General features: G+C 64.4%; 54 protein-coding genes and 1 tRNA gene (1 of these 55 cut by a window edge). 16 read left to right on the top strand and 39 right to left on the bottom strand.

Annotated features, from left to right (window positions below; translation table 11 throughout):
* Positions 1-72 precede the first annotated feature (72 nt).
* Positions 73-636: a hypothetical protein gene (locus tag ACZ0BA_RS01520; RefSeq protein ID WP_463449605.1), complete on the top strand. Its 564-nt coding sequence runs from the start codon at positions 73-75 to the stop codon at positions 634-636.
* Positions 637-1,137: 501 nt separating this feature from the next.
* Positions 1,138-1,515 (top strand): hypothetical protein, encoded by a 378-nt coding sequence (locus ACZ0BA_RS01515; protein ID WP_463449604.1) that lies wholly within the window; start codon positions 1,138-1,140, stop codon positions 1,513-1,515.
* A gap of 134 nt (positions 1,516-1,649) precedes the next feature.
* Here ACZ0BA_RS01515 and ACZ0BA_RS01510 read toward each other — a convergent pair whose 3' ends face one another.
* Positions 1,650-1,958, bottom strand: coding sequence for a recombinase family protein (locus ACZ0BA_RS01510; RefSeq protein WP_463449603.1), 309 nt, complete (start codon positions 1,956-1,958; stop codon positions 1,650-1,652).
* Between the two features lie 33 nt (positions 1,959-1,991).
* On the opposite strand from ACZ0BA_RS01510, the gene ACZ0BA_RS01505 reads away from it, so the two are divergent.
* From ACZ0BA_RS01505 to ACZ0BA_RS01495, 3 genes are read left to right on the top strand one after another with little or no spacing between them, the layout of a single operon-like run.
* Entirely contained in the window at positions 1,992-2,192 is a 201-nt protein-coding gene (locus tag ACZ0BA_RS01505) for a hypothetical protein (RefSeq protein WP_463449602.1), read from the top strand.
* Complete coding sequence (locus ACZ0BA_RS01500) at positions 2,189-2,542, top strand: hypothetical protein (protein ID WP_463449601.1); 354 nt, start codon at positions 2,189-2,191, stop codon at positions 2,540-2,542. The genes ACZ0BA_RS01505 and ACZ0BA_RS01500 overlap by 4 nt, the downstream gene beginning before the upstream one ends.
* A gap of 2 nt (positions 2,543-2,544) precedes the next feature.
* Positions 2,545-2,775, top strand: coding sequence for a helix-turn-helix transcriptional regulator (locus ACZ0BA_RS01495; RefSeq protein WP_463449600.1), 231 nt, complete (start codon positions 2,545-2,547; stop codon positions 2,773-2,775).
* Between the two features lie 100 nt (positions 2,776-2,875).
* Here ACZ0BA_RS01495 and ACZ0BA_RS01490 read toward each other — a convergent pair.
* Positions 2,876-2,952: transfer RNA gene (locus tag ACZ0BA_RS01490), tRNA-Pro, on the bottom strand.
* 100 nt (positions 2,953-3,052) lie between these two features.
* On the opposite strand from ACZ0BA_RS01490, the gene ACZ0BA_RS01485 reads away from it, so the two are divergent.
* Complete coding sequence (locus tag ACZ0BA_RS01485) at positions 3,053-3,889, top strand: SIR2 family NAD-dependent protein deacylase (RefSeq protein WP_463449599.1); 837 nt, start codon at positions 3,053-3,055, stop codon at positions 3,887-3,889.
* A gap of 5 nt (positions 3,890-3,894) precedes the next feature.
* Here ACZ0BA_RS01485 and ACZ0BA_RS01480 read toward each other — a convergent pair whose 3' ends face one another.
* From ACZ0BA_RS01480 to ACZ0BA_RS01460, 5 genes are all read right to left on the bottom strand, one after another.
* Positions 3,895-4,602, bottom strand: a complete 708-nt coding sequence (locus ACZ0BA_RS01480; protein WP_463449598.1) for a fumarylacetoacetate hydrolase family protein — start codon at positions 4,600-4,602, stop codon at positions 3,895-3,897.
* A 110-nt stretch (positions 4,603-4,712) separates the two neighbouring features.
* On the bottom strand, positions 4,713-5,324 hold the full coding sequence (locus ACZ0BA_RS01475; RefSeq protein ID WP_463449597.1) for a TetR/AcrR family transcriptional regulator: 612 nt from the start codon (positions 5,322-5,324) through the stop codon (positions 4,713-4,715).
* A gap of 160 nt (positions 5,325-5,484) precedes the next feature.
* On the bottom strand, positions 5,485-6,933 hold the full coding sequence (gene adeC / locus ACZ0BA_RS01470) for an AdeC/AdeK/OprM family multidrug efflux complex outer membrane factor (RefSeq protein WP_463454691.1): 1,449 nt from the start codon (positions 6,931-6,933) through the stop codon (positions 5,485-5,487).
* A gap of 11 nt (positions 6,934-6,944) precedes the next feature.
* On the bottom strand, positions 6,945-10,088 hold the full coding sequence (locus tag ACZ0BA_RS01465) for an efflux RND transporter permease subunit (RefSeq protein ID WP_463449596.1): 3,144 nt from the start codon (positions 10,086-10,088) through the stop codon (positions 6,945-6,947).
* A gap of 15 nt (positions 10,089-10,103) precedes the next feature.
* On the bottom strand, positions 10,104-11,315 hold the full coding sequence (locus ACZ0BA_RS01460; RefSeq protein ID WP_463449595.1) for an efflux RND transporter periplasmic adaptor subunit: 1,212 nt from the start codon (positions 11,313-11,315) through the stop codon (positions 10,104-10,106).
* A gap of 253 nt (positions 11,316-11,568) precedes the next feature.
* Here ACZ0BA_RS01460 and ACZ0BA_RS01455 point away from each other — a divergent pair, with 253 nt between their 5' ends.
* The 3 genes from ACZ0BA_RS01455 to ACZ0BA_RS01445 all read left to right on the top strand — a co-directional run bounded on the left by ACZ0BA_RS01455 (position 11,569) and on the right by ACZ0BA_RS01445 (position 16,928).
* Positions 11,569-13,749, top strand: a complete 2,181-nt coding sequence (locus ACZ0BA_RS01455; protein ID WP_463449594.1) for a diguanylate cyclase domain-containing protein — start codon at positions 11,569-11,571, stop codon at positions 13,747-13,749.
* Between the two features lie 133 nt (positions 13,750-13,882).
* Positions 13,883-15,391 carry an ATPase domain-containing protein gene (locus tag ACZ0BA_RS01450; protein WP_463449593.1) on the top strand — a complete coding sequence of 503 codons (1,509 nt, stop codon included), beginning with the start codon at positions 13,883-13,885 and terminating at the stop codon, positions 15,389-15,391.
* The gene (locus ACZ0BA_RS01445) at positions 15,384-16,928 is read left to right on the top strand and encodes a hybrid sensor histidine kinase/response regulator (protein WP_463449592.1); all 1,545 of its coding nucleotides are present in this window, start codon (positions 15,384-15,386) and stop codon (positions 16,926-16,928) included. The genes ACZ0BA_RS01450 and ACZ0BA_RS01445 overlap by 8 nt, the downstream gene beginning before the upstream one ends.
* A gap of 21 nt (positions 16,929-16,949) precedes the next feature.
* On the opposite strand, the gene ACZ0BA_RS01440 is transcribed toward ACZ0BA_RS01445, so the two are convergent.
* The gene (locus ACZ0BA_RS01440) at positions 16,950-17,705 is read right to left on the bottom strand and encodes a hypothetical protein (RefSeq protein ID WP_463449591.1); all 756 of its coding nucleotides are present in this window, start codon (positions 17,703-17,705) and stop codon (positions 16,950-16,952) included.
* Positions 17,706-17,915: 210 nt separating this feature from the next.
* Between ACZ0BA_RS01440 and ACZ0BA_RS01435 the strand changes: the two genes are divergently transcribed.
* Entirely contained in the window at positions 17,916-18,689 is a 774-nt protein-coding gene (locus ACZ0BA_RS01435) for a MerR family transcriptional regulator (protein ID WP_463449590.1), read from the top strand.
* A 44-nt stretch (positions 18,690-18,733) separates the two neighbouring features.
* Positions 18,734-19,699 carry an alpha/beta hydrolase family protein gene (locus tag ACZ0BA_RS01430; protein ID WP_463449589.1) on the top strand — a complete coding sequence of 322 codons (966 nt, stop codon included), beginning with the start codon at positions 18,734-18,736 and terminating at the stop codon, positions 19,697-19,699.
* Between the two features lie 6 nt (positions 19,700-19,705).
* Here the strand turns inward: ACZ0BA_RS01430 and ACZ0BA_RS01425 are convergent, their stop codons facing one another.
* The 6 genes from ACZ0BA_RS01425 to ACZ0BA_RS01400 all read right to left on the bottom strand — a co-directional run bounded on the left by ACZ0BA_RS01425 (position 19,706) and on the right by ACZ0BA_RS01400 (position 26,926).
* A complete protein-coding gene (locus ACZ0BA_RS01425; protein ID WP_463449588.1) occupies positions 19,706-21,613 on the bottom strand; it encodes an MFS transporter in 1,908 nt (635 codons plus the stop codon).
* A 160-nt stretch (positions 21,614-21,773) separates the two neighbouring features.
* Positions 21,774-23,345, bottom strand: a complete 1,572-nt coding sequence (locus tag ACZ0BA_RS01420) for a PepSY-associated TM helix domain-containing protein (protein ID WP_463449587.1) — start codon at positions 23,343-23,345, stop codon at positions 21,774-21,776.
* Positions 23,342-23,611, bottom strand: a complete 270-nt coding sequence (locus tag ACZ0BA_RS01415; protein ID WP_463449586.1) for a hypothetical protein — start codon at positions 23,609-23,611, stop codon at positions 23,342-23,344. Before ACZ0BA_RS01415 ends, ACZ0BA_RS01420 begins: the two co-directional genes overlap by 4 nt.
* Entirely contained in the window at positions 23,601-23,900 is a 300-nt protein-coding gene (locus tag ACZ0BA_RS01410) for a hypothetical protein (protein WP_463449585.1), read from the bottom strand. Before ACZ0BA_RS01410 ends, ACZ0BA_RS01415 begins: the two co-directional genes overlap by 11 nt.
* 13 nt (positions 23,901-23,913) lie before the next feature.
* Positions 23,914-26,082 carry a TonB-dependent receptor gene (locus ACZ0BA_RS01405; protein ID WP_463449584.1) on the bottom strand — a complete coding sequence of 723 codons (2,169 nt, stop codon included), beginning with the start codon at positions 26,080-26,082 and terminating at the stop codon, positions 23,914-23,916.
* A gap of 121 nt (positions 26,083-26,203) precedes the next feature.
* A complete protein-coding gene (locus ACZ0BA_RS01400; RefSeq protein ID WP_463449583.1) occupies positions 26,204-26,926 on the bottom strand; it encodes a class I SAM-dependent methyltransferase in 723 nt (240 codons plus the stop codon).
* Positions 26,927-27,073: 147 nt separating this feature from the next.
* On the opposite strand from ACZ0BA_RS01400, the gene ACZ0BA_RS01395 reads away from it, so the two are divergent.
* On the top strand, positions 27,074-27,901 hold the full coding sequence (locus tag ACZ0BA_RS01395; RefSeq protein WP_463449582.1) for a polysaccharide deacetylase family protein: 828 nt from the start codon (positions 27,074-27,076) through the stop codon (positions 27,899-27,901).
* Here the strand turns inward: ACZ0BA_RS01395 and ACZ0BA_RS01390 are convergent, their stop codons facing one another.
* From ACZ0BA_RS01390 to ACZ0BA_RS01270, 25 genes are all read right to left on the bottom strand, one after another.
* On the bottom strand, positions 27,902-28,510 hold the full coding sequence (locus ACZ0BA_RS01390) for a 4'-phosphopantetheinyl transferase family protein (protein ID WP_463449581.1): 609 nt from the start codon (positions 28,508-28,510) through the stop codon (positions 27,902-27,904).
* Positions 28,511-28,522: 12 nt separating this feature from the next.
* A complete protein-coding gene (locus ACZ0BA_RS01385) occupies positions 28,523-28,969 on the bottom strand; it encodes an excinuclease ATPase subunit (protein WP_463449580.1) in 447 nt (148 codons plus the stop codon).
* A gap of 10 nt (positions 28,970-28,979) precedes the next feature.
* Positions 28,980-30,212 carry a beta-ketoacyl-ACP synthase gene (locus tag ACZ0BA_RS01380; protein ID WP_463449579.1) on the bottom strand — a complete coding sequence of 411 codons (1,233 nt, stop codon included), beginning with the start codon at positions 30,210-30,212 and terminating at the stop codon, positions 28,980-28,982.
* On the bottom strand, positions 30,209-30,946 hold the full coding sequence (locus ACZ0BA_RS01375; RefSeq protein WP_463449578.1) for a 3-ketoacyl-ACP reductase FabG2: 738 nt from the start codon (positions 30,944-30,946) through the stop codon (positions 30,209-30,211). Before ACZ0BA_RS01375 ends, ACZ0BA_RS01380 begins: the two co-directional genes overlap by 4 nt.
* Entirely contained in the window at positions 30,943-31,437 is a 495-nt protein-coding gene (locus ACZ0BA_RS01370) for an ApeP family dehydratase (protein ID WP_463454690.1), read from the bottom strand. The genes ACZ0BA_RS01375 and ACZ0BA_RS01370 overlap by 4 nt, the downstream gene beginning before the upstream one ends.
* A complete protein-coding gene (locus tag ACZ0BA_RS01365; protein WP_463449577.1) occupies positions 31,437-32,636 on the bottom strand; it encodes a beta-ketoacyl-ACP synthase in 1,200 nt (399 codons plus the stop codon). Before ACZ0BA_RS01365 ends, ACZ0BA_RS01370 begins: the two co-directional genes overlap by 1 nt.
* A gap of 37 nt (positions 32,637-32,673) precedes the next feature.
* Positions 32,674-33,252: a DUF3261 domain-containing protein gene (locus tag ACZ0BA_RS01360; RefSeq protein ID WP_463449576.1), complete on the bottom strand. Its 579-nt coding sequence runs from the start codon at positions 33,250-33,252 to the stop codon at positions 32,674-32,676.
* On the bottom strand, positions 33,237-34,484 hold the full coding sequence (locus ACZ0BA_RS01355) for an NAD(P)/FAD-dependent oxidoreductase (protein ID WP_463449575.1): 1,248 nt from the start codon (positions 34,482-34,484) through the stop codon (positions 33,237-33,239). Before ACZ0BA_RS01355 ends, ACZ0BA_RS01360 begins: the two co-directional genes overlap by 16 nt.
* Positions 34,477-36,828: an MMPL family transporter gene (locus tag ACZ0BA_RS01350; protein ID WP_463449574.1), complete on the bottom strand. Its 2,352-nt coding sequence runs from the start codon at positions 36,826-36,828 to the stop codon at positions 34,477-34,479. The genes ACZ0BA_RS01355 and ACZ0BA_RS01350 overlap by 8 nt, the downstream gene beginning before the upstream one ends.
* Complete coding sequence (locus ACZ0BA_RS01345; RefSeq protein WP_463449573.1) at positions 36,825-37,433, bottom strand: outer membrane lipoprotein carrier protein LolA; 609 nt, start codon at positions 37,431-37,433, stop codon at positions 36,825-36,827. Before ACZ0BA_RS01345 ends, ACZ0BA_RS01350 begins: the two co-directional genes overlap by 4 nt.
* Positions 37,430-37,861 (bottom strand): acyl-CoA thioesterase, encoded by a 432-nt coding sequence (locus ACZ0BA_RS01340; RefSeq protein WP_463449572.1) that lies wholly within the window; start codon positions 37,859-37,861, stop codon positions 37,430-37,432. The genes ACZ0BA_RS01345 and ACZ0BA_RS01340 overlap by 4 nt, the downstream gene beginning before the upstream one ends.
* Positions 37,854-39,419: an HAL/PAL/TAL family ammonia-lyase gene (locus ACZ0BA_RS01335; protein WP_463449571.1), complete on the bottom strand. Its 1,566-nt coding sequence runs from the start codon at positions 39,417-39,419 to the stop codon at positions 37,854-37,856. Before ACZ0BA_RS01335 ends, ACZ0BA_RS01340 begins: the two co-directional genes overlap by 8 nt.
* Complete coding sequence (locus ACZ0BA_RS01330; RefSeq protein ID WP_463449570.1) at positions 39,406-40,347, bottom strand: LpxL/LpxP family acyltransferase; 942 nt, start codon at positions 40,345-40,347, stop codon at positions 39,406-39,408. The genes ACZ0BA_RS01335 and ACZ0BA_RS01330 overlap by 14 nt, the downstream gene beginning before the upstream one ends.
* Complete coding sequence (locus ACZ0BA_RS01325) at positions 40,344-41,114, bottom strand: glycosyltransferase family 2 protein (RefSeq protein WP_463449569.1); 771 nt, start codon at positions 41,112-41,114, stop codon at positions 40,344-40,346. Before ACZ0BA_RS01325 ends, ACZ0BA_RS01330 begins: the two co-directional genes overlap by 4 nt.
* Entirely contained in the window at positions 41,095-42,876 is a 1,782-nt protein-coding gene (locus ACZ0BA_RS01320; protein WP_463449568.1) for an AMP-binding protein, read from the bottom strand. Before ACZ0BA_RS01320 ends, ACZ0BA_RS01325 begins: the two co-directional genes overlap by 20 nt.
* Positions 42,869-43,414, bottom strand: a complete 546-nt coding sequence (locus ACZ0BA_RS01315; RefSeq protein ID WP_463449567.1) for a COG4648 family protein — start codon at positions 43,412-43,414, stop codon at positions 42,869-42,871. The genes ACZ0BA_RS01320 and ACZ0BA_RS01315 overlap by 8 nt, the downstream gene beginning before the upstream one ends.
* Positions 43,415-43,419: 5 nt before the next feature.
* Positions 43,420-43,689, bottom strand: a complete 270-nt coding sequence (locus ACZ0BA_RS01310; RefSeq protein WP_463449566.1) for an acyl carrier protein — start codon at positions 43,687-43,689, stop codon at positions 43,420-43,422.
* A gap of 11 nt (positions 43,690-43,700) precedes the next feature.
* Positions 43,701-43,955 carry a phosphopantetheine-binding protein gene (locus ACZ0BA_RS01305; protein WP_463449565.1) on the bottom strand — a complete coding sequence of 85 codons (255 nt, stop codon included), beginning with the start codon at positions 43,953-43,955 and terminating at the stop codon, positions 43,701-43,703.
* Positions 43,948-44,733, bottom strand: a complete 786-nt coding sequence (locus ACZ0BA_RS01300; protein ID WP_463449564.1) for a lysophospholipid acyltransferase family protein — start codon at positions 44,731-44,733, stop codon at positions 43,948-43,950. Before ACZ0BA_RS01300 ends, ACZ0BA_RS01305 begins: the two co-directional genes overlap by 8 nt.
* The gene (locus tag ACZ0BA_RS01295) at positions 44,726-45,496 is read right to left on the bottom strand and encodes a beta-ketoacyl synthase chain length factor (protein WP_463449563.1); all 771 of its coding nucleotides are present in this window, start codon (positions 45,494-45,496) and stop codon (positions 44,726-44,728) included. The genes ACZ0BA_RS01300 and ACZ0BA_RS01295 overlap by 8 nt, the downstream gene beginning before the upstream one ends.
* A gap of 292 nt (positions 45,497-45,788) precedes the next feature.
* Complete coding sequence (locus ACZ0BA_RS01290) at positions 45,789-46,862, bottom strand: ABC transporter ATP-binding protein (RefSeq protein WP_463449562.1); 1,074 nt, start codon at positions 46,860-46,862, stop codon at positions 45,789-45,791.
* Between the two features lie 40 nt (positions 46,863-46,902).
* Positions 46,903-48,678, bottom strand: a complete 1,776-nt coding sequence (locus tag ACZ0BA_RS01285) for an ABC transporter permease (protein ID WP_463449561.1) — start codon at positions 48,676-48,678, stop codon at positions 46,903-46,905.
* Between the two features lie 104 nt (positions 48,679-48,782).
* On the bottom strand, positions 48,783-49,889 hold the full coding sequence (locus ACZ0BA_RS01280) for an ABC transporter substrate-binding protein (RefSeq protein ID WP_463449560.1): 1,107 nt from the start codon (positions 49,887-49,889) through the stop codon (positions 48,783-48,785).
* Positions 49,890-49,926: 37 nt separating this feature from the next.
* Positions 49,927-50,904, bottom strand: coding sequence for a Bug family tripartite tricarboxylate transporter substrate binding protein (locus tag ACZ0BA_RS01275; RefSeq protein ID WP_463449559.1), 978 nt, complete (start codon positions 50,902-50,904; stop codon positions 49,927-49,929).
* A gap of 100 nt (positions 50,905-51,004) precedes the next feature.
* A complete protein-coding gene (locus tag ACZ0BA_RS01270; RefSeq protein WP_463449558.1) occupies positions 51,005-52,072 on the bottom strand; it encodes a porin in 1,068 nt (355 codons plus the stop codon).
* Positions 52,073-52,297: 225 nt separating this feature from the next.
* Between ACZ0BA_RS01270 and ACZ0BA_RS01265 the strand changes: the two genes are divergently transcribed.
* The 4 genes from ACZ0BA_RS01265 to ACZ0BA_RS01250 form a co-directional block, all read left to right on the top strand.
* Complete coding sequence (locus tag ACZ0BA_RS01265) at positions 52,298-52,999, top strand: response regulator (protein ID WP_463449557.1); 702 nt, start codon at positions 52,298-52,300, stop codon at positions 52,997-52,999.
* A gap of 18 nt (positions 53,000-53,017) precedes the next feature.
* A complete protein-coding gene (locus tag ACZ0BA_RS01260) occupies positions 53,018-54,502 on the top strand; it encodes a sensor histidine kinase (protein WP_463449556.1) in 1,485 nt (494 codons plus the stop codon).
* A 59-nt stretch (positions 54,503-54,561) separates the two neighbouring features.
* Positions 54,562-54,903: a ribonuclease E inhibitor RraB gene (locus tag ACZ0BA_RS01255; protein WP_463449555.1), complete on the top strand. Its 342-nt coding sequence runs from the start codon at positions 54,562-54,564 to the stop codon at positions 54,901-54,903.
* A 159-nt stretch (positions 54,904-55,062) separates the two neighbouring features.
* Positions 55,063-55,752, top strand: partial view of a sensor histidine kinase gene (locus ACZ0BA_RS01250; RefSeq protein ID WP_463449554.1) — the 5' portion only. Its footprint extends 729 nt past the window's final position; only the first 690 of its 1,419 coding nucleotides appear in the window; it begins with the start codon at positions 55,063-55,065; the stop codon falls past the right edge of the window.

Below are 55,752 nucleotides of genomic sequence, written 5' to 3'. Positions count from 1 at the left end.
TGCATCGCATTATTGCATTGGCAACCTTTTTCAAATGCGATCTGTAGCCCGCTCAAATCCCTGGAGACACCGATGACACTGACCGAGTTATTCGAATTCATCAGAGCACATCCCTTGATTCCAATCATTGGTGGGTTGGCGGCGGCAGCAACAGCAGGCTGGCAAGTAAATGTGGCAGTGAACGCCCCAGCAATGACGGAATACGTGGATATCAAGAAAGCGTACAGCGATTGTAGATTGGCGCCGCAGTGCGCAAGCAGAGATAGCACAAAAATATCTCCAGCAACTTTATCACCGGGGAACGAAATAGTATTTATTACCAAGATTTTAGCCAGTGAAGTTATGATGCAGAGACCTAAGCAGGCCATAGATCCGGCATGGGACTTACACTGTACGCACTCGGCAGAGCGTGAACTGAAAGGGCTAGGATTTGTCCTTCACGACCTTGAAAATGAGAACGCAGTGCGAGGTGAATTCAACCATGTTCACTTGGGCGTCCTATGTAAATCGGTCTTCAACGTTGCTGTAATTTATGGGTCTGCGGCAAAAAAAGAGCAAGAACAGCTAAGAGTCTATTCTCACGCACTCCAATCTAGACTAGGAAATCGAATCGGCGGCCTTTTATCGGAAAAATAGCCTTCGCTGTTGGAGACAAAATCGCCAGTGTTGATCCGCGACCTAGCGCCCGAGCCCCAGCCGTGTCTTGTAGGCGATGAAGCAATTGAGCGCTCGTCCGGACCACAGTTAACGATATGTAAGCGTACGTATTTCGCGGGGCGGCGAAGGCGGGGCGACCGCTCCAGCGACGCTGATCTCGCTGATGAAATCGTGAGGACCTGATCTGGTGTGACGGATCATTGCGCTCCTCGCTCGCTTAGAAAAATCCCGGAAGCGTATATGGTGACCGCGCAGTTGATCTGCACATGGACGCGAAACGAGGCCACGAAAAACAACCTTTAACCCAAATAGGTGATGTTTTTTTTATATTTCCACCATAGCATCGATGTTGGAAGGTCGTCCGGCGACACCTTTTGGGCAAGACTGATTTCGCTGAATGTGAAATGGTCAGGCCAGTATAAATTTTCGTTTAATTTTCGAAATCCAATAGCTCAATACGAAATAATCTCAGGGTCTATCATGAAAAAAATTGTTCCGCTTTTCTCCGTATTAATTTGTTTCAGTATTCTCGCAACCGCGCAGGAGAGCCCATTTACAGGAAAAATATCAGACATCAAACGCGATACAAATCTCTCGGTCTGGCAATCTAAACCAGTAGCGACCGACAACAGAGGGAATGAACAACGACTTTTATTAGGCACAACAAACGACACTTTTTTTTGCGCGCTATCGTCCAATAATTTTTATCGTCATGGCGACCCCAATAGGGGTGGGCTCATGTGTACCGTAATCGCCGAGGGAGCAAACTGGTACCTTATAGCTGGCGGCCCGACACATGATAAGGGAACCAAGCAGGGCGCGGCGAGCGCAACTTGCAGCGCGATTTGTCTAAAGTAAATCTTACGGAATGAGTCCGGTCCGATACATTAGTCCCCCTCTAACGCTTCGCACAGCGTCGATGCGAGCAGGGCCCGGGCGGTAACGGTGTGTGCGTCGCCACTTCAAGCCCATTGAAGATGTCCGACAACTTCTCACGACCTTATCCGCCCGGCACCGAGGCTGTAGGGCAGATGGGCGTGCTCACATACAGCACCGCCCCCACCCAAAACTTCTAAGGAAGGGATGGGCATTTGTGCTTCAATGTCGTCCGGCATCTTTAAAACGCCACCCGTTTTTGGCACCCAGACACCCTTCGGGTTATCGAGCACCAGGCTCTGCAGCTTATGAGACTTGCGGTTGTAGACCACGTTCCCGATATATTGTTCGCTCGTCAGGATGTGGGCGATGACCGGCGCCGTCCAGGGGCGTCTTGATTCGGAACGCACACCCGCCGCGTTCAATTCCCGGGCAATGGCTGTATCGCCAATGCCATCATGGACATACCTGGCGAAGATCGCGCCGGCGGCTTCGTCGACGCCGACATCATCCTGCAGCTGGCGGCGCGCCGGCGCTTCACCGGCCTGCTCGAGCAGATGGGCGCCGAGGTGGTCGAGCGCATCGGCGGCCCTGACAAATTTTTCGCGTTGCCGGGCCTGTCCACGACGCCTGACGACTGGAATGGATTTACACAATGAACGAACAATTTAGGATGCCGCGCGCGCTGGCGCACGACCTGCTCGGCGCCCTATTCAACGGGCCCAACCTGAACCCCGAGGGCTACGAGGCGCTGAAGCAGGACTTCGCGGCGCGGCTGCGCGCGCCGTTAGCGGCCGAGGCGCAAGCGGACCGCCCCGATCCCGAAGCCCTCGTCAAATCCATGCACGCGATCGCGTGCCAACTGATGAACGAGCAGGTCAACACAACGGACGATGATGGCCTGGACGAATTTCGTGCCGGCAAGATGGCCGGGATCATCCAACTGATCGGCGAGCTGATCAAGCACATTCGGCTGTCCACGACCACCCCACCAACCACTGGAGAATAAAAATGAATATGAGCGAAATGAAGGTCTTCATCCGGATGCCGGCGGTGATCGCCGCCACCGGGCTGTCGCGCAGCACGATCCTGCGCGCAGTGAAGGCGGGGACGTTTCCCCAGCCGATTCACATCGGGCCGCAAGCGGTGGCGTGGGACTCCGGCGCGGTCGCTCAATGGCAGTTGGACCGCATCGCCGCGAGCTCAAAAAGTTGCGCAGTGGTCCAACCAGATGCCAAGTAGTACCACTGGAGGCCGCGAAACTGTAGGGGTAATTGTAGGGGTAATTCTCGCGGACAAGAAAAAGGCCAATCCGAAGATTGGCCTATCTCTTTGATTCTATTGGTCGGGGCGAGAGGATTCGAACCTCCGACCCCGTGCACCCCATGCACGTACGCTACCAGGCTGCGCTACGCCCCGACGAATTCGCAATTATAGCAGCCGCTTTAAGTATTTGTCATGTTTGCTTTATGCCACAATCGCGTGGAATTCGTGCCCACATACGGCTAAGATATCCGCCATGCCAGAACCCGCGCCACCCCACCTGCTCGAACAAGCCGCCGCCCTCCTCGCCGACGCTGATATACTGATCATCGCCGCCGGCGCCGGCATGGGTGTGGACTCTGGTTTGCCGGATTTTCGCGGCAACCAGGGCTTCTGGCAGGCCTACCCCGCCCTCGCCCGCGCGCAAATGGCGTTCACCCGCGTCGCCTCGCCGGATACCTTCCGCGCCGATCCATCGCTGGCCTGGGGCTTTTACGGCCACCGCCTCAATCTGTACCGCGACACCGCGCCGCATGCCGGCTTCGCGATGCTCAAAGACTGGGGCGACCGCATGGACCATGGCTACGCTGTCTTCACCAGCAACGTCGACGGCCATTTTCAATGCGCCGGCTTCGACAAACGCCGCATCCATGAATGCCACGGTTCCATCCACCACCTGCAATGCCTGACGCCCTGCAACGGCGATATATGGCCCGCCGATGATTTCCAACCGGAGGTCGACAACGACGCCTGTCGCCTGCTGAACGCAGCTCCCACCTGCCCGCGCTGCGGCGCATTGGCGCGGCCGAACATTCTGATGTTCGGCGACTGGGGCTGGAACGAACGCCGCTCGGCGATGCAGGCGGCGCGTCTGCACGCGCTGATCGAAAAAGCGCAGCGGCCGCTGGTCGTGGAACTGGGCGCGGGCGTGGCGATACCGTCCGTGCGCCATTTCGGCCAGCGCGTGATCCAGCAGCACGGCGGCCGCATGATACGCATCAATCCGCGCGAGCCGCAGGTTGCCAGCGCGCGCGATGTCGGCCTGCCGATGGGCGCCCTGGCGGGCCTGGCCGCCATCGACGCCCTGCGCTAAACGATTTACACCAATTTGACGGCGATGCCGGACAGGCCGTCGACCTTGCCGGTCAGGGTCTGTCCACGCACCACGGCGCCAACGCCCTCCGGCGTGCCGCTGAATATCAGGTCGCCCGGCGCCAGCGCGAACAAGGTAGACAGATTGGCGATGGTTTCACTGATCGACCAGATCAAATGGTCGATGGTGGCCGACTGCCTGGTCACACCGTCGACGTCCAGCTGGATGGCGGCGTGGCCGATGTCGCCCGCCTCGGCCGCGCGGTGGATCACACCGATCGGCGCCGAGTAGTCGAAGGCTTTGCCGATTTCCCACGGCCGGCCGGCGTCGCGCATCTTGAACTGCAGATCGCGCCGCGTCATGTCCAGCCCCACCGCGTAACCGAAGATGTGCTGGGCCGCGTCTTCCACGGCGATGTCGCTGCCGCCCTTGCCGATGGCGACCACCAGTTCGCACTCGTAATGCAGGTTGCTGGTGACTTGAGGATACGGCAGCTCGACCACCTGCCCCGGCGGAACCGGCACCAGCGCCTGGGCGTCGTTGGGTTTGCAGAAGAAGAATGGTGGTTCGCGATCGGGGTCGTACCCCATCTCGCGCGCGTGCGCGGCGTAGTTGCGGCCGACGCAGTAGACGCGGCGAACCGGGAACAAGTCGGCAGTGCCGGCGACCGGCAGGCCGACGATGTCATGGGCGGGAATAACGTAGGAAGTCATGATGCTCCGATGGCTGGAATGGGAGATCAGACATGGTACAACAACAAAAACCGGCCTGCTTGGCCGGAAACACTACGAGACAAAATCGCTCAGCCGTATCAAGTCATCGATCAAGTCATCAACAGCGCGGTCATGGCGACGCGGAACGCTTCCGCCAGGCCGTCGCGATTCATGTCGGACCGGTTCAACGCGCGAATCGGCAAGCCCTGGAAGTACGAGATGATGGTGTCGATGCGCCCGTCGAGGAGCATGTCGTCCACCGGCAGATTGCGGCGCTCGCGTCCAGCCTTGACCAGCGCGCGCAACTGGGAGCGCGAGCTATCCTCGTGCACGCGCAGTTTGGCGGCGATCGCCGGATTGCGCGACGCCTCGGCGTACATCTCCAGCGGCACATGCCACGGCTGGGGATCGAGCGACTCGTCGATATGGCGGCGGGCGTCGTCGATCATCGCCTGCAGCGGATCGTCGCGCGTCTGCAGGTCGACCAGCAAGCCGGTGACATACTCGCTCTCGCGCTCGACGATGGCCATGATGATGGCATCCTTGCTGTCGAAGTAATTGTAGATATGGCCGGCACTCATGCCGGCCTGCTTGGAAATCTCGGACATGCTGGCGCCGTGAAAGCCGCTGCGCGCGAAGCATACGGCCGCCGCCTCCAGCACCTGGTTGCGGCGGTTCTGCGCACGTTCCGGGTCGGTGCGTCGTTTTGCGGGGGTAGTCATGGGTGTCCTTGGGTATCTCTCTATGCCTTGGGGCGGAACTGTGGCGACGCCGACCGGGTTTGTCAATCCACCCTTTGGTCGAACGCGGCGGACTCGCCGCAGCGGTGCATCACAAATGTGCGGCACCGCTGCCGCGACCCTGCCGCGCATCTGCGCAAGTTTAGCCGCGCGGCGGATTGCCTTGTTGTGCAACCTCAGGTTGCCAGCCGCCGCCGAGCACCTTGTACAGGTTGACGGCGTTGCTGGTCTGGTTCAGGCGCGTGCTGATCAAGCCTTGCTGGGCCGAATACAGCGCGCGCTGCGACACCAGCGCGTTCAGATAAGTGTCGGCGCCCTTGCGGTAGCGGGCGTCGTTGATCTTGAAGCTCTTCTCGGCCGCGTCGACCAGCGCCTGCTGCGACGCCAGGCGCTCGTCGATGGTGCCGCGCGTGGCCAGCGCATCGGCCACCTCGCGGAAGGCGACCTGGATCGCCTTCTCGTATTGCGCCACATAGATATCGCGGTCGGTCTTGGCGATGCTCAGATTGGCGCGATTGACGCCGCCATCGAAGATCGGCAGGTTGATCTGCGGTGCGAAGCTCCATGTGCCCGAACCGGATTTGAACAATCCGGACAGCTTGTTGCTCGCGCTGCCGCCCGACGCCGTCAGCGAAATGCTGGGGAAGAAGGCGGCGCGCGCCACGCCGATGTTGGCGTTGGCCGCGCGCAGCGTGCGCTCGGCCTGCTGCACGTCCGGACGGTTGCGCAGCAGGTCCGACGGCAGCCCGGACGGAATCGCGGCCAGTTGCGTGACCGGATTGAGTTCGTCGGCCGGCAGCAGGTCGGCCGGCACGGCGCCACCCACCAGCAGGTTCAACGCGTTCTGGTCCAGCGCCACCTGCGCGGTGTAGGTCGCAACGTCGTTGCGGGCCGACTGCACGCTGGTCTCGGCGTCGTACATGTCGACGCCGGAGGTCACACCGTTCTCGAAGCGCTTGCGGCTCAAATCGTAGGTGATCTGCTGGCTGCTCAAGGTTTCGGCAGCCAGCTTCAAACGCTGCTGGTCCGCCGTCAGGGTCAGATAGGCGTTGGCCACTTCGGCCACCAGGCTGATTTGCTGCGTGCGGCGCGCTTCCTCGGTACCGAGGTAGGTCTGCAGGCCCGCCTCGGAGGCGTTGCGCACCTTGCCGAAGAAGTCCAGCTCATACGACGGCATCGACAACCCGCCGCTGTACTGGCGCACGATCGCCGCCTCGCCGGTGCCGGTCATATTGGCCGGCGTGCGGGTGGCGTTCTGGCCAACACCCGCGTTCACCTTGGGCAGCAGCGCCGCCGTCTGGATGTTGTACTCGGCGCGGGCGCGCTCGATGTTGAGCGCCGAGACGCGCAGGTCGCGGTTGTTGGCCAGCGCCAGCTCGATCACTTTGCGCAGGCGCTCGTCGGAGAAGTACTCGCGCCACTGGATTTCGGACACCGGCTTGGCGTCGGCTGCCGCCGGCGGCAGGCCTTTATACGCTTCCCCGGTGGGCCAGGCCTGCCCCACCGGGGCGGCCGGACGCTCGTACACGGGCGCCAGGCTGCAACCGGCCAGCAGCGCCAGCGCGGCCATGGTGATGAAAGACTTATGCATGATTTTCATGATTAATGCGCCTCCACGTGCGAAGTGGGCGCCGGTGGCGTGGCCTTCTTCTTGCTGAAGAAGCCGCGCACCAGCACAAAGAACAGCGGTACAAAGAAGATACCCAGGAACGTCGACGTCAGCATCCCACCCAGCACGCCGATACCGATGGCGTTTTGGCTGCCCGAACCGGCGCCGCTGCTGATGGCCAGCGGCAGCACGCCCAGACCGAATGCGATTGACGTCATCAGAATCGGACGCAGACGCTGGCGCACCGCCTGCAAGGTCGCGTCACGCAGTTCCACGCCCTGCTCCTGCAGGTCCTTGGCGAATTCCACGATCAGGATCGCGTTTTTCGCCGCCAGGCCGACCACGGTCAGCAAGCCAACCTGGAAGTAGACGTCGTTCGACAATTTGAACAGGAACGTCGCCAGCACCGCGCCGACCACGCCCAGCGGCACGATCAGCAACACCGAGAACGGAATCGACCAGCTTTCATACAGCGCGGCCAGGCACAGGAACACGATCAGGATCGAGATGCCGTACAGCGCCACGGTTTGCGAGCCGGAGTCGCGCTCTTCCAGCGACAGGCCTGTCCACTCGTAGCCGATACCCGGCGGCAGCTTGGCAGCCAGGGCTTCCATTTCGGCCATCGCGGTGCCGGAGCTCTGGCCCGGCGCCGGGGCGCCCAGGATCTCGCTCGACGCCAGACCGTTGTAACGCTCCAGGCGCGGCGAGGCGTAAATCCACTCGCCGGTCGAGAAGGCCGAGAAAGGCACCATTTCGCCGTCGGCGTTACGGACGAACCATTTCTTCAGGTCTTCCGGCACGCTGCGCGCTTCGGCCTGGCCCTGCAGATACACCTTCTTGACACGGCCACGATCGACAAAGTCGTTGACGTAAGCACTACCCCAGGCGTTACTGAGCACCTGGTTGACGTTGGCCACGGTCAGGCCCAGCGCGATGGCTTTTTGCTGGTCGACGGTGATCTTGTACTGCGGCGTGTCTTCCTGGCCGTTCGGACGTACGCCGACCAGCACCTTGCTCTGCGAGGCCATGCCCAGCATCTGGTTACGCGCGGCCATCAGGGCCTCGTGACCGACACCGCCGGTGTCCTGCAGCTGCAAATCGAAGCCGGACGCGTTACCCAGCTCCAGCACCGCAGGCGGGGCGAAGGCAAACACCATCGCGTCCTTGATCTGCGAGAACGCACCCATGGCGCGGCCGACGATCGCGTTGACGGCATGGTCCTTGCCTTTACGCTCGGACCAGTCCTTCATGCGGACGAAGGCGATACCGGTGTTCTGGCCGTTACCGGCGAAACTGAAGCCGGCCACCGCGAACACCGAAGCCACGGAGTCCTTCTCGTTGTTGATGAAGTGCTGTTCGACCTTTTCGATCACCTTGAGCGTGCGCTCCTGGGTGGCGCCGGTCGGCAGCTGGATCTGCGTGAACAGCACGCCCTGGTCTTCTTCCGGCAGGAAGGAGGTTGGCAAGCGCATGAACACGAAGGCCAGCACGCCGAGGATCAGCGCGTACACCACCAGCGAACGGCCGCCACGGTTCAGGATCTTGCCGACGAAGCCTTCATACTTATGGCTGCTCTTTTCAAACGTGCGGTTGAACCAGCCGAAGAAACCGGTGTTGATCGCGGTGTGGCCCTTCTCCACCGGCTTGAGCAAGGTGGCGCACAGCGCCGGTGTAAACACCATCGCGACGATCACCGACAGCACCATCGCCGAGACGATCGTGATCGAGAACTGGCGGTAAATCACGCCGGTGGAGCCGCCGAAGAAGGCCATCGGCACGAACACCGCCGACAACACCATCGCGATACCGACCAGCGCACCGCTGATCTGCGTCATCGATTTGCGCGTCGCCTCGAGCGGCGACAAGCCCTCCTCGGTCATCACCCGCTCGACGTTTTCCACCACGACGATGGCGTCATCGACCAGCAAGCCGATCGCCAGCACCACCGCGAACATCGTCAGTGTATTGATCGAATACCCGAGCACAGACAGGATGGCGAAAGTCCCCAGCAGCACGACCGGCACGGCCATGGTCGGGATCAGCGTGGCGCGGAAGTTTTGCAGGAACAGATACATCACAAGGAACACCAGCACGATCGCCTCGACCAGGGTCTTGACGACTTCCTCGATCGAGATCTTGACGAACGGCGTGGTGTCGAAGGCGACGACCGCCTTCATCCCGGTCGGGAACAGCTTTTCCAGTTCCGCGACCTTGGCCTTGACGGCGGTGGCGGTATCGAGCGCGTTGGCGCCGGTGGCCAGCTTGATGGCCATACCGGTGGCGGCGTTGCCGTTGTAGCGCGACAGCACGGCGTAGTTCTCGCTGCCCAACTCCATGCGGGCGACGTCGCGCAGGTGCACGGTGGCGCCGGTGGCGGAGGTTTTCAGCAGAATCTCGCCGAACTGCTCGGCCGTTTGCAACCGGCTTTGCGCGGTCACGGTGGCATTGAGCTGCTGGCCCTTGGCGGCCGGCAGGCCACCCAGTTCACCGGCGGAGACCTCGGTGTTTTGCGCGGTGACGGCGGCGGTGACATCGGCCGGCGTCAGTTGATAGCTTTGCAGCTTGGCCGGGTCGAGCCAGATGCGCATGGCGTACTGCGAACCGAAGGCGGTGACATCGCCCACGCCTTCGACGCGGCTGATCGGATCGATGACGTTGGCGGCCACATAGTCGCCCAGGTCGGCCTGCTTCATGCTGCCGTCCTCGGAGATAAAGCCGAGCACCATCATGAAGTTCTTGGTGGCCTTGCTGACCACCAGGCCCTGTTGGGTGACGGCGGCCGGCAGCAGCGGCGTTGCCAGTTGCAGCTTGTTCTGCACCTGCACCTGCGCGATGTCGGGATTGGTGCCGCTGCGGAAGGTCAGCGTGATGCTGATGCCGCCGGTCGAATCGCTCGACGAGTTCATGTAGCGCAGGCCGTCGATACCCTTCATCTTTTGTTCGATGACCTGGGTGACGGCGTTTTCCACGGTTTTAGCCGAGGCGCCAGGGTAGGAACCGGAGATCGAGATCGATGGCGGCGCGATGCTCGGGTACTGCGCGATCGGCAGTCCCATGATCGCGAGTACCCCGCCAAGCATGATCACAATCGCGATCACCCAGGCAAAAATGGGGCGGTCAATAAAGAAGCGTGACATTAGCTGACTCCTGTCTTAGTGCGCGCTGTTGGCGGCAGGCGTGGCGGCTGCGGCGGCTGCCGGAGCGCCCGGCGCGGCGGCGGGAGCGGCAGCGGCCACTTTGGCCGGCGCGCCCGGTTTGACTTTTTGCAGGCCTTCGACGATCAGCAGGTCGCCGGCGGCCAGGCCGGATTTGACCAGCCATTTGTCGCCCTGGGTGCCGCTGGTGACAAGGATGCGCTGCTCGACCTTGCCCTGCGGGTTGAGCACCAGCGCGGTGGCCTGGCCCTTCTGGTTGCGGCTCACGCCCTGCTGCGGCACGGCGATAGCCTGCTCGTTGACGCCGGCTTCCACCACCGCGCGCACGAACATGCCCGGCAACAGGTCATTTTTAGGATTCGGGAACAAGGCGCGCAGCACGACGTTGCCGGTGCTGGTGTCCACCGAGACGCCGGCAAATTGCAGCTTGCCTTCCTGCGCGTACTTGCTGCCGTCGGCCAGCATCAAGGTGACCTTGGCCTGGCCGGATTGTTTGAGGTTACCGCTTTCCATATCGCGTTTGAGGCGCAGCAGGTCCTCGCTCGATTGCGTGATGTCGACGTAGATCGGGTCGAGCTGCTGCACGGTGGTCAGCGGGTCGGTCTGGTTGGCGGTCACCAGCGCGCCCGGCGTCACCGTCGAACGGCTGATACGGCCGCTGATCGGCGCGTACACGTGGGTGTAGCGCAGATTAATCTGCGCCTCTTCCAGCGCGGCGGCGGCCGATTCCACATCGGCCTTGGCCTGGGCGTCGGCGGCGACGGCGTCCTCGTAATCCTGGCGGCTGACGCCTTCGATGGCGACCAGCTCTTTATAGCGTGACACTTTCGGACCGCTGGTCAGCACGCTGGCCTTGGCCTTGGCCAGGGCCGCCTTGGCCGAGTTGACGCTGGCCTGGTACAACGACGGGTCGATCTGATAGAGGGGCGTGCCGGCCTTGACGTCGGCGCCCTCGACGAACAGGCGTTTTTGTATCAGTCCGTTGACCTGCGGGCGCACTTCAGCCACCTGGAAGGCGGCGGTGCGGCCCGGCAGTTCGGTCGTGATTTGCAGCGCCTGGGGCGCCACCTTATAAACGCCCACTTCCGCCACCTGCGCTTGAGGTGCTGCGGGCGTGGATTTGGAGCAACCGGCTACCAGCGCGGTTGCGGTGATCAGGGCTGCGACCCCGGCCGTCCGCAGGGACGGTTTGCAGAAAAGAGCTTCCATAGCGTGGGACTTTCTGTAGAAATTTATGAGCACAAGCCATAGAATGAACGATCATTCTAATTATGTCAAGCGGGCATTTAATTATGCAGGGCAACTTTAAGAGACATTTAAGAAAGCCCGGGTCGACGAATGTTGTTATGAAAAGGAAATTTGTCTATAACAACGGCAGCGACGCGACTATCGGGTGCTACAATAAAATTACTTTCTTTCAGTTATCTTTTTAGGCCCGAAGCGCGGCCGCAAACATGCCGTCATGACCACGCAGCCCACCCACCGCACGGCTCGCCCCCGGCTCACCACGCTGGTGACGGCGGGGGTCAGCGCCACGGTGCTGCTGACCGTGCTCTCGCTGCTGGTCCTGGTCGACCATTTCGCCTTCAACTACGCCGAGCGCGAAGCCGGTCAGCGCCTGCAACAGCTGTCGTGGCAAACGCGCGACGCCCTCAACCGCGTGGTGCAAAAAGCCGTCGGCGACGTCCAGCTGCTGACCGATCTGCCGCAGGTGCGCGACGCCCACTCGCCGGCCGAGGTGCGGGCGGTGCTCGAGAGCGTGCAAAAGGCATTCCCCGACTACGCCTGGATCGGCCTGGCCGAACCGGACGGGCGCGTCTACGCCGCCACCCAGGGCATGCTCGAAGGCGTCGATGTCAGCGCACGCGACTGGTTCGCGGGCGGACGGGACAAATTGTTTGCCGGCGACTTCCACCCTGCCACCCTGCTCGGTACGAAATTGCCGGCCAGTGCAGACCCTTGGCGCTTTGTCGACGCCGCCGGCCCCGTGACCGGCGTCAATGGCCAAGTGCGCGGCGTGCTGTGCGTGCACATGAGCTGGGGCTGGGCGCGGCGCATGGCGCACACCATCGTGGCGCCGGCCGACCAGGCTTACGCGGCCGACATCTTCGTGGTGCGCGCCGACGGCGCCATCATCCTCGGCCCCAAAGGCATGGAGGAGCGCAAGCTGGTCAGCGAGAGCTTGACGCGCGCGCGCAGCGGCGCCACCGGCGCGGTCAGGGAAACCTGGGCCGACGGCCGCAGCTACCTGAGCGGCTACTCGCAGACCGGCAAGGCGGGCGATTCGGCCACGCTGACGTGGGCGGTGATCGTGCGCCAGCCCGAGGAAGTGGCGCTGGCCTCGGCGCGGGCGCTGGAGCGCCGCATCCTGCTGCTGGGCGCCATCCTCGGGATCGCGATGGCGGGCGCGGCTGCCATCATCGGCCGCCGCTACACCCGCCCGCTCAACGCGCTCAGCCGCAATATCGAATTACGCTCGGCGGCGCCGCCCGGCGCCGCCGGCCTGCCGCAAATCGTCCAGGTCGACAGCTTCCACGAAGTCCAGGTGCTGTCGAGCGCCCTGGCGCGCATGGTCGACAACGAACAGGCCAACCTGGCCGCGCTGCGCGCGCTCAACGAAAAGCTCGAATCGACGGTTGCCGAGCGCACCCGCGAGATCGCCCACAAGGCGCTGCAGCTCGAACGCGCGCTGGCGCAGGAGCATAGCGCGCAATTGCTGCTGCAGGAACGGGCGGCCGAGCTGCGCGCCATCCTCGACAACGCCCACGACGCCTTTATCGCACTCGATCCGGGCGGCGTGGTGCTGGACTGGAACCGCCAGGCCGAAAAGCTGCTGGGCTGGACACGCGCCGAGGTGATCGGCCAGCCGCTGGCGGCGATGGTGCTGCCGCCGCTGCTGCGCCGCGCCTACGAGCGCGACATGCGCCAGCTGGCCGAGGCCCACGCCCGGTCGCAGGCCGACGGCGGCGCGGCCCGCGACACCGCCGTGCTCAGCCGCCGCGTCGAACTCACACTGCACAACCGCGACTGCCAGGAACTGCCGGTCGAGATCTCGCTGGCGTACGTGCCGCGTCGTGGCGGCCACCTGTTCATCGCCTTCCTGCACGACATCAGCGAGCGCAAAAAACTGTTCGCGTCGATGGAGCAGATGGCGTTGCGCGACACCCTCACCGGCCTGCCCAACCGCCGCGCGCTGCTGCAAACGCTGGCCGAGGCGCTGCAGCGCGCGCACCGCCAGCGCCAGTGTTGCGCCGTCTACTTCCTCGACCTCGACCGCTTCAAGCAGATCAACGACCGCTACGGCCACGAGGAAGGCGACGAACTGCTGCGCCAGTTCGCCGAACGGGTGCGCCAGACGGTGCGCAAGACCGACACCGTCGGCCGCCTGGCCGGGGACGAGTTCATCGTCATCGTCGAAATGCTGCATTGCGAAGCGGACGCCCGCGAGGCCGCGGACAAACTGCTGGCGGCGCTGCGTCGGCCGTACCCCCTCAAGACCGTCACCGTGCAGCTTGGCGCCAGCATCGGCATCGCCGTCCACCATCCGGACGACCCGCAGGATATCGAAATGCTACTCGGCCGGGCCGACCGCGCCATGTATGTCGACAAGCAGCAAGGCAAGCAGCGGATGGCGCGCCGCTAGTCCTGCGCCGATATGTTCGCTAGCGAACGTAAATTACATATTGAAAATCCTTGTTACCCCATTTCCGGTAATATTTACGCTATCGAGCCAGCGTCTTTCGCCCGCCGGCGCCCACTAAGATTCCGGAACGCCCATGCAAGCACAAAATAGCGACACGACCCATTTTCTCAGCTCCGGCGTGCCCGGCCTGGACGCCGTCCTGGCCGGCGGCCTGACGCGCGACCGCCTGTATTTGGTTGAAGGCGAGCCGGGCACCGGCAAGACCACCTTGGCGCTGCAATTCCTTAACGAAGGCGCGCGCCAGGGCGAGGCCGTGCTCTACATCACGCTGGCCGAAACGGCCGTCGAGCTGCGCAGCGTGGCGCAGTCGCACGGCTGGGACATGAGCGGGATCGTGGTCGAGGAGATCATCCCCAACGAAAACGCGCTCGATCCTGACCAGCAGTACACCATCTTCCATCCGTCGGAGATCGAGCTGGGCTCGACCACGCAGCGCATCGTCGGGGCGATCGAAAAGTACAAGCCGCGCCGCGTGGTGCTCGATTCGCTGTCGGAGTTGCAGCTGCTGGCCGAGAGCCCGCTGCGCTACCGGCGCCAGGTGCTGGCACTCAAGCAGTACCTGACCAGCCGCTCGTGCACCACCATTTTCCTCGACGACCGCACCGCCCTGTCGACCGACCTGCAGGTGCGCAGCGTGGCGCACGCCGTGCTGACCCTGGAGCTGGCCGACCAGGCCTATGGCGCCGAGCGCCGCCGCGTGCGCGTGGTCAAGTACCGCGGCATCGCTTTCCACGGCGGCGCCCACGACTATAAAATCGTCAAGGGCGGCCTGCACGTCTACCCGCGCCTGGTGGCGGCCGGCACGCGTGTCGAAAGCCAGCGGCGCCAGCTCTCGAGCGGGCTGCCGGAGCTGGACCAGCTGATCGGCGGCGGCCTCGAAGAAGGCATGAGCACCTTGATTTCGGGCCCGCCGGGCACCGGCAAATCGTCGCTGGCGGCGCAGTTCATTTACGCGGCCGCCCAGCGCGGCGAGGCCAGCGCGATGTTCCTGTTCGAGGAGGCGCGCAACAACCTGCTCAACCGCAGCAGCAACCTCGGCATGGACCTCTCCGGCGCCATCGACAAGGGCCTGCTGACGGTGCAGCAGATCGACCCGGCCGAACTGGCCCCGGGCCAGTTCTCGCACGCAATCGTCGAGGCGGTCGAGCGCGGCGTGCGCGTCGTCGTCATCGACAGCCTCAACGGCTATCTGAACGCTGTGCCCGACGAGCGCTTCCTGACCATCTACCTGCACGAGCTGCTGACCTATCTGGGCCAGCGCGGCGTGGTCAGCATCATCGTTGGCGTCCAGCAGGGCATGATCGGCACCGGCATGACCACCTCGGTCGACGCCAGCTACATCGCCGACAACGTCATCATGCTGCGCTACTTCGAGGCGGCCGGCGAGGTGCAGCAGGCGATCTCCGTGTTCAAGAAGCGCGGCAGCGCGCACGAGCGCACCATCCGTCGCTTCCAGGTAAATGCGGGCGGCATCAAGGTTGGCGCGGTGCTGAAGAATTTCCACGGCATCCTGACCGGCGTGCCGACCTACACCGGCGACGTCGACGGCCATCACAATCCCGTCGACGGCCTCCATGGCTGACACCATGGAAACGCGCATCCTCATTCACGCGCCGATCGGTCAGGACGGGCCGCTCGCGGCCAAGGTGCTGGCGATGGCGCAGATCGACAGTCACGTCTGCCCCACCCTGGCCGATCTGGCCGCGCAGCTGGAGCTGGGCGCGGGCGCGGTGCTGACGGTCGAGGAGGCGCTGGCGCCGGGCGGCTTCAAGCTGCTGCGCGACTGGGTCGCGCGCCAGCCCGACTGGTCCGATTTGCCGATCGTGCTGCTGACCCATCGCGGCGCCGATTCGCAAACGGTGCGCCAGGCGGTGGCCGGACTGGGCAACCTGAATCTCATCGAACGGCCGGTGCGCACGCTGACGTTGATCACCGCGCTGCACTCGACGTTGCGGGCCCGCAACAAGCAATACCAGGTGAGGGAGGCGGCGCGGCGCAAGGACGAGTTCCTCGCCAGTCTGGGTCACGAATTGCGCAATCCGCTGGCGCCGATCCGCACCTCGGTGTCGCTGTTGACGCACCTGTATCCGGACGCCGCGCCGGTGGCGCGCATCCGCGACATGGTCGAGCGCCAGGTGCGCCTGCTCACGCGGCTGGTCGACGACCTGCTCGACGTCGCCCGCATCACCAGCGGCAAGATCAAGCTGCAGCGCCAGCTGGTTACCCTGTCGTCGGTGATGAACCACGTTAGCGAATTGTGCGCGCAGGCGGCCAGCGCCAAGCGCATCCACGTGGCCTGGCAGCTGCCGAGCAGCGAGATCATGCTCAACGCCGACTACGCGCGCGTGGTGCAAATCTTCGCCAACATCCTGTCGAACGCGATCAAGTTCACGCCGCAGGGCGGCAGCGTGGTGGTGCGCGCTGTGGTCGAGGGCCAAAACCTGACCGTCTCGCTGCGCGACAACGGCATCGGCCTGGAGCCCGAAGCGATCCAGCGCATCTTCCGCATGTTCGAACAAAGCGACACCGTGGTGGGCCAGTTCTCCAGCGGCTTGGGCATCGGATTGAGCCTGTCGCGCCAGTTCGCCGAGATGCACGGCGGGACGGTGGAAGCGTATAGCGCGGGGACCGGCCAGGGTAGCGAATTTATCATCCATCTACCGGTGGTCAACGACAGCGGCGCGCGCGAGCCGGTGCCGCTGGCCTCCCCGGCCGCAGCGGCCGATGGCCGCAAGATGAAGGTACTGGTGGTCGACGACAACACCGACGCCGCCGATTCGCTGGCGGCGCTGCTGGAGATCGACGGTTTCGACGTGCGCGCGGTGTACGACGGCGCGTCGGCCGTGGCCATGACCGCCGAGAGCCAGCCGGACATGATCATCATGGACCTGGGCATGCCCGGCATGGACGGCTATGAGACGGCGCGCGCGATCCGCCAGCGTCCCGGCGCCGAACGGATTTTGATGCTGGCGCTGACCGGCTGGGGCCAGAGCGACGCCCGCCGCCGCACGGTGGAAGCGGGCTTCGACCACCACCTGGTCAAGCCGGTGGAACTGGAACAGATTATCCGCCTGGCGGGCGCGCGCCAGAACCGCGAGCAGGTGCAGGCGGCGCGCTGACCTTATTGCGGCGGCTTGATACTACAGCGGCTTGACGTTGATCGTCGCGCCTTGCAGATACAGGGCATTGGTCGATTCGAAGCCCGAATCGGTGCCCAGCACGATCCAGAACTTGCCATCCTTGTCGGCCTGCAGCTCGACCGCCTCGTCCGACTTGCGCTCCTGCGTGGCCCACTTGCCGCCGCCGCATCCCAGGCCCTCGCCGCCCTGCAAGCCAATCACCTTGCCCTGGCGTCCGGATTCGGCCTGGTTGCCGCGCTCGAGGTTCAGGCGCAATTCGTCGTTGGCCTGCTTGACCACTTTCGGCTCGTCGGCGCTGGCCGCGACCACCATCCACATGCTCTCGCCGCGCGAACCGCCAACGCCCAGGCAACCGGTGCCCGCGTCGGTCGCGTAGCGCATCGCGAACGTCACCGCATATTTCGCGCCCGGCACGAAGCCGGTGACCTGGCGCTTGACGAAGGTCATCACATCATCGCTCTTGTTGGTCGAGATCAGGTAGTAGCCCTTGCCCGTCAGCGGCGCCGGCAGGTCCTTCCATGCGGCGGCCACGTCCACCGGTTTGGTTTCGGCGGTGAAATCGGCGACGTCGGCGCTCCAGCCATCGATGCCGGCGTTGAAATCCACCGTGATGACCGAAGCGACAGGCTTGGGCGGCGCGACCGGCTCGGCCGGCTTGGCCGGACCGACGATGACATCGGTGCCGCCGCCGCAGGCGCCAAGTGCGAGCACGCCGGCCAGCGTCAGCAAAGACACGATTTTATTTTTCTTGAACATTATTTTCCCCTAGTTTTTAGATGACACCCTCGTCAGGTGCCGCCGTGCAGTCTACGGAAAACTTGTCAATTTGGATCAGCAATTTGTAACGACTAGTAAGTTACAATTTATAACCTCTCAATCCCTGATTTTTTGGTAGTGGCGTGTTTTTTTGTTGACTCTCACGCGGCGTGATCCCGCACAATCGGGGTGTTAATGAACGGGGAATATATGAGACAGACTATCAAACAGGTGGCCAACGCATCGGGCATCAGCGTGCGGGCGCTGCATCACTATGATGAGATCGGACTGCTGAAGCCGGAGATCGGGCCGAACGGCTATCGCTACTACGGCCAGCAGGAGCTGCTGCGCCTCCAGCGCATCCTGTTCTACCGCGAACTGGGTATCGCACTGGCGGAAATCCGCCGCATGCTCGACGATCCGGCCTTCAACACGCGCGCCGCCCTCGTCGAGTTGCGCCAGCGCGTGGAGGCGGAGATCGACCGCCGCCGCGATCTGGCGCGCACCATCGACCGCACGCTGGCATCGATCGACGCCGGCAAACCCTTGAACGTTCAGCGCCTGTTCGACGGCGTCTCACCGGAAAAACAGGCGGCGTGGGAGGCCGAACTGACGCACCGCTACGGCGACCCCGCCACCGAGGCGATCCGGCAGTCGCGCGATGCGCACGCGGCGCTCTCCCCCGCCGGCATGATCGACTTCAAGGCCGAAATCGACGCCATCCATGCGCGCTTCGTGACGCTGCTCGGACAGGGACTTCAGCCCGACGCCGACGAAGTCCAGGTGGAGACCGCGCGGCACTACCGCTGGGTGAGCCGGTCCTGGCGGCCGGACGCCGATGCCTACGCGGCGCTGGGCGCGCTGTACATCGACCATAATGAATTCCGTGGCATGTACGACGCGTTGCATCCCCGGCTGGCGCCTTTCCTGGCCGACGCGATGGCCATCTATGCGCAACAAATGCGCGGCGCGGGGCAAGCGTGAAGCGGCGACGCTTCCTGATACTTTCAATGATCGGAACAATCACCATGTCCAACCGCAGCGCGGGCGCCGTCCCGCAGGAACAAGACGTTTCCGTCACCGTCGCCGGCGTCAGGATCGCCTGCCGGTTCACGCCACCCGATGGCGACGCCGTGGGCGGGGTGTTGATCGTTCCCGGTTCGTTGTTCAGCGACGTCGATGGAAATTATCCGACCATGAATATGCGCCCGCATGCCTATGCCGATCTGGCCAGGCACCTGAGCGCGCGCGGCTTCGCGGTGCTGCGCATGGCCAAGATCGGCCCCGGCACCGGCTCGCAGACGATCAATCCCATGCTGGCCGGCGCCCATGTCGATTTCCTGACGCGGGTAACGGTGGCCGCCGCCGGCCTGGCGCTGCTGCGCGCCACCGTGGACGCGCGGCCGGTCATCGTCGCCGGCCATAGCGAGGGCGCAGTGGTGGCCTCCCTGCTCGCCGGCGGCGCGGACGCGAAGGCGATCGATGGCGTAGTGAGTTTATCCGGGCCGGCGTTGCCGATTTTTGCCGTCATGCGCGAGCAGATCGCGGCGATGGCGCCGGTCGGCATAGCGCCCGACATGACGCTGTTCGACCGCACGGTGGCCGCGCTCCGCGCCGGCAATGCGCCGCCCCCGGAGGCCGCGCGCGATCAGACCACCGCGATGCTGGCGTCGATGCCCGCCATGGGACACGCATATCTGCGCAGCGCCGACCGGGTGGACCCGGTGGCGGCGCTGGCAAAGGTGCGCCAGCCGGTATTGATCGTGCAGGGCGGAAGGGATGCGTCAGTGCCGCCAGACCACGCCAAGGCACTGCAAGCGGGGCGCGCGGCGCTGCCGACCGAGGTGGAGCTCTTCCCGGCGCTGAACCATTTCTATAAGAGGACGCCCCCAGGCCTGCCACCGATGCAATCGATGATGCTGGGGACGGAAAGCGACACGGCGGTGGCCGACGCCATCGCCAGCTGGGCGCGCCGATTGCCTGCTGCGGGTTGATCCGCCTTACTTCCAGTCGCCCCGCAAATCGAGCACCTGCTTCTGCAAGCCCTCGGGCGTTACATCATGCGGCGGTACCGGCAGGCCGACTGCCAGCGCCAGCCTCGAACGCAAGCCGTTGCGGAACGCCCGCTGGAACACGTTTTCGCCATTGCGGCTTAGCAGATGTCCCCACAGTCCGCGCAGCGCCATCGGAATCACCGGCACCTTCGAGCGCTCGATGATCTTGGCGATGCCACCCTTGAACTGGTTGATCTCCCCATCATGCGTCAAGCGTCCCTCGGGGAAGATACACACCAGATCCCCCTCATGCAGCGCCTGCGCGATATCGATGTACGCCTTCTCCATCAGCCACGGGTCTTCCTTGGCCGGCGCGATCGGAATCGCGCGCGCCGTGCGGAATATCCATCCCAACAGCGGCAGCTTGAAAATACGATGATCCATCACGAAGCGGATCGGACGCGGGCTGGCCGCGCCGATAACAATGGCGTCGACATAGCTGACATGATTACAAACCAGCACCGCGGCGCCCTCGGTTGGAATGCGCTCGGCGTCGATGGTGCGCACGCGGTGCACGGTGTGGATCAGCATCCAGGCCAGGAATCGCATCAGGAATTCCGGCACCAGCGAGAAGATGTAGATCGCCACCAGCGCGTTGAGCAGCGCCGTCACCAGGAACAGCTGCGGAATCGTGAACCCCTGGCCCAGCAGCACGATGGCCAGGCCGGCCGCCGCCACCATGAACAGCGCGTTGAGGATGTTCATGCCGGCGATGGTGCGCGAAATGTGCTGGGGATCGCAGCGGGTCTGGATCAGCGCGAACAGCGGCACGATGAACAGGCCGCCGAACAGGCCGATCATCAGGATGTCGAACAGGATGCGCCACATGCCATGCTGCGCCAGCAGCGCGATCGCGTCCAGGTGCGGGCCGGCCGTCAATGCGGCGACGCCGCTGCCGTAGGCCAGGCTGGCGAAATACAGGTCCACGCCGAAGATGGTCAGCCCGATGGCGCCGAACGGCACCAAGCCGATTTCCACCTTGCGGCCGGACAGGCGCTCGCACAGCAGCGAGCCGCTGCCCACGCCCAGCGAGAACACCGTCAGCAGCAGCACGAAGGCGCTATGGTCGCCGTGCAGATAATCTTTGGCGAACACCGGAAACTGCGACAGCACCAGCGCGCCGTAGAACCAGAACCACGAGTTGCCAAGCATGGACAGGAACACGGTGCGGTTCTTGCGCGAGAAATTGATATTGCGGAGCGATTCGGTGACGAAGTTCCAGTTGATCTTCAGGTCCGGCACCGGCGCCGGCGAGCTGGGAATGCGGTACGCTGCGATCAATCCCAGCACCGCGAACAAGATGGTGCCTCCCGCTTCCAGCATGATCCCGTGGGGCTGCTGCACCACCAGGACGGCGCCGAGGATCTCGCCCAGCAGGATGCCGACAAAGGTGCCCATCTCGGTCACGCCGTTGCCGCCGACGAGTTCCTCCGGCTTGAGCTGCTGCGGCAGATAGGCGTATTTGACGGGGCCAAACAGCGTCGAGTGGATGCCCATGCCGACCACGCCGAGCACCAGCAGCCAAAGGGTATGCGTCAGCCAGCCCACGCCCGCCACCAGCATGATGGCCAGCTCCAGCCACTTGATGAAGCGCGTCAGCCGGGCCTTGTCGAACTTGTCGGCCAGCTGGCCGGCGGTGGCGGAAAACAGCACGAACGGCAGGATGAACAGGCCGGGTATCAGATTGGTGACCAGCGACGGCGACATGGTGGTCCAACTGAGCGCGTCGAAAGTGATGATGACGATCAGCGCGGTCTTGAACAGATTGTCGTTGAACGCGCCAAGGAACTGGGTCCAGAAGAACGGCGCGAAGCGGCGTTGCGTCAACAGGGAAAACTGATTGGGCTGGCTCATATCGTGCAAATCCTTGCTAACTGGAAATTCCGGAAAGATTGAGCGGATTATAACCGCATGCCGGCCCGTCTCGGCATGCAGTGATGGAAGTAAGTGGTGAGGCAGATCAAACAGCGCGTGCGCCGATGTCCATGCCTATATTCCAGACCTTGATCGCTACCTATGCCGCCTGCCGCGCCATGTCCTGTTTGACCGTGATCGCGCGCAGCGACCAGACGCTGTGCGGATCGCCGTGCAGGCCGCGCCGCAGCACCGCGCGCGCCATCTTCCAGTACAAGGCGGCCGCCAGCAACGCCACGATCGCCACGCCGACGGTGACGCCGTCGCCGTGCATCAGCGCCAGCAGCGGATTGATGCCGGTGGCGATCCAGTGCGACAGCGGAATGGCCAGGGTCAGCACCGCGCACGCGGTCAGCAGCTCGTACGCCGCGCGCGCCGGCGGCCGCGCGAAGGCCCACGCCACCGCCAGCCAGAACACAGCATAGTAGCCGCGCGACTCCCACAACGGCAGCTGGCCGGGCGCGGCCGGCGCCAGCTTGTTAATCACGAACATGGCCGAGACGCCGGCCACGCAGCCCAGGCACACGCCAAGCGTGGCTTGCGCCATCAGCCGTCCGCTGCGCGGCTGCACCAGGCTAAGACGCTTTCGGCGCGCCTCGATCCACAGCAGGTTACCGCTATAAAAAAGGAAGGCGCCGGCGGCGCCCAGGATGAAGTACATCCACTGCACCGCCGCGTGGCCGAAGTTACCGAAATGGAGGGCCTGCAAAGTGCGCAGGAAGCGCATGCCGGGTCCATAATTTTCCGGTGAGACCACCCGCCGCAACTCGCCGGTGGTGGCGCCGATCACCACCGCCGAATTGCGCGACACGCTGTTCCCGCGCACGTCGCCGATCACCTGCACCTGCGCGTTGGCGTCGCCGGCTTCCTGGTAGATGAGCCGCTTGACCTCTATCCCCGGCGCCGCGCGCTCGGCGGTCGCCAACAACTGCGCGACCGGCACCAGCGGCGCGGCCACGCGGGCTGCCGACGGCGGCGCGGCGACGTTGATATCGGCCGCCACGAGATTGAGCAGTTTGCCGTCGAAAACCAGGTACTGGAAAGGCGCCAGCAGGATCACTCCCAGCGCCAGGATCGCGCTGCTCCATGCATACATGATGTGGAACGGCAGCGACAGGATGCCGATCGCGTTATGGGCATCCTGCCACATGCGCTTGATGTTCTTGCCTATCCTGAGCGCGAACAGGTCCTTGAAGAAGGTAGGCGCGTAAATAATCACGCCGCTCGCCAGCGCCAGCCCATAAAGGATGCACACGGCGCCCAGCGTGTACAGGCCTAAACGGTCCGGCAGCCCCGCCGTATAGTGCAGATGATAGATGAAGTCCATCAGGTGCGAGCGCTCCGCGAACTCCTCCAGCTTGCCGCCGGCGTCGAGGCGGAAATGGCGCTCCTCGGCGGTGAGCACAAGCTCCTGCTCATAGGCCGAGGGCAGGCTGACATAAAACCGCTTGCCTACTTCGGGATGCGCGGCGAGCGTCGCGTCGACCAGCGCCTGCGGTCGCAGCTGGGCCGGCGATGGCGCCACCGGGGGGATTGGCGTCTGCCAGGCGTGCAGCTCGGAGTGGAACAAGGTGATGGAGCCGGCGTAGAAGGCAAAGAACAGGCCAAAGCCCGCCACCAGTCCGACCCACGTGTGGACGGAGATGAAAGTACGCAGTGTCGATGATTTCATCCGGCGATCCTTAACAGGCCGACGGCCTTCGAAAAATGCAATGCTGCGTAGCCGAGCAAGGTCGCGCCGCCCATCCACAACCAGGCCTGCCGGCCGGTACGGAACAGGAAGGCGATCGTCATCGCGCCTATCCAGAACAGGAAAAACATCAGCAGCCAAGGCAACGTAGTGCGCGCCTGGTCATGGCTGAGCAACGCGCAGATGCCGACCACGATCACCGCCAGCGGCAATCCCAGAAACACGGCGGCGGTCGATTTACCCCACATGGCGCGCTCCCGGTTTGCTTGCCGTTTGCGGCCGGCGGCGACGCAGCCAGGCGTCGGCGTAAGGCAGCACGACCAGCATCGTCATGAATCCGGACAGCGCGATGCACACGCCGCACCAGAGGCCATAGTCCTGCACCGCCGCCGCGACGGCGCCGGTGGCCAGCGGCACCGACAGCCAGCGCAAAAAGTGCTGGCGTCTCAATGCGGCCCGCCACAACGACTGGTGCGGCGAGGCCAGATAGAGACACAAGGCGGCCAACGACGCCACCACGGTGCTGATCCAATTCATGGCTTGCCCTCCGTTAGATATCGCCTTGCACGCCAAAGGCAAACTGGCGCGCGTTGCCGAGAATGACGTTGTAGCGCCCCGTCACCGTCGCGATGCGGTTGTTGACGATGTAGGTGCGATTCGTCAGGTTGCTGCCGAAGGCGAACAAGGTCAGGCCGTTGGAAAGCGTGTAGGTGGCCTTGGCGCCCAGCGTCGTGTGGGCGTCGTTGCGCGTGGTGTTTTCCGGTCCCGTGTAGCTGCCGCCTGCATGCACCATGTTCGCGTTCAGCATCCAGCGACCGGGCGTCCAGCTGAAGCCCACCGACTGCGTCTGGCGCGGCGAGCGGGCGAATTCCTTGCCGGTGTAGTCGCCCTGCGGCGAGTCGAAATCGACAAAGCGCGTCTTCGATACGCCAACGGCGCCGAACAGCTCCAGGTTGCGCATCACCTTGCCGCGCACTTCCGCCTCCAGCCCCTGCAAGCGTGAACTGCCGGCGTTGACGAAATAGGTATCGAGCGAATTTCGGCCGACGTCGACCTGCTGATCCGACCAGTCGACCCGGTAGGCGTTGAGGGCGACCACCAGGCCGTTATCGAGCGCGCCCTTGAGCGAGGCCTCGTAGTTGTTGGTGAACTCCGGATCGAAGGCCTTGGCGCCGCGCTGGTAGCTGTAATTAACGCCGCCGGTGCGATAGCCGCGCTGCGCCGTCAGTCCGGCCACCCATTGCGGCGCCAGTGCGTAGCGCAAGCCCAGTTTGGGCAGCCATACCGAGGTGTCGGTGCCGAGGTATTGCGTGCCGTCGGCGGCGAAGATGCCGCCGGCGATCAACCGTGTCAATACGGTGCGGGCCAGCGGCGAGGTGCCGGTGGTGGTGCTGCTCGGTACGCGGCTCTGGCTTTCGGCGTCATAGCGCATGCCGGCGGTCAGCGTCAGCCTGTCGATCACGTAATCGAACTCGGTGAACACCGCGCGCGTCCTGGTGCCGTCGGCCTGGGTGTTGCCTCGGTTGATGAACTCCGCGCCGTACTGCGCGTCGCACACCGTTTGCACGGCGCACTGCCCCGTCAATCCCAGCACATACGATACCGGCACCACGAACAGGTCGTCGAAGTTGTAATGCTGGTTGGCGTAGTACAGCCCCGCCACACCCTTGAGCGGACGGCCCAGCAAGGTGGTGTCGAGATTGACGCGCGCCTCCTGGGTCCATTGTCGCGTGGTGTTTTCGCCGGTGCGGTAGCCCTGCCGCAGTTCGGTCGAATCGTAATCGAACACGCGCTGGTAGCGATTGTGGGAATAGGTGCTCAATAGCGTGACGTCGGCGCCGCCAAGGCGGAAGGTCTGCTCGAGCGCGGCCGAGCGCGCGCGGTTTTCCGCGTCGCGCGGTTCGTTCGACAGGTTGAGACGGGCCGACGCCGGATAGCGCACAGCTTCCACATGCGGGTTGCCCAGATCGCGCTGCTCGTCCACCAGCGTGATCAAGGCCTGATAGCGGTCGCCCCACGGCGTCACGCGCAGCTTGCCGCGCAGCGTATGGCCGTCGTCACGGTTGAAGCGGCGGTCGTCTCGGGTCGGGTTGTAAATGTCGCCGTCGCGCCGGCGCTGCTCGAACGAGATGCGGCCGGACAGCACCTGGTCGACGATGGCGCCGCCGCCGGCCAGCGCCACGCGGTGCGAGTGCTGGTTGCCGGCGCTGACGCGGTAACTCAAATCGGCGACATCGGTCGGGTCGCGCGTCTTCACCACCACCGCGCCTGCCAGCGAATTGCGTCCCTGGTTGGTCGATTGCGGCCCGCGCAGCACCTCCAGGCGGTCGGCGTCCCACACGCTCATGCCGGTGATGTCCTGCCCAAAGCCGTCCTGCGCGACGCCGTCGACGACGACGGTGATGGTGCGGGCGCCGCCGCCGGTCGGCCCGGTCAGGCCGATGCCGCGTATCGACAAACCTTCGGCGGTGCCGACGTTGGCCATCTGCGCGGCCACGTCCTCGATGGTGGTGGCGCCCGATTCGGCGATCTGGCGGCGGTTGCGCGCGCCCACGCTGGCGCTGCTGTCGATTTCCGTGCGCCGAAGCTTATCGCCCGAAATGATGACCTGCTCGACGGGCGCCGCCTCCGCGACCGCAGCATTGCCGGCCGCCCCGGCATTCGCCTTCCAGCCCGCCATCACCCCGATCAGCGCCAACACCATGACTTTGATACGCATCCCACATCCTCTTCATCGAAATGAGAACTATTCTCATAAACGACGAATTTTAAATGAGAATCGTTTACATTCAAAGGAAATTTTGTCGATTTGGCATGGGATGCGACAGACGGTGTGCCGGCTAGGGCTTGACGCCCACCAGATTGATCAGCGTTTCCTCGCGCACCGCCTTCGGTTTGATGCGCAACGCGGTCTCCAGAATACCCAGGTCCTCGCGGCTCCACCACAGGAATGGATACGACACCGCGTTATCCGGCACCGAGAAACCGGCGGCGCGCACCATCGCCAGATACTCGGGCGCGGTCTTCTGCACATCCATCGGATGACGGAACAGCAGGCGGATGATCCAGGAGTGGATATAACGCTTGGTCGACTCGGCGAATAGCAGCACCCCGCCCGGCTTGAGCACGCGGAAGAACTCCTGGATCGCGCGCTCCTGATCGATCAGGTGATGGAAGGTCTGATGGCAGAACAGCAGGTCGACCGAATTGTCTTCGAGCTTGATATTCGAACTGGAACAGCATATGAAGTCGGCGGGGATATTCAGCGCCGCCATCTCCTTGGCCGATTCCTGCAGCATCTCGGGATCGATGTCCATGCCGATCAAGCGCTTGGGCGCGAAGCGCTGGTGCAGCTTGCCCAGCGACCGGCCAAAGCCGCAGCCCACATCGGCCACCACGTCGTAGCTGCGGCGCTCGGCCGGCATCATGCGCTCCAGATCCACCAGCGCGCGCTCCAGCACATGGACGGTCCAGGTATCCGTGCGCAAGAACCATTTGCCGAACGCCGTCTCCGGCACATGGGGATCGCTGGACGGCTGCATTACATCGAAATTGGCGCTCATAAGATCTTCATTTACGTTGGTTAAATAAAATTACGGGTGCACGGCGACAACGTGAATTCACGTACAATGGCCATCCCTCGTCGTTCTTCGTCGTTCGTAAAGCCTGTGTCAGTCCTTCGTCCCCACCTGCTGCTAGCAACATTGTCATTGCTACTATTGAGCGCTGCCGCCGCAGGCCAGGACACGTCCACGCCGTCGCCGGCTCCTGTACGATTCCTGATCACCTTCGATGACGGACCCGCCGCCGCCGACAGCGACAACCCGACCGTGCATATCCTCGAAACGCTGGCCCGCAATCCGCTGCAGGACAACATCAAGGCAGTGTTCTTCACACAGACCCGGGCCTGGCACGGCGGCGGCACCGATGTCGGGCGCGCGCTGATCAAGCGCGAACACGATGAAGGCCACGTCGTCGCGCTGCATTCGGCCACGCTGTTCCACTCGAACCACCGTTTCATGAGCAAGCAGACGCTGGACGAGTCGATGCAAAAAGGCGTCGATGACCTGGTCGGCGTGACCGGTGTCGCGCCTAAGCTGGTACGCCCGCCGTTCTGGGCCTACGACGCCGAGACGCTGGAGTCGTACCGCCAGCACGGCATGCGCATGCTGCTGACCGACCTCAATGCCAACGACGGCAAAATCTACGGCATCAACTTCAGCTGGCACAAACGTTCGAACATGCTCAAACACCTGGCCGAGACGCGCAAGCGCTGGGCGGCGGGCGCCATGCCGGCGGTCGACGGCAGCACGCCGGTCGTCGTCACCTTCCACGATGTGAACACCTACACCTCGCGCCACATCCAGGAATACCTGGACATCCTGATCGACGTCGCGCGTGAGCTCGACGTGCCGCTCGCGGCCAAACCGTTCTACGACGACCACGACGAACTGGAACGCGCGGCGCTGGCCAGCACCGTCAGCAATCCGAACGCCAAACCGCAACTGCCGGGGCTTTGGAACTGGCTGTGGCAGTGATCAAAGGCTGACGACTTCAATCCTGGGCGGTTCGTCCAACGGTAATTCACTGCACACCACCACCGACAATTCGTCGTGCGGCACGGCGACGTAATGTCCGCCAGCGCCCTCCCCCAGTTTGAAGCGCGCTTCCTTCTCGCTCCACATCCGGTAAAACCCGTCAACCCGCCGCTCCTGCGGCATGGCCTCCCAACGCGCCATCTCGCGCGCGTCGAACGCCTGCGCGGCCAACGCTGCCAGATCGCGCCCGGCGTCGCGCATTTCGATATCCAGTCCGAGGGCGGTCTGCGCACTCACCGCGCAAGCGACCCAGCGGCCGCTATGCGCGATGCTGAAGCCGGGCATGCCGCCCTTGACGGCGGGCGACAGCAGCAGCGGCGCCTTGCCCACCTGGTCCTCCAGTTGGATTTCCCGCGCCTCGACGTTCAGCAAACGGCCCAGCGCCTTGCGCAGCAAAACACGACCGACAACGAACTGGCGCAGTCGCTGCGCGCGGACAAAGCGCTGATAGCGCGCCCGCTCGCCTGCGGACAGCCAGTCGCGGAAACGCAGCAGATCCGCATCGGCCACCGCGTCCGCATCCACCATCCACAGCGTGGCCTTACTCATCGAAACCGGCGATCACTTGGCCAGCTTGACGAAATCGCCCTTCAGCGCGACGCCGGCCATGATGGCGCCGTCCGCACATTCGTATTCGGTCTGGCTGGCGAATTCCTGATCCTTGAAATTGCTGACGATGTTGACCACCGCGTCGGCGCCGACTTCGGTGGCGCGCTTCTGCAACGCCAGCATGGCGGACAGGAACACCCAGTTGCAGGCTTTTTCGGCCGACTTGCCGAAGCCGTTGGTGCGCTGGCTGGTCTTGTCGCTGGTGATCTTGCTCGCCACCTTAGGCATCTGCTGGTCGGCGAAATAGAACTTCACCGAGTCGCCGAGGCGCTGCTGCGCGTCGTTGACGGCCATGGCGCCGGCGATAGGGAATTTCACCATTTTGTCTTCCGCCGAGGCGGACCACGAGGCGGTCAGCGAAACAGCCAGCAAGGCTGCGGTAACGATGGTTTTTTTCATTGTCGTCTTCCTATTTAACGTACCGTTTAAAAATCAGAGAAGTGTTGATGCCGCCGAAGGCGAAGTTATTCGACATCACGTACTCGCATTGCAGCGAGCGGCCTTCGCCGGTGATGTAATCGAGTTGCGCGCATTCGCCGTCGACCCGCTCCAGGTTGATGGTGGGCGCGAACCAGCCCTCGCGCATCATCTCGATGCTGATCCAGGCCTCCAGCGCGCCGCACGCGCCCAGCGTATGGCCCATATAGCTTTTCAGTGAGCTGATCGGCGTCTTGTCGCCGAACACCGCCAGCGTGGCCTGCGATTCGGCGATGTCGCCCTGCTGCGTGCCGGTGCCGTGGGCGTTGATGTAACCGATGTCCGACGGCTGCAAGCCGGCATCGCGCAGCGCCAGTTGCATCGCCTTCTGCATCGTCGCCGCATTCGGCTGCGTGACGTGGCAGCCGTCGCTGTTGGTGCCGAAGCCCACCAGCTCCGCGTGGATCGCGGCGCCGCGCGCCTGCGCATGGTCCATGTCCTCCACGATCAGACAGCCGGCGCCCTCGCCGATAACCAGGCCGTCGCGGCCGGCGTCGAACGGACGCGGTGTGGTGTGGGCGGCGTCGTTGCGGGTGCTGGTGGCGAACAGCGTGTCGAATACCGCCGCCTCGGTCGCACACAGTTCCTCGGCGCCGCCGGCCACCATGGCCAGCTGCTTGCCGGCGCGGATAGCCTCGTAGGCATAACCGATACCCTGGCTGCCGGAGGTGCAGGCGCTGGACGTGGTGATCACGCGCCCGGTGATGCCGAAGAACACACCGATGTTGACCGGCGCCGTGTGCGACATCATCTTGATGTAGGTGGTGGCGTTGATGCCCTTGGTGGTGCGCTCCTCCATCATTCGCCCGAAATCGCCGATGGCGCTCGGCGTGCCGGCCGACGAGCCGAACGACACACCCAGGTCGCCGCCCTTGAGCAGCGCGTGATCGAGCAGGCCGGCGTCGGCCAGCGCCAGCTCGGTGGCGCGCGTGGCCATCAGCGCCACGCGGCCCATGCTGCGGATCGCCTTGCGGTTATAGCGGTCGGTCAGCTCGAACGGCGCGGCCGGCGCGCCCAGACGCGTGTTCAGGCCTTCGTAGTCGGACCAGTCGTCCATGTGCACGATGGCGTTGCGGAACTCGCCCAGGCGCTGGCGAATCGTGGCCCAGTCGTTGCCGATCGGGCTAATGCCGGCCATGCCGGTGACGGCGACGCGGCGGCTCATGCCAGACCGCCATTGACGGAGATGACCTGGCGGGTGATGTAGCCCGCTTCCTCGCCGATCAGGAAGCTGACGGCGGCCGCCACCTCCTCCGGCTTGCCGACGCGGCGCGCCGGTATCATCTTGAGCGCCTCGTCCATCGGCACGTCGCTGATCATGTCGGTCTCGATCAGGCCGGGCGCCACGCAGTTGACGGTGATCGCACGCTTGGCCAGTTCCAGCGCCAGCGCCTTGGTGGCGCCGATGATGCCCGCCTTGGCCGCGCTGTAATTGACCTGGCCACGGTTGCCGATCAGGCCAGACACCGATGCCAGGGTGACGATGCGACCGGGTTTGCGCCGCTGCACCAGCGGCATCACCAGCGGATTGAGGACGTTGTAAAAGCCATCCAGATTCGTTTGCAGCACGATATCCCAGTCCTCGCCGGACATGGCCGGGAAGGCGTTGTCGCGGGCCACGCCGGCGTTGCACACCACGCCGTAGTAGCAGCCGTGTTGTTCGATATCCGCCTCCAGCGCGGCGGCGGTGGCGGCGCGGTCGCCGATGTCGAACTGCAGCACGCGCACTGCGCGGCCCATCGACTCGATCTCGTGCGCCACGGCGTCGGCTTCGGCGCGCTGGCTGCGGCAATGGAGCACCACGTCGTAACCGTCGCGCGCGAGACGCAGCGCGATCGCCTTGCCGATGCCCCGGGAAGATCCCGTCACCAGCACGCTCATGGACTTGTTCTGATTCATGCTACGTTTCCATCTTTGAGAAATTGATTGACATTATCGGGCTGGAAAACGGTCACCGTCGCCGTGGCCAGGCTGGCAGCGTTGGCGTCATTGGCAGCGTAGGCCGGAACGATCCGGCAATCGAAGGCACCCAGGCCGTTTTCCGCCTGCAGCACGCGGTGCACATGCACCAGCAGCACACTGCCCGGGGCAAAATACGGCACGCTGGCCTCGTACTTGCGCGAGCCAAGCAGGAACCCGACCTTGACTGCGTCGCCGCGTTGCAGCGCCAGCCAGCCCGCGTGCGCGGCGATCGCCTGCGCCATATATTCGATGCCGACCCACGAGCCCACACCCTGTTCCGTCGCCAGCACGCTGCCGGCGTGGATGCGCACTTCCGCGCACAAATTATCCGCGTCGGCGCTGATCACGCGTTCGAGCAGCACCATCTGGCCGGAATGCGGCACCAGCGTGCCGACATCGGGCATCGCATCTTGCAATACATCGGCCATCATCCGGTCCTCCCCAGTACCAGCGCCGCGTTGGAGCCGCCGAAAGCGAAAGAGCTGCTCAACACACGGCGCAAAGGACGGCCAAGCGCCGCGCCGGGCGGCACCAGGTTGAGCGCCGGCAGCGCGGGATCGGCCGCGCCATCCCAAAGATGCGGCGGCAGCCTGCCCTGCGGATTATCGTCCTGCATCGCCAGCCAGCACAACGCCGCTTCCACCGCCGCCGCCGCGCCCAGCGTGTGGCCGGTGAACGGCTTGGTCGAACTGACCGGCACTTCAAGCCCGAACAGCGCTTCGATCACGCGCGACTCCATCGCGTCATTTTGCGGCGTCGCGGTGCCGTGCATATTGACGTAATCGATCTGCGCGGCGTCAAGGCCGGCGCGTTCGAGCGCCTGCATCATTGCAAGCCGCGCACCCACGCCGGCCGGATCGGGGGCGGACATATGGTGGCCGTCCGACGACTCGCCCCAGCCCAGCAAAGCCACGGCACCGGCCTCGCCGGCCTCCCCGGCATCGGCGCTCATCAGGAACAACGCGCCGGCTTCGCCGATGTTGATGCCGTGGCGGTTGACGCTCATCGGGTTGCACTGTTCGTCGCTGACCGATTCCAAGGACGCGAAACCGGCTACCGTGAAGGTGCACAACGAATCGACGCCGCCGGTCAGCACGGCGTCGCAAAGGCCCATCTTGATCAGTCGCGCCGCGCTGGCCATGGCCTTGGCGCTCGACGAACAGGCGCTCGAATGTACATAGGCGGGCCCGGACAAGCCCAGTTCATGCGCCAGCATGACGGCGGGCGATCCCATTTCCTGCGGATCGTAGACGAAGTGCGGCGGCAAAACGCCGTCGGCGCAGTAGTCGCGGATGGCCTGCTCGGTCTCGCCGATGCCGGAGGTGCTGGTGCCGATCACCACGCCGACGCGGTCGGCGCCATACCGCGCCATTGCCGCCTCGACGGCCGGACGGATCTGCGCCAGCGCGGCCAGCGCCAGCGCGTTGTTGCGGCTGCGCTGGCGGGCCGGCAAATGATCGAGCGACGGCAGCGCCGCGAGCACGCGGCCCAGCGGCAGCTCGCGCCCCGGCGACCATTGGCCGGTCATCGCCACGCCGCTCTCGCCGGCGTACAAGCGCGCCTTCACCTGCGCATGGCCATCGCCAAGCGCGCAGATGATACCGCAAGCGTTCAGATAAAAATTCATGCTTCCGTCTCGGTCAATCTCGTTTCGCCCATTGAGCTCAATTGGCTTCCTGCGCAAACTGTATCGTCAGCTTATAGTGATACCGCAGATTATCCAACACCACGGTGCCGCTCCAGCGAGGCGTGCCGCTGTAGACAATCGTCATGATAGGCTCGTTTTCCAGGTACAGGGTGCGTGTCGCGCCCTGCTCTGCGATGCGCCATCCCGCAGGCAGCGCGGTGGCGATCGATTCGGCCGGCCACAAAGTTAGTTGCATGTCCTCCAGCACGTCCTCGGGGCGCACCTGCGAAGGCAACATCATGTGGCGCCAGGAGGTCAGTTCCTTGCCGTCGTAGTGCATGGTCAGCACCCGCTGGCCGAACGCCAGGCCGACGACGTCAATCGCGTCCCGCTCCACCTGCAAGGCGACGTCCAGATCGTCGGTGCGGCCGGCCCGCTCAACTTTCAAGTGCTGCTGCACGCTGATCGACGTCCCCAGCGCGGCCGGCGCAAGCTTCAAACCCAAACGTGCCTGCGGCGGTGGCGTGGTGGCGCAACCGGCCAGCAGCGCAAAAACGGCCAGCACTCCGAGATGCAGACACTGGCGAATACCGTGCCAGATCATTGCGGCGTGCATAGGGCCTCCAGCGCCGCCAGCCTGCGCGGCGTCTCCTTGACGTATGGATTACTCAGGTCCCAGGCGTAACCGGCCAGGATGGCGGAGATCATGCGCTTCACCTCCGGCTGCTGGTTGGGGTGGAAAATGATCTTCTGGAAGCCGCCCGCGTACCACGACTCGACAAACACGCGGAACGTATCGACGCCCTTGCGCAAAGGTGCGCCGAAATCGGCCTGCCAGTCGACAGTCTCGCCGGCGAACTGGCGTTGCAGCGCGGCGGCGGCCAGGCTCGCCGACTTGAAGGCGATGGTCACGCCCGACGAGAACACCGGATCGAGGAATTCGCCGGCGTTGCCCAGCAGCGCGTAGCCCGGCCCCCACAGTTTTTCGACATTGGCCGAGTAGCCGGTGATCTGGCGCGCCGGCGTATCCCACTTGGCGTTGGCCAGCATGGCGCTCAGCGATGGCTCCTCCGCCAGAATCGCTTGCAGGCGCTCGGTCGGCGTGCCCTGGTAGCGGTCCAGGAAGCTGGTCTCCGCCACCACGCCCTGCGAGCAGCGGCCGCCGGCGAACGGAATGGTCCAGAACCAGACGTCGTCGTGTTTCGGATGAACCGTTACGCGTATCTTGTTACGGTCGAAGCCCTCGCGTATGCCGTCTTCGACGTGCGTGAAGATGGCGCCGCGCACGGGGAAGTTGGACGGCGTCTCCAGCTTCAGAAGGCGCGGCAGGATGCGGCCAAAGCCGCTGGCGTCAAGAATGAAGCCGGCGCGGACCTGATATTGTTCGCCTTCCGGATTCTTGACGGTGACCAGTGCCGGCGCACCGTTTGTACCCAGCTCGATGTTCAGCACCTCGTGACGGTGACGCACCTCGGCGCCGAATCGCGCGGCCTCCTTCGCCAGGATGTGATCGAAGTGCGCACGCTGCACCTGGTAGGTGGTGCCCCAGCCTTGCGAGTGCTTGTCGCGGAAATCGAAGTCGGTGTACACGCCGTCGCGCATGAAGGCGGCGCCGTTCTTGAACTGGAAGCCCGCCTCCACCACGGCACGCAACATGCCCGCCTGTTCGAGGTAGGCCATACTTTGCGGCAGCAGGCTCTCGCCGATCGAAAAGCGCGGAAATTCCTCGCGCTCGATCACCAGCACCTGGCGTCCCTGCTGGCGCAGCAGCGCGGCGGCGACCGAGCCGGCCGGCCCGGCGCCAACGATCAGAATTTCCACGGTTTCGATAGTCAGTGCGTCAGTCATGCTTGCTTTCCTTGATGGTGCCAAAACAGGGAACGATCAACCAGGCCAGTGCGATCCCCAGCAGCATTGTCAGGCCGAACGCCTGCAGTGCAGGTGTTTTGCTCAGGCCCAGTAGTCCGAACGATAAAAACGTGCTTGATGCCGACATCCCCACCGCCATCCACGCCGCGTTGCCGCGATTGTCGGGCCGCTCCTGCATGAAGATGCCGTAGTCGACGCCCACGCCCAGCAGCAGCAACAGGGCCAGGACGTGGAACAACTGCAGGTTGTGCGACGCGAAGCCCAGGATCGCCAGGGTAGCGACGCTGGCCAGCGCGGTCGGCGCCAGCACCCTCCAGGTGCGCCCGCGATAGCGCGGGAACAGCATCGCGAACACCAGCGCGTAGGCGCCCAGCACCACCCAGCTCATATTCTCGCGGTAGCGTCCCAGCACCGATGAAATCTCCGCCACCTTGTCGACCCACTGCACGCCGTGCAGGCCGTCGCCGGCGCGCATGACCTCCGGCACCGCCGCCCTGCCAAGACCGCGCAGCGCCACGATGCTGGCATGGACGCCATTGGTCTGGCCCAGCCACAGGTGGCGCGAAGGTTCGCTGGCCGGCGATTTGAGGAAATCCTCCGGCGTAAGCGGGGTACCGGCCGCCAGCAATCCGGCGCGGGTGGCCGCAATCCATTGCGCGTCCTCGCCTGTCTGTTTGGCCAGGCCTTGCAGCGGGCCGTCTCCGCCAAGCAGTTTCTGTTCGATCAGCGCGCGGCGCGCGGCCTGCGTGCGCGCCGACGGCACCCAGTTCGACACGGCCTGATAGCCGGTGATGGCGCCGGCGGCGGTCAATTTGTCCAGCTTTGCGTTGAGCGCTTCCTCGCGTTGCAGCACCTCCTCGGCGGAGGCGCCGCGCACCAGGAAGTACTGCACCGGCGTCGGCGCGTCGGTCAGCTTGCTCAACTTGATCTGATCGTCGATCAAATGCTTGGGCGGATTTTGCAGCAGGCGGATATCGTCGTTGGCGCCAAGGCGGCTGATGCCGTAGCCCGCCGCCAGCACGAATACCACCGCCGCCGCCAGCGTGGCGCGGTTCAGGCGCAGCAAAGGCCAGCGCCGCAACGCGTCGCCGTACACGCGCACCAGCGCGCCGGCCTTGAGCGCCCGCCCGCCGATCAGCGCGGGGAACCAGAACACCACCGTCAGCCACGCGAAGACCAGGCCAAGCGCGGAGAACACCGCCATCTGGCGCAGGCCGGGGAATGGCGTCAACGCCAGTCCCATGTAGCCGATCACCGCCGCCAGCAAGGTCAATCCGAGGCCCGGCAGCAGCCGTTTGAGCAAGGCCGGTGAATCGAGTTTTTCGTCGGCCGACAAGCGGTTGGACAAAAAGTAGATGCCGTAATCCTGCGCCACGCCTATCAGGCTCGCGCCGAACACCAGCGTCATCAAGTGGATCTGGCCGAACATCAGCCAGCACACCGACAAGGCGCCAAGGAAGCCGATGCCGATCGAGAGCATGATCAGCGAAATCGGTTTGAACGAATGGAAGGCAAACCACATCAGCAGGATGATGCCGAGCAGCGAGCCAATGCCGATGGTCGACACCTCGCCGCTGGCTTGCGCGCTGGCCTCGGCGGCGTGAAGGATCACGCCCGCCTGGATCAACTCCACCTGCGAGGCGGCCTGGCGGGCGGCGTCGGCGGCCTGCTTGAGCAGCGGCAGCACGTTTTCCTGCGCGGTCATCGACAGCGCAGGCACCTTGAGCGTCAGCGGCAGAAGCACGTATTGGCGGTCGGCGCCGGCGACGAACAGATGTCCGTCGCGCGGACGCACCGGTGTCTCCTGCGCGCGCTCCTGCACCCAGCCGGCGAACAGGCCGAACGGGTCTTGCTGCCAGGAGCCCAGTTTCGGCCCGCCGAAAGGGCTATACAATTTGCTCAACGCCGTATCGAGCCAGAACTGCGGCGGCTGCGCGCGCAGTTGCGCCTCCTGCTGGGCCGTCAACAAGGTCAGACTATGGCGCTGGAACAGCGACAGCCAGTCGCCCTGGGTTTTTTCGTCGATCCGGGTGGCCTCGAACAGGTCTTTGCGCGGCGCCAGAACAGCGTTGTAGGCGTCGGCCGCGCGCTTGGCGTCTTCCCAGTCGGCGGCGCCAACCAGCACGATGACGCGCTGTTGCGCCGCATCGACCATATGCGAGAACGATTGCTGCAGAACCGGATCGCGCTCCTGCACCGGCAGCAGCGCCATGATGTCGGTGTTCGGCACGATGCGCTGGACCAGCCACAGATAGGCGTTATGCCCCAGCAGCAGGCACACCACCACCGCCCATAACAGCGCGAGTTTTTTGGTACGCGTCAAAACAGCGCCGCCTCTTCCTTGGTCATTGCCGACTCGCCGGTCTGGATGGCGGAGAAGACGATGCTGGTCTTGTCGCCGCCCGCCTCGCTCATGACGATGTTCTTGACGTAGGCGCCGCCATCGAGCTTGATGGTGCCGATGGCTTTTTCCAGCGCCGCCTGGCGCGCCTTGAGGGCGACGTTCCAGCTGGTGGCGTCGACGGTGCCGTCGACTTCAAACAGCGTTTCGAGCTGCCCCAGATCGCCGGACAGCAGCGAGAACAACACGTTGTTGATCATGCGGACCGTCGGCTCGGTCTTGGCGTCCAGGCGCATGGCGACGCGGTCGCCCTGGTAGTTGACGATTTCGTCGCGCGTCAGCCGCAAGGTGCTCGGGAAAGGCTGCATGGTGCGCCACAACACGCCCTTGCCGGCGACGACGCAGAAGCGCCCGTTCGACGCCAGCGGCTTTTTCATGCCGGCCAGTTGCTTGGTCTGGTCGAAGCGGCCGCACATGATGGGCGGCTTGGCCAGCATGGCCTGGATTTTGGCGACCGGCGCGGCGGCTTGCGCGGGATTGAACATCGCCAGCGCGGCTGCCAGCAACATGGTTTTCACATTCTTCATACAGGCTCGATTCCCAGTTTTTCGAACAGCACCGGCGGCGACACGAAGCACATCTCCTTGGTGGCGATATCGACGGCCACCATGGTGGTGCTGGCGCGGTTGAGGCGTTTGCCGGTTTCCGCGTTGGTGATCAGATAATCGATCTTCAAACGGTTTTCCCATTCGACGATGTCGGCGCGCAGCTTGAGCTTCTGGCCGAAGGTGGCCGAACCGACGTAGCGCAGTTGCATATCGATTACCGGCCACGCATAGCCGGAGGCCTTCATCTGCGGGTAGTTGTAGTCTATCTTGTCCAGCAGAGCGCAGCGCACAACTTCAAGATACTTGACGTAGCGGCCGTGCCAGACGATTTCCATCGGGTCCAGGTCGAAGAACTGCACCTGCATCTCGACTTCCGCGAACCAGCGGCTTTCCTTGGCCTTACGCATACAGATCCCATGATTTGGCGCGGATGCGCTCCAGCAGCAGGCGCAGGTCCGGTTCCAGGCGGCGGTCTTCCTCGACCGCCTTGATGTCGGCGGCCAGCGCCTCCTGCATCGCCGCCAGCGCGGCGTGCGGGCGCAGCTCGGGACTGGCCTGGCAGCGCAGCCAGACGCCCTGGCGCACGGTGATCAGCAACGCGGCGACCACCTGCTCCGTCAATTCCAGCACCCGCAGGCAGTCGCGCGCGGCGATGGTGCCCATGCTGACCTTGTCCTGATTGTGGCATTCGGTGGAGCGCGAAAACACCGACGCCGGCATGGTCAGCTTGAGTGCTTCGGCGGTCCACGCGGAGGCGCTGATCTGCAGCGCTTTCAGACCGTGGTTGATGGCCGCGCGCGGACCGGTGGCGCCGGACAGGTTGGCCGGCAGCCCGTGGTTGTAGCGGCTGTCGACCAGCAGCGCCATCTGGCGGTCCAGCAGGTCGGCCAGGTTGGCGACGGCGTTCTTCATGCCGTCCATGGCGAAGGCGATGTGGCCGCCGTAGAAATGGCCGCCATGCAGCACGCGCCCGTTCTCGGCGTCGATCAGCGGATTGTCGTTGGCGCTATTGAGTTCATTCTCGATCGCGGTGCGGAAGAACGGCATGGCGTCGGCCAGCACGCCGATCACGTGCGGCGCGCAGCGGATCGAATAACGGTCCTGCAGACGCTTGCCGTTGCGTTCCCACTGGTCGGTCGGCAAGTCTCCACGCAGCCACGCAGCCACCTGCTGCATGCCGGCGTGCGGCTTGACCGAAAACAGCACCTCGTCAAAGTGATGGGCGTTGCCGTCCATCGCGAAAGATGCCATCGCCGTGATGCGGGTGGTCAGCTTCACCAGATACCCGGCGCGGTCGTAAGCCATGCACGCCAGAGCGGTCATGACGGCGGTGCCGTTCATGATCGCAAGCCCCTCTTTCGGACGCAGTTTCAGTGGCGTGATGCCCGCCTCGCGCAGCGCCTGCGCGGCCGGCACCTGCACGCCGTCGCGCCACACTTCCCGCTCGCCGCACAGCACCGCCGCCACATACGACAGCGGCGTCAGGTCGCCGCTGGCGCCGACCGAGCCTTCCGACGGAATCAACGGCAGCAGGCCGGCGTCGAGCAGGCGGGTGATCTGCAGCAGCAGTTCGACGCTAACGCCGGAATAGCCTTTACTCAGCGACGCCAGGCGCGAAGCCAGGATCGCGCGCGTCTGCTGCGGCGTGAAAAACTCGCCCAGGCCGACGCCGTGATAGGTGTACAGGTGGTGCGGCAGTTCGGCCACCAGTTCGGGCGGCACGGTGACGGTGCACGAGTCGCCGTAGCCGGTGGTGACGCCATAGATGGTGCCGTCCTCGCGCAGCAGCCGCTCGAGGAACTCGGCGCCACGCGAGATGGCGGCGCGGAACGCGGGATCGCCGGACAGCGCGGCGGTCGCCCGGCCTTGCGCGATATCGACGATATCTTCGATCGTCAGGCGCTGCTGATCGAAACTCACGGTGCGCGCGGCGGTATTCAGTCGGGCTGTGTCAGCGGGTTGCATCAGGACGCTCCAATTCGGGTAAATGCCAAAAATCGTAAAAATTGAACCATTGCAGCGGCGCCTGCACGCAGTGGTGCTCCAGCCGCCGGGCGTAGTCGCCGGCCAGCACCGCGAGCGCGGCGTCGCGCTCCTTGCGCGGTATGCGCACCGTGTCGCGGAAGCGTTCGAAATAAACGTCCGACCGGGCGCCCCGGCGCATCGAGAACAGCAGGTACACCGGGCATTGCAAAATATTCGCCAACACGTACGGGCCGACCGGGAAGGCCGCCGGCGCGCCGAGGAAGTCCGCCACCGCCACGCGCGGATTGTGCGAGACGGGGACGCGGTCGCCGGCGATGACGACGAATTCGCCGCGCGCGACGCGCTCGGACAACAGTATCGCGGTGGCCGGCGACATTTCGGTCACCTGCATCAGATTGAGCTGGCTGGCGGGATTGAGGGTGCCCAGCATCTCGTTGAAAGCTTGCGCGTGCTTGGTGTGCACCAGCACCGTAAGCTTGATGTCCTGACGTTGGCGGCCCAACACGCGGCACAGCTCCAGGTTACCCAGATGTGCGCAGATCAGCAAGCCGCCCCGCCCTTCCGCGACTGCGTCGGTGATCAACTCTCCGCCATGCAGCGTGACGCCGTCGACGTCGAACAAACCGCCCCATAGCAGCATTTTGTCCAGGATGCTCTCGCCGAAGGCGGCGAAGTGGCGCAGCACGCCGGGTTGCGCGCGGCCGCTGAAGCGCTCCATGCGGCGCAGGTAATCGCGCGAGGCGGCGCGCGGCAACGGCTTGGTAACGACGTACCACGCCAGCACCGGATACAGCACCACGCGGAACGGCCAGCGGCCGAAGACGCGGCAGATCCAGAACAGGAAACGCATGCCGGCGACAAAACTGATTTCGTTGATCGCGGCCCAGTGCAAACTGCGCGCGCTCACGATGTCCGCCACTTCCGCGCAAGCAGTTTGGGTATGCGCGGCAGCATGCCGAAGAACAGGATGGTATGCATCCACGTGATCAGCACATTGTCGCGCCAGACGCGGAAGTGCGACACGCCATCCGCCGGATAGGACACGCGGGTCGGCAGGTTGACCACTTGCAGCCCGTCCCAGAACAGCCGCACCAGAATGTCGGTATCGAAGTTCATGCGCACGCCGATCGCGTGGCGCGCGGCCAGCGCGTTGACCGGCGCCACCGGATAGACGCGAAAGCCGCACATCGAATCCTTGATGTCGAACGACAGCGTATTGATCCAGACCCAGATGTGCGTGGCGTAGCGCCCGTACAGGCGCGCCTTCGGCACCGATTCGTCGTAGACCGGATGGCCGGCGATAACGGCGTCCGGGTGGGCCTGTGCCTGTGCCAGGAAACCCGGCACGTCGTCGGTCCGGTGCTGGCCGTCGGCGTCGATTTGAAGCACGTGGCTGAAGCCAAGTTCCGCCGCGCGGCGAAATCCACTGAGCACCGCCGCGCCCTTGCCCTGGTTTTGGGCCAGGCGCACCAGCGTCACGCGGCCCGGGTTGGCCTGTGCCAGCGCATCCAGCACGGCGGCGCATGCCGCGCTGCTGCCGTCGTCGACCAGCATGCACGGCACCTCGTGGCGCAGCAGCCCCGACAACACCGCGCCAATGGCGTGTTCGTGGTTGTAGACCGGGACCACGATGCACGGTTTGAATTGGGATGGTTCAGACACCTGCGCCTCCATCCGACAACACCACGCGGCCGCTGGAATGCTGTCCGGCGTCGGACGCGTAGCGAAATTGCAGGTTGCCCTTGACCGCGTCGTGCAGCAGTTCGAGGCGCACGGGCTGCGCCGGTTGTATCACTTGCTGGAACTTGAGCGCGTTGATGCCTTTGAAGATAGCCGGTAACGTAAAGTACTGGCGGCCATAATGGATCGCCCAGTCGACCTGCACCACGCCGGGCAAAATCGGCGCGACGTCGAAGTGGCCGTCGAAATAGAAGAGGTTCGACGGCGCCGTCACTTCCAGCAGCACACGGTCGCCGGTGCGTTCGAGCTCGCGCACGTGGGGCAGGCGCGGTCGGTTATCGGTGCCGGCTCCCGAAGCCGCGCCAGCCGCCGCTTCGTCATGGTCCAGCAACGCCAGCAAGGACGCCATGGTGGTCTTGCCCTGCGCGTTGACCGGCATCCGCTCCAGATAGCGCCAGCGGCGCGGCAAGGCCACCAGTTCCACCGTCGCCGTGAGCGCCGTCCGCAAGCGGGCGTTCAGCGCGTTCTTGCCGCCGTCGGCCAATAGCGCGCGCCCGGCCGCAGTGGGTACGACGAAGGCGGCGACCCGCTGGCGTTCACCGGCGACCGGATCGCACAGGATGACGCGCGCCTCGGCGGCCAGACCAGTGTCGGTGATGGTCGCCTCCATCGCGCTCAGGGAAATGCGCTTTTCCTCGATCTTGACTATGCGGTCGCTGCGTCCGCGCAGCAGGAAACGCTGTTCGCCGTTGCGGCTGGATCGTTCGGCGCGGTCGGCCAAAGCCAGCCACGCGTCGTCCGGCAGGTGCGGCGAGCGCACTTCCAGTCCGTCGTCTTCGCCAAGTCGCCACGCCACCGTGGGGAACGGCAGCCACGAGTCATCGGCGCCGACGCTGCGCTGACGCCAGGCCACGCCGCCGGTCTCCGAGCTGCCGTAGACTTCCACCGGCACCTTGCCCAGCAGTGCGTCCATCGCGAACGCGATTTCCGGCGCCAGCGGGCCGCCGGAGGAAAAGACGCCGCGCAGCATGCGCGCGGCGCCGCGCCAATCCAGGTGTTCCGGCAGGCGTTTCAGATGCGCCGGACTGGCGATCAGCACACACGGGCCGGCCGCCATCGCCGGCGCCAGCGTCTCCGGGAAGGCGATGCTGAGCGCGTGGATCGCGCGGCCGGACGTCAGCGGCCACAAGACCTTGAACAGAAGGCCGTAAATGTGCTGATGCGACACCGTCGCCAGGATCGCGGCGTCGCCCGCCGCCGCGCCGAACAGCACATCCAGCGTTTCGACCTCGTTGGCCATTTGCGACAGCTTCTTTGGAATCGCCTGGGCGGCGCCGGTGCTGCCGGAGGTGAACACCACCAATGCGGGGAAGTTGGAGTCGAGCGTACCGCCCATGTCGGCGCCGTCGGCGGCAGGCGCCGATTGCTGCAACGGCTGCAACTGCGCCGGGAACCCGCCGAGGAAACCGTCGACCGAGGCGCGCAGCGAGGCGCATGTGGCCTCCAGCGTATCGGCGCTCAGCCAGATGGTTTTACCGGCATGCCAGGCGCCCAGCAGGGCCGCGCCGAATTCAATGCTGTCTTCCAGGTACAGCGCGTAGTCGCGCCCCGGCCGGTCGCGCAGCAAGGCGTACCAGCCGCGCGCGCGTGCGAGGAAGGCGCCGTTGGTGACGCCCTCGCCCGCCGACCAGCCGACGATGCCGGCGGCCGGGCGCACGCACAGCGCGGCATACAAACACTCGATACGGTCAGACATGGTGCAGCCGTTTGAAACGCATCCGCACCAGATACTCGGCGCCGAACAGGATTGCCATCAGCGCGTACGACACCACGCCGGTGTACAGCGACCAAACGGCCTCGGAGGCCCACAGTGCCGTCGCCAGCGCGATCAAGCCATTGATCACGAAAAACACGCACCACACCTGGGTGACCGACCGCATATATGCTTGCGCCGGCGGCGGAAAGTCTTCGCCGCGCCGGCGCGCCATGCGCTCGACGGCGGACATCGGCGTCGTCAGGCTCCAGGCGAAGCCCGCCAGCAGTGCGGCGTTCACCAGCACCGGGTAGAGCTTCAAGGGCAGCAGCAGGTTGCTCCAGATCGCGCAGGCGACCAGCAGCAGGCCGCCGGCGACCGACCAGCGCGCGACGCCGCTCAATTTCAGCGCGGGCAGGCGCGTGGCCACCGCCAGCAGCAGCAGGCCGGCCAGCCAGCGCGGTTCCACTTGTCCATGTCCCAGCCAGATCGCCAACGGATACAGCAGCGTCAACGCCGCCGTCAATACAGTCATCGGCATCGCGTTTAAGCCGCCTGCTCCGTCATGCCGGCCAGCGCATCGACCACGTCGCCGATGGTGCGGATGGTCTTGAACACCTCCGGCTGCAAACGCTTGCCGGTCAGTTGCTTGAGCTTGACGGCCAGGTCGACCGCGTCGATGCTGTCGATATCGAGATCGGCGTACAAATTCGAATCGGCGGTCAGTCCCGCTTTATCGAGTTCGAACATGTCGGCCAGCAGATCGATCACCCAGGTTTGCAGCTGGTCCCTGCTCATGTCATTCAACACTATCATGTCCTGCTCCCTTATTTCTTCCTGTGGGTCTCGATCATCGCCGCCAGCGCGTTCACCGACGCGAAATGGCGGCGGGTGTCCTCCGAATCGGCGGACAGCGAGATGCCGTACTTCTTCTGCAACGCGACGCCCAGCTCCAGCGCATCGATCGAATCGAGTCCGAGGCCTTCGACAAACAACGGTGCGGCGCTGTCGATATCGTCGGGCGTGATATCTTCCAGTTGCAGCACTTCGATGATCAGTTCTTTCACTTCCAGTTCAAGCATGACGTTGGTACTTCCCGGTAAAATAGTCTTGTAAAAATTCCGTCAAATGGCGTGCCGCCATTACTTCGCTGGCGCCTTCGCCCGTAAACGTCTCGATCGCCAGGTCGTCCTGGACGTCTATCCGTATCAACACCCGTCGTGGCGGCACACGCCACCACTTTTCGCCCTTGCCCAGCGTGAGCGGCTCGCAGCGTATCAGCACCGGCGTCATGGCACGCCCGCCGCGCACCGCGATGTTGGCCGCGCCGCGCTTCAAGCTGATGACGCCATCGGCCGGCGTGCGCGTGCCCTCTGGGAACACGATCAGGTTATTACCGCGCCGCAGGGAGGCGATGCAATCGTCCACCAGCGCCGCCCCGCCCTCGTTGTTGATGTAGCCCGCCGCCCGCACCGGCCCGCGCGTGAACGGGTTGTTCCACAGCGCGCCCTTGACGATGCAGTCGGCGTTCTTCACGAATGCCATTAAAAACACGGTATCGATCAGGGTCGGATGGTTCGCCAGTATCAGCAGACCGCCCCGCTCCAGTTTTTCCAGGCCGCGCACTTCGTATCGCAGCACACCCAGCGCGCGCATCATGTCCACGTAAGTGCGAAACGCCCGCCGTATCAAGCCGCGCGCCGCCAGCACACGCCGCTGCTTGCAGCGCACCACCAGGTTCAGCGCCGGAAACAGCACAACGCGCATCAACAGTCCGCCGACGCCAAACACCGCAAAACTCAGCCCTGTGGCGAACACACGCCAGTACAGCGACAGCCGGGCCAGCGCCGCATCAAGCATCGCGGCTCCAGCTCCAGCGCAAGCGTCCGTCGCTGCGCTCCATCCGGCTTGCGCCGCCGAGATGGAACGCCGCCACCGCCAGACCGCCCGGCATGCCGGACGACGGCGGCTCGTCGCTCGCGCTCCAGCGCAAGGCGACCGTCTCGCCGTCATCGCCACCGGCGGCGGCGCTGGTCATGAGCCATGCCCACGCGTGCGGCTGTTCATCGCACTCCTGGAACGGCACGAACAAGTCGGGCAGCTGGCAATCGGAAGCCACCAGCAGCACCATCTCCGCACCGTCGGCCAGCAGCCCGCACGCTTCGATCACCGCATGTTCGATCGTCGCCGCGCCGGCGGCCAGCGCGATGTGGTTGGCGCGGTCGCGGCGCGCGATAGTCAACAGGCCGGCCGTCGCGTTGTGCACCGACATGCTGAACGCCGTCGGCGACAACGCCTCGCCGCGCGCCAGATCGCTCAGTAGTTCGAGCGCGCGCGACACCTCGCCGTGGCGCGAACAGAAAACAGTGGGGATCGCGGCGACACCGTCGCCATGGGCTTCGGCGCGCCCGTCGAGGCAGCGATAAGCCACTTCCAACGCCATCTTCCCCAGAAATCCCGCCCGCCGCCGCAGCATGGCGGGCATCGCCTTGACGCCGGGTTCCTCGCCGGCGACGATGCGATACGGCGCGCGTGCCCATTGCGCCCACGCCTCCGGCGTGGTCAGGCCGGGCGCCCATGCGGCGTGACTGACGATTGAGAAGGTGACGCCATGGGTGCGCATGTTTGACAAATAATCCAGAGTTCTGAGATAAAAGAAGGTACGAACTCGCGCTCACATGCCGCAGAAATGCCAGCCGACGTACTTTTAAAATTATAAACGACAGGCACTATCAATCCGGCGTAAAAATAGATACACGGCAACTATTTTGTTGATTGAGCTCTACATTTGTGCAACTTCCCGGAAAGTTTCTCACCAAATGTCACACTTTGCGAGCAAAAAGCGACAAAAAAGGCGAGGCGCATCGCTGCGGCCCTCGCCTTGTACTAAATAGATTAACCTGGAATCGAACCGGTTAGAACACCCAAAGTTTGTCGGCAGGCAACTGCAACCAATAGTTTCCGGGCTCCAGCTTGTACTTCGAATATGCGCGCAGGCCGAACTCGGCGCCGCCCGCAGGGCTCTTGAACAGGCATTCGAAGCGGTCGCCGAGATACATGCAGGTCAGCAGCGGCAGCTCGATGGCGTTGTCCACCGGCGTGGGGCTGATCTTCACTTCCTCGACACGGATGATGGTCGACGGCTCGCCGCCGCCGGCGCCGCGCGCGGTGCCGCTCACCATGGTGCCGTTGACGTCGAGCCGCACCAGCGCGCCGTCGCGCTGCACCACCTTGGCCGGCAACCGGTTGTTACTGCCCATGAACTCCGCGGTGAACAAGGTCTCCGGCGTCTCGTACATGCTTTGCGGCGTGCCTTGCTGCTCGATCTTGCCGTTATTGAGCAGCAGGATGCGGTCCGAAATCGCCATGGCCTCGGCCTGGTCGTGGGTCACCATCAACGCCGACAGGCCCAGTCGCACGATCAACTCGCGCAGGAAGGCGCGCGCTTCCTCGCGCAGTTTGGCGTCCAGGTTCGACAGCGGCTCGTCGAGCAGGATCACCGGCGGGTTGTAGACCAGCGCGCGGGCGATCGCCACGCGCTGCTGCTGGCCGCCGGACAACTGGTGCGGATAGCGCTCGGCCAGGTGGCCGAGGCCCAGGTTTTTCAGCACGTCGGCGACTTTGTCCTTGATGTCGCCGGAGCTCATCTTGCGCAGCTTGAGGCCATAGGCGACGTTGTCGAACACCGTCTTGTGCGGCCACAGCGCGTACGACTGGAACACCAGTCCCAGGTTGCGGTGCTCGGCCGGCATCTCGAAGTTCTTCGAACCGTCGTAGACGGTGCGTTCGCCGATGGCGATGGTGCCCTGCTTGGCGCTTTCCAGGCCGGCGACGGCGCGCAGCAAGGTGGTCTTGCCGCTGCCCGAAGGCCCGAGCAGCGCCACCACTTCGCCTTTTTGAAGGTGCATCGACACGCCCTTCAGGATTTGATTGGCGTGGGCGCCGGTGCCGTAGTCCAGGTGCAGGTCGTTGACGGTGAGTTCATTCATGATGGTGTCTCGTTTCATATTATGTGACGCATTGTTTGAATCAATTATGCAGCTTCACGCCAAAGCGCAAGGCGATGCCCAGGCCGATGGCCACCAGCGAGATATTGATGAACGAGAGCGCCGCCACCAGATCGGTGGAACCGGTCGCCCACAGCGACACGATCATCGCCCCGATCACCTCCGTGCCGGGCGTGAGCAGGTACACGCCGGTCGAGTATTCGCGTTCGAAGATCAGGAACACCATCAGCCACGCGCCCAGCAGGCCGTATTTCACCAGCGGCAGCGTGACATCGCGCGTGACCTGGCCACGTTTGGCGCCGACCGCGCGTGCGGCCTCCTCCAGCTCCGGGCCCACCTGCAGCAGCGCCGTCGAAATCAGGCGCATGCCGTAGGCCAGCCACACCACCGAATACGCCAGCCACAAAGCGAAGATGGTCGAGCGCACGGAGCGCAGCACCGGTATCGCATGTTCGCTGAGCCACAGCGCCACGCCGTTGTCCATGCCCTTCAAGGCGCCATCGAGCCAGCTAGGCACGAACAGGAACACCCACAGGAACGACAGGCCGGCAAGCAGGCCGGGAACGGCGCGCGGTACCAGCACGCTGTAATCGAGGAAGCGGGTGATGGCGTCGGGCTTGCGGTGCATCGCCAGCGCGATGGCGCTGTAGCAGATCACCGCCAGCGCGCCGCCGATCACGCCGATCAGCACCGTGTTGACGATGCCGCGCACCAGCGCCGGCTGCTCGAAGATCTCGCGGAAGTGCTGCAACGTCAGCACTTCGGCCAGTTTGACGCCCTCGCCCCAATACTGGACGAAGGAGCGCAGCACGATGCCCGACAGCGGCATGATGATGGTGAACATCAGCCACGCGAAAATCAGCGCGAAGGCCAGCCACTTCCAGCGGCCCAGCGGCATCGCTTTCGACCGCGCGCCCTTGCCCTTGATGGAGACGAACTTGTTGGCCGACTTGAGCAGGTAGCGCTGCACCATCACCAGCGGCATCGTCACCATCACCAGGCAGACGGCGACAGCGGCCATCAGGTGGTACGACGGCGTGCCCAGTTTGTTGGTCAGCTTGTACAGGTAGGTGGCCAGCACCATGTGGCCTTCCGGATCGCCCAGCACCAGCACCAGGCCGAACACCTCGAAGCCGAGGAAGAACACCAGCACGCCGGCGTACGCCAGCGCCGGCGTGATCATCGGCAGCGAGACGTTGAACATCACCTGCAGCGGCGAGGCGCCGGACACGCGCGCCGCCTCCTCCACATCCGATCCAAGGCTTTTGAGCGCGGACGAGGCGTACAGGTAAACGTGCGGCACGTGTGTCAGGCCGGCGATCACCACGATGCTGGTGAACGAGTAGATATTCCACGGGATCACACCGAGGATGTCCTTGGCCCACAGCGAATAGAAGCCGACTGGCCCCATCGAGACGACGTAGCCGAAGCCCATCACCATCGGCGAGACGAAGATCGGCACCAGCAGCAACGGCGCGATGAAGCCCTTGGCCGGCAGGTCGGTGCGGATCATCAGGAACGCCAGCATGCCGCCCAGCGGCACGGCGATGACGGTCAGGCCGGTGGCCAGCAGGAAGGCGTTCTCGAACGCCACGGTGAAATCGGGGTCTTCGAAGATAAAGCGGTAGGCGTCGAAGCCAAGCTCCTTGACCGGCATGAAAAACGGCGCGCTCAAAAAGCTTTGATAGAAGATCAGGAACAGCGGCAGGAAGATGGCGATGGAGGCAAGCACCACCACCACGCCGCGCGGCCAATTGAGGCTGCGCCGGCCGGAGCCGGAGAGTGTCATAGTTTGCATAGGAATTCCGTTTTTACGAACGCGTGCGGGCACCCGGCCCCGTGTCGGCAAGGGGCTGGGTGGACCTGGGGTGAGGCTTGTGTCGAACGCTTTACTTCAGACGATTACTTCTTGCCGGCCGATTCTTTCCACTGCTTCAGGAAGGCCATGCGCTTGGCCGGTCCCAGGAACTGCAGCACCATCGGATGGACCGGCACCGGCTTGACGTTGTCCTTGCCGATTTGCTTGATCAGGTCCGCCGAGGTGGTCTCGCCGGTGACGTCGGCGCGGATCGCGAACAGCTTGGAGTCGTTGGCGATGATGGTCTGGCCGCGATGGGACAGCATGTAGTCGAGCCACAGCTTGGCGGCGTTCGGGTTCTTCGCGCTCTTGCTGATGAAGAGCACGCGCGACATGATCAGCGTGTAGTCCTTCGGCAGGATCACGCCCAGCGAGGGATCGGTCTTGGCGCGCACCAACGCGTACGAGCCGACCACGTTGTAGCCGATCAGATTCTCGCCGGACGAGATCCGCTCGAGCATGGTGCCGGTCGACGACTGCACGCGCACCTTGGCGGCGCCAAAGGCGTTGAGCATGTCGAGGAACTTCGGATTCTCACGCGCGTCCTGGGTCATGAACATGAAGCCCACGCCGGACTTTTCGATGTCGTAGGTGGTGACTTTGTCCTTGAACTTCGGCGTTTGAATCAGCTTGGCGAAATCGGCGTGCGTCTGCGGCGCTTCCTTGGCGTCGACCAGGCGCTTGTTGTAGACGATGGCGGCCGGCTCGAAGGTAGTGCCGTAGGCTTGGTCGTCCCACATCGACCATGCCGGCAGCTTTGGCGCCTCGACAGATTTATACTTCATCGCGTAGCCGTCGGAGGCCAGGCGCATTTGCAGGTCCATCGCCGACGACCACACCGCGTCGGCGGTGTTGCCGCCGGCCGCCACCTCGGAGATGAAGCGGTTGTACACCTCGGTCGAATTCATGTCGTTGTATTCGACCGTGATGCCGGGGAACTGGGCGCTGAAGTCCTTGATCAGCGGCGCCGTGGCCTTGCTGTCGGTAGCGCCGTAGACCACCAGCTTGCCCTCTTTCTTGGCGCCGTCGATGATCTTCTGGTAGTCGGCCGGATAGCCGGCCGGCACCTGCGCCAGGGCGGCCGTGGAGCTTGCGAACAGCGCGAACGAGAGGGACGCGCATGCGGCGGCCATTGAGGTCTTGAACATCATTTTTTTGTCTCCAATTGTTTTAATATTTTTTTTGTGATCAGCGCACCAGACCGAGTTCGGCGGCGTGCCTGCCGTAATCGTCTACGGCCTTTGCTACATAAGCTTTCAGCGCATCGCCGGTCAGCGCGAACGGGTACAAGCCAGACGCCGCGCGCATTTTCGCGAACTGCGGATCGGCCAGCACGCGGTCGAACGCCGCCACCCACTGCCGGTAATCCGCATCCGGCACCTGGGGGCCCATCCACAAACCGCGGATGATCGGCCACACCACATCGATCCCCTGCTCGCGCGCTGTCGGCACGTTGGCCAGCACGCCCGGCAGGCGCTTGTCCGACAGCACCGCCAGCACGCGGGTATTGCCGCTGGCCGCGTACAGCGACGCTTCGCTGGCGTCGCCCGATACGACCTGCACATAATTCGCATGCATCGCGGTGAAGGCCTCGCCACCGCCCTCCAGCGCCACGAAGCGCAGCACCTTCGGATCCAGCCCGGCGGTCTTGAACACCATCGCCATCTTGAGCCAGTCCTGGCTGCCGATGGTGCCGGAGACGCCGATCAGCACCTTCTGCGGATTCTTCTTCAACGCCGCCAGCAGCTCAGCCAGCGTCTTGTAGGGAGAATCGGCGCGCACCGCGATCATGCCGTAATCCGTTCCCAGCGCCGCCACCCAGCGCACGTCGTTCGCCGTGGCCTTGCCGAACTTGCCCTGCGCCAGATTGAGCAGCGAGCCGCCGGAAAAAGCCACCAGCGTGTTCGGCTCCGCGCGGCGCCGCTGCGACACCAGCGAATGCCAGGCCACCGCGCCGATGCCGCCCGGCAGATAGGTGATCCGCATATCCGACGGCGGCGGCTTGGGCGCATCGCGCAAACCCTGCAGGCCCTTTTGCGCAAGCTTGCATGTGAGGTCCATCGCGCCGCCCGGTTTGGACGGGACGATGCACTCCAGGCTTGCCGCCCGCGCCACCGCGCAGAGTAAAAACGGCGCGGCAATCAAAGCCTGCAAAACTTTAGTCATCTTTTAGTTATCTTAGAGCGGTGAAGCTTTCAAAGCGCTTTCAGGCCGCATCGACTTTCACATAAATATCGACGCGGCCCGGTCTTCGTTGCGAAGCGGCTTAGAAGCGGTGCTGTATGCCGGCGGTGATGCCGCGCTGGCTGTTGGCGAAGCCGGCGTCGTCGCGCGACAAGCCGGTGAGCTGCCCGTTCTTGGCCTTGGCGTAGGCGCCCGTGACATGCAGGTCGGTGCGCTTGGACAGCGCGTAGCGGTAACGCAGCACGTACATGGTCGGATCGGCGTCGCGGCCTGCGGCCACGTTCTTGACGTTGATGTGGTAGATCGCCGCCGTCAAGGTGGTGACCTCGTTCGGCTTGAAGGCCACGCCGCCCCAGGTGGTGGTGCCTTCGACATCGGCGGTCGCCGCGCGGCCGGCGGTGAGGTTGTAGTCGCGCAGGACGGCCCAGAATTTCAGCGGACCGGTTTCGTAGTTGGCGCCGATGTGCCACACGGTGTTTTCGTCGCGGTTGCCGGTGGCCGGCACGTTGTTGCCGTTGTTGCGCTCATAGGTGGCCATCAGGTTGGCGCCGCCGATTTTATAGGCGACGGTGGCGCCCATCTTGGCGCTGTCGGCCACGCCGGTGGTCTGCTCGCCGGCCGAGTAATTGGCGCCGAAACGCCAGTCGCCGAAGGTGCCGCTGTATTTGATCAGGTTATCGTAGCCGGTGGTGAAGCCGTATTTGCTTGGACCGGTGGCCGGACCTGTGGTCGCCCACGAATAGTAAGGCGCGAAGCCCATCGGATCGAAGCTGATCACCGTGTCGTAGACACTGGTGAAGGAGCGGCCGATGACCACGCGGCCGAAGGCGCCTTCCAGACCCACGTACGACTGGCGGCGGAACAGCGCGCCGTCCTGGGCGCCGGTGTCCATCAAAATGCCGCCTTCCAGATTGAACACGGCCTTCAGGCCTCCGCCCAGATCCTCGGTGCCTCGGAAGCCCCAGCGCGAGGTGTTCATGCCGCCCGAGATGACGCGGGTCGCGCTGCCGCCGGTGGCGCTGGTGTTATTGGCGTTTTCGACGCCGACGTCCAGCAGGCCATAGACTTGCACATTCGATTGGGCCTGCGCGGCACCGCCAGCAGCGGCTGCCAATGCCAGGATGGCAAGGCTAATTGCGGATTTTTTCATTGTGTCTCCAGGTTATAGTTATTCGTGATGCCTGATATTTGCTATCAGGATGCCACTATAGAAGTCGCTTCCTTTCAATTACCTTTCACTCACCTTGCACTGCCCAGGAAGGGGTATTTCCTGTCGCCCTCACGCCACAAAGCCGATAGGCCTTCCCTTTTCACGCGCGGCGGACGATGATTCTGTCCTTACACTGAACCTATTTTTTCGCCATGGCAAGAATTTATGCGCATACTGTTAGTTGAAGACCACACCGAGCTGTCCCATTGGCTGGCCAAGGCGCTGCGCGACGCCCACCTCACGGTCGAATGCGCGGACAACGGCGCCGACGCCGACGCCCTGCTGCACACGCAGGATTACGCGCTGCTGATTCTGGACCTGACCTTGCCGCGCATGGACGGCCTGGAGGTGCTCAAGCGCCTGCGCGCGCGCGCCGCGCCGCGCAGCCAGACGCCGGTGCTGATCCTGACCGCGCGCGGCGGCCTCGATGAACGGGTGCAGGGCCTGAACCTGGGCGCGGACGACTATCTCGCCAAACCGTTCGAACTGGCGGAGCTGGAGGCGCGCGTCAAAGCCCTTCTGCGGCGCAGTGTCGGCAACGAGGCGCTGGTGCACCGCTGCGGCGCGCTCAGTTTCGACACCGTCACGCGCATGTTCACCTACGCCGGCAACCCGCTGGCGCTCACGCCGCGCGAACACGCGGTGCTGGAGACCCTGATCACGCGCGCCGGCCGCGCCGTCTCGAAGGAAAAACTGTTCGACGAAGTGTTCGCGCTGGCCGACGACGCCAACATCGACGCCATCGAACTGTATATCCACCGTGTGCGCAAAAAACTCGACATCGCCGCGCCGGACGCCGCCATCATCACCACGCTGCGCGGCATCGGCTACCTGCTGCAACCGCGTCCGGCGCTCGCCGCCGACTGACGCGCAGCACCTTTGCCGATGTCGATACCGATCTTGACCAGGCTCGCCAGACGATTCGGCCCCGGCGCCACGCTGGGCAGCCTGCGCGGCCAGTTGCTGCGCTGGTTGCTGGGGCCCTTGCTGGCACTGGTCACGCTCAACACCGTCTCGGTCTACCACAACGCGCTGGACGCCGCCGATGTCGCGTACGACCGCTCGCTGCTGGCGTCGACGCGGGCGCTGGCCGAACGCGTCTCCATCGTCGGCGGCAAAGTGGTGGCCGACGTGCCCTACGTGGCGCTGGACAGCTTCGAGACCGACACCCTGGGCCGCATCTATTACAAGGTCACGGGCATCGGCGGCGAAACGGTGTCCGGCTACGGCGACCTGCCGGCGGTGCCGGCCAACGTGCCGCGCTCGGAGGCCTATCCGGCGCTGGTGCGCTTTTATCACGCCAATTACAACGGCCAGCCGGTGCGCATCGCCGCGCTGCTGCAGCCGGTGTACGACGACTCGATGCGCGGCATTGCGCTGATCCAGGTGGGCGAAACGCTGGAGGCGCGCCGCGGCCTGTCGAACCAGATCCTGTTCGACACGCTGACCTGGCAGGCCTTGCTGCTGCTGGCACTCGCGCTGCTGGTGTGGTTTGCGGTGCGGCTGGTGCTGCAGCCGCTGATGCGGTTGAAGATCGCGGTGGAAACGCGCAGCCTGAACGACTCCTCCGACGTCGATCCGGCGCTGGTGCACAAGGAAGTGCGGCCGCTGGTGGCGGCGATGAACAGTTCGCGCTCGCGCCTGCAGCTGTTAATCAGCAGCCAGCGCCGCTTCATCGCCGACGCCTCGCACCAATTGCGCACGCCGCTCACGGTGCTCAAGACGCAGGCCGAACTGGCGCTGCGAGAATGCGACCGCCCCGGTGTGGCGCCCGAGGACACCAAGGCGGCGCTGCGCCACATCGTCCACAGCATCGCCGCCACCACCGACTCCACCGTCAACCTGGCCAACCGGCTGCTGACATTGGCCCGCATCGAGCATGGCGGCGACGCCGACGGCGCGGCGGCGCAGGCCGAGCCGGTGTCGCTGCGCGACAGCGCGCGCCAGGTCGGACTGGAGATGGCGATGGCGGCGGTGGCCAAGAATATCGACCTGTCGCTGGAAGCGGAGCGCGACTGCGTCGTCAGCGGCCAGGCCTTGCTGCTGCACGAGATGATCGCCAACCTGGTCGACAACGCGCTGCGCTACACGCCCGCCGGCGGTCAGGTGGGACTGCGCGTGATCGAGGGCGCCGATGGCGTGGTGCTCGAGGTCGAGGACAGCGGTCCCGGCATCGCGGCGCCGGAGCGCGAGCGCGTGTTCGCGCCCTTCTACCGCGCCGCCGCCACCCTGGAACGCAACCCCGGAGGCGCCGGGCTGGGTCTGGCCATCGTGCGCGACATCGCCAACCTGCACGGCGCCACCATCGCGCTCGACGCCGGCGCCGGCGGCCAGGGCCTGAAAGTGACGGTCGTCTTTCCGGCCGCCTGAACGCCGTAGCGCGTGTAGCGGTAAAATAGCGCCATCGACTTTCCGCTAGAAAGACACACATGATTACCAAAGAAGAAATGGTCGAGCTGTTCGCCGACATGCAGCAGAACGCCCCGTGGGACAGCAACAAGCCGCTGTTGTGGGGCTACTTTTTCGCCGACCAGGACAAGGCCAAGCTCGAAGCGGCGCAAGCGCCGCTGAAGGCCAAGGGCTACCAGATCGTCGGCATCTACGATTCCAGGCCCGAAGGCGACGCGCCGGCGCTGTGGTGGCTGCACATCGAAAAGGTGGAAAAGCACACGGTCGACACCCTGCACGCGCGCAACCAGCAGTTCTACAAGTTCGCCGAGGAGCATGGACTCGAATCCTACGACGGCATGGACGTCGGCCCGGCGGCATGACGCCGATGCCAGCGGCAGACCTGGCGGCGCACGCGCGGCCCGTCACGGCCGCATAACGTTGGCGCGCGCCATAGCGCGCGCCAAGAAATATTTCCAATTAAACACACCCCGGGCGCCGTTTCGCCTATCATTTAGACATTTTTCCTCTTTAGACCACCGATGCTCTCGAAACTCTCGTTTCGCCAGTTGCTGCTGGGCGTCTTCCTGTTGATTGCTGTGTTGTTGAGTGCCGCCTCCCTGCACGCGCTGTGGACGCTGGACAGTCTCGCCTTCCACAGCCGCGACAGCGGACACCATGCGCTGGCGCTCACTGAAAACACCCAACAGCTGGCCGAGCGCAGCGTGGCGATGACCCGTAGCGCCCGCCAATATCTGGTGCTGGACGATCCCGCCTTCCGCATGCGCTATGCCGACGCCTGGCGCGAGGCGCGCGCCGCGCTCGACGTGGTCCAGCGCGGCCTGCCGCACGCGCCCAACATGGCGTTCGACACCTGGCGCCAGGCCGGCGAGCAAGCCTGGGACATCCTGCAGATGCCGACCCGCGCGCGCACCGCCGCCCGGCGCCAGGCGCTGGAGAAAGTGCTGGCGTTGTTGCCTCGCATTAACGCCCAGCTGGCCGAGGAGGTCAAACTGGAGGTCGAACTGCGTAACACCGCGCTGCTGACCGAGCTCGACCAGCGGCGCGCCGTGCTCAAGGCGCAGGTCATCGCCTCCATCGTGGTGGCCGCGCTGCTGGCGGGCGGCTTCGGCCTGTGGCTGTCGCGGCCGCTGGCGCAAATCGAATCGGCAATCGACCGGCTCGGCGCCAACCGTTTCGACGAGGTCATCGAAGTGCGCGGACCGGCCGAC

This window comes from Duganella sp. AC917 (genome assembly GCF_979258245.1).
This window is presented reverse-complemented; position numbering and strand designations above follow the sequence as displayed.

Coding starts and splice junctions, on each gene's coding strand:
- ACZ0BA_RS01425 (WP_463449588.1), bottom strand. CDS start 21,613: ATGAGCCAGCCCAATCAGTTTTCCCTGTTGACGCAACGCCGCTTCGCG.
- ACZ0BA_RS01345 (WP_463449573.1), bottom strand. CDS start 37,433: ATGAAGAATGTGAAAACCATGTTGCTGGCAGCCGCGCTGGCGATGTTC.
- ACZ0BA_RS01485 (WP_463449599.1), top strand. CDS start 3,053: ATGCCAGAACCCGCGCCACCCCACCTGCTCGAACAAGCCGCCGCCCTC.
- ACZ0BA_RS01415 (WP_463449586.1), bottom strand. CDS start 23,611: ATGTGGGGTAAATCGACCGCCGCCGTGTTTCTGGGATTGCCGCTGGCG.
- ACZ0BA_RS01390 (WP_463449581.1), bottom strand. CDS start 28,510: ATGAGTAAGGCCACGCTGTGGATGGTGGATGCGGACGCGGTGGCCGAT.
- ACZ0BA_RS01335 (WP_463449571.1), bottom strand. CDS start 39,419: ATGCAACCCGCTGACACAGCCCGACTGAATACCGCCGCGCGCACCGTG.
- adeC (WP_463454691.1), bottom strand. CDS start 6,933: ATGCATAAGTCTTTCATCACCATGGCCGCGCTGGCGCTGCTGGCCGGT.
- ACZ0BA_RS01385 (WP_463449580.1), bottom strand. CDS start 28,969: ATGAAAAAAACCATCGTTACCGCAGCCTTGCTGGCTGTTTCGCTGACC.
- ACZ0BA_RS01375 (WP_463449578.1), bottom strand. CDS start 30,946: ATGAATCAGAACAAGTCCATGAGCGTGCTGGTGACGGGATCTTCCCGG.
- ACZ0BA_RS01450 (WP_463449593.1), top strand. CDS start 13,883: ATGCAAGCACAAAATAGCGACACGACCCATTTTCTCAGCTCCGGCGTG.
- ACZ0BA_RS01500 (WP_463449601.1), top strand. CDS start 2,189: ATGAACGAACAATTTAGGATGCCGCGCGCGCTGGCGCACGACCTGCTC.
- ACZ0BA_RS01455 (WP_463449594.1), top strand. CDS start 11,569: ATGACCACGCAGCCCACCCACCGCACGGCTCGCCCCCGGCTCACCACG.
- ACZ0BA_RS01370 (WP_463454690.1), bottom strand. CDS start 31,437: ATGGCCGATGTATTGCAAGATGCGATGCCCGATGTCGGCACGCTGGTG.
- ACZ0BA_RS01295 (WP_463449563.1), bottom strand. CDS start 45,496: ATGCGCACCCATGGCGTCACCTTCTCAATCGTCAGTCACGCCGCATGG.
- ACZ0BA_RS01365 (WP_463449577.1), bottom strand. CDS start 32,636: ATGAATTTTTATCTGAACGCTTGCGGTATCATCTGCGCGCTTGGCGAT.
- ACZ0BA_RS01270 (WP_463449558.1), bottom strand. CDS start 52,072: ATGAAAAAATCCGCAATTAGCCTTGCCATCCTGGCATTGGCAGCCGCT.
- ACZ0BA_RS01380 (WP_463449579.1), bottom strand. CDS start 30,212: ATGAGCCGCCGCGTCGCCGTCACCGGCATGGCCGGCATTAGCCCGATC.
- ACZ0BA_RS01360 (WP_463449576.1), bottom strand. CDS start 33,252: ATGCACGCCGCAATGATCTGGCACGGTATTCGCCAGTGTCTGCATCTC.
- ACZ0BA_RS01320 (WP_463449568.1), bottom strand. CDS start 42,876: ATGTCTGACCGTATCGAGTGTTTGTATGCCGCGCTGTGCGTGCGCCCG.
- ACZ0BA_RS01515 (WP_463449604.1), top strand. CDS start 1,138: ATGAAAAAAATTGTTCCGCTTTTCTCCGTATTAATTTGTTTCAGTATT.
- ACZ0BA_RS01260 (WP_463449556.1), top strand. CDS start 53,018: ATGTCGATACCGATCTTGACCAGGCTCGCCAGACGATTCGGCCCCGGC.
- ACZ0BA_RS01340 (WP_463449572.1), bottom strand. CDS start 37,861: ATGCGTAAGGCCAAGGAAAGCCGCTGGTTCGCGGAAGTCGAGATGCAG.
- ACZ0BA_RS01520 (WP_463449605.1), top strand. CDS start 73: ATGACACTGACCGAGTTATTCGAATTCATCAGAGCACATCCCTTGATT.
- ACZ0BA_RS01325 (WP_463449569.1), bottom strand. CDS start 41,114: ATGGAGGCGCAGGTGTCTGAACCATCCCAATTCAAACCGTGCATCGTG.
- ACZ0BA_RS01300 (WP_463449564.1), bottom strand. CDS start 44,733: ATGCTTGATGCGGCGCTGGCCCGGCTGTCGCTGTACTGGCGTGTGTTC.
- ACZ0BA_RS01460 (WP_463449595.1), bottom strand. CDS start 11,315: ATGGAAGCTCTTTTCTGCAAACCGTCCCTGCGGACGGCCGGGGTCGCA.
- ACZ0BA_RS01410 (WP_463449585.1), bottom strand. CDS start 23,900: ATGAATTGGATCAGCACCGTGGTGGCGTCGTTGGCCGCCTTGTGTCTC.
- ACZ0BA_RS01445 (WP_463449592.1), top strand. CDS start 15,384: ATGGCTGACACCATGGAAACGCGCATCCTCATTCACGCGCCGATCGGT.
- ACZ0BA_RS01280 (WP_463449560.1), bottom strand. CDS start 49,889: ATGATGTTCAAGACCTCAATGGCCGCCGCATGCGCGTCCCTCTCGTTC.
- ACZ0BA_RS01265 (WP_463449557.1), top strand. CDS start 52,298: ATGCGCATACTGTTAGTTGAAGACCACACCGAGCTGTCCCATTGGCTG.
- ACZ0BA_RS01435 (WP_463449590.1), top strand. CDS start 17,916: ATGAGACAGACTATCAAACAGGTGGCCAACGCATCGGGCATCAGCGTG.
- ACZ0BA_RS01480 (WP_463449598.1), bottom strand. CDS start 4,602: ATGACTTCCTACGTTATTCCCGCCCATGACATCGTCGGCCTGCCGGTC.
- ACZ0BA_RS01495 (WP_463449600.1), top strand. CDS start 2,545: ATGAATATGAGCGAAATGAAGGTCTTCATCCGGATGCCGGCGGTGATC.
- ACZ0BA_RS01275 (WP_463449559.1), bottom strand. CDS start 50,904: ATGACTAAAGTTTTGCAGGCTTTGATTGCCGCGCCGTTTTTACTCTGC.
- ACZ0BA_RS01285 (WP_463449561.1), bottom strand. CDS start 48,678: ATGCAAACTATGACACTCTCCGGCTCCGGCCGGCGCAGCCTCAATTGG.
- ACZ0BA_RS01400 (WP_463449583.1), bottom strand. CDS start 26,926: ATGAGCGCCAATTTCGATGTAATGCAGCCGTCCAGCGATCCCCATGTG.
- ACZ0BA_RS01315 (WP_463449567.1), bottom strand. CDS start 43,414: ATGCCGATGACTGTATTGACGGCGGCGTTGACGCTGCTGTATCCGTTG.
- ACZ0BA_RS01440 (WP_463449591.1), bottom strand. CDS start 17,705: ATGTTCAAGAAAAATAAAATCGTGTCTTTGCTGACGCTGGCCGGCGTG.
- ACZ0BA_RS01465 (WP_463449596.1), bottom strand. CDS start 10,088: ATGTCACGCTTCTTTATTGACCGCCCCATTTTTGCCTGGGTGATCGCG.
- ACZ0BA_RS01310 (WP_463449566.1), bottom strand. CDS start 43,689: ATGATAGTGTTGAATGACATGAGCAGGGACCAGCTGCAAACCTGGGTG.
- ACZ0BA_RS01255 (WP_463449555.1), top strand. CDS start 54,562: ATGATTACCAAAGAAGAAATGGTCGAGCTGTTCGCCGACATGCAGCAG.
- ACZ0BA_RS01355 (WP_463449575.1), bottom strand. CDS start 34,484: ATGACTGACGCACTGACTATCGAAACCGTGGAAATTCTGATCGTTGGC.
- ACZ0BA_RS01475 (WP_463449597.1), bottom strand. CDS start 5,324: ATGACTACCCCCGCAAAACGACGCACCGACCCGGAACGTGCGCAGAAC.
- ACZ0BA_RS01405 (WP_463449584.1), bottom strand. CDS start 26,082: ATGCGTATCAAAGTCATGGTGTTGGCGCTGATCGGGGTGATGGCGGGC.
- ACZ0BA_RS01290 (WP_463449562.1), bottom strand. CDS start 46,862: ATGAATGAACTCACCGTCAACGACCTGCACCTGGACTACGGCACCGGC.
- ACZ0BA_RS01420 (WP_463449587.1), bottom strand. CDS start 23,345: ATGAAATCATCGACACTGCGTACTTTCATCTCCGTCCACACGTGGGTC.
- ACZ0BA_RS01305 (WP_463449565.1), bottom strand. CDS start 43,955: ATGCTTGAACTGGAAGTGAAAGAACTGATCATCGAAGTGCTGCAACTG.
- ACZ0BA_RS01430 (WP_463449589.1), top strand. CDS start 18,734: ATGTCCAACCGCAGCGCGGGCGCCGTCCCGCAGGAACAAGACGTTTCC.
- ACZ0BA_RS01505 (WP_463449602.1), top strand. CDS start 1,992: ATGGACATACCTGGCGAAGATCGCGCCGGCGGCTTCGTCGACGCCGAC.